The sequence below is a fragment of the Paracoccus wurundjeri genome, assembly GCF_030678915.1.
Classification (GTDB): domain Bacteria; phylum Pseudomonadota; class Alphaproteobacteria; order Rhodobacterales; family Rhodobacteraceae; genus Paracoccus; species Paracoccus onubensis_A.
In genome coordinates this window covers 57,438-115,108 of the sequence record NZ_JAUUTZ010000003.1, presented here as the reverse complement: position 1 = coordinate 115,108, position 57,671 = coordinate 57,438, and the positions used below count along the sequence as shown (strand labels likewise).

Here is a 57,671-nt window from a genome sequence, read left to right as displayed (position 1 = left end):
ACAGGATCTCGGGTGCATAATGCGGATTGCGGGTGAGCCGGTCGATCAGTTCCGTCAGGTTCGTCACCGAGAAATCCCGGTTGCGCGCATCAAGGCCAAGCGCCAGCGGACCGGGCCGCGACGGCCCGTCCAGGAGACGGGGAACCAGTGAAAGCGGCAGGTTGTCGATCGCTTCGAAGCCCAGATCCTCCAGCACGTTGATCGCCGTCGAGCGCCCCGCCCCGGATGGGCCGGTGACAAGCACGACACGCTGCGCCGCGGACGGATCGGCACTGTCCGAAGCGGTCTCAACTGCCATCCGGTCTTCGCCCATGCGGATCATCTCCTTTCCGTCAAAGCTCATCCGCGCGCCCGGCAATCAGATACTGCCGCAGCGCAGCGTAAAGATGCGGGCGATAGGGTCCAAGCGCAAGGGGCAGCCGGAGGCCCAGCAACTCGTGATATCTATCGGGTGGAAGGCGCATTTCCTCGCTTTTCCCCAGATCGGCAACCAGCACCAGTCTGACCGGCCCGGCGGGATCGGCATTCAGGATCCCGATCCCCCTTGCCTCGATTCGCCCGTTCAGGCTGGCGGGGGCCGAGGCGATGATACTGTCCTGATCGCGCCGCAAATCCGTCCTGTCATCGCTGACCAACCGGCCACCAACGGCCAGAAGCTGCAACGCAAGGCTGGATTTTCCGGAACCGGACGGGCCCAGAAGCAAAAGGCCCCGCCCCTCCAGTGCCACTGTCGTTCCGTGAATCTGCCCGACCCGAATCATCTGTCCTCCTGACCGTCTGAATCATGCCCGATTCAGCCGCATTGACCATGCCGGCACCCGACTGTTGGCGTTATCATTGGAAGTTTGCGCTAACTGTCATCCTCAGCTTCTTTTTTCGTGGGAACCCTATGCTATAGGCCAGACTTACTGCGTAACAGTTTAGTTGCAGGCAAACCCAAGTCAGGAGCAAGATCACATGACGACGCGCGTAAACCCGAATTGCCGGTTGGAGGATCAGGGAATCAACGGAGTCGGCCGGGCTTATTACAACCTGCTGGAACCTGCATTGATGACCGAAGCCGTTGCCCGCGGTGAAGGCCGGATCGGGCTTGGCGGCACCTTCCTTGCCACCACCGGCGTCCATACCGGACGCTCACCCAAAGACAAATTCGTCGTCCGCACCCCATCTGTCGAGGACACGATCTGGTGGGAAAACAACGCACCGATGACGCCTGAGGCGTTCGACCTGCTGCATGCCGATATGCTGGAGCATATGAAAGGCCGCGATTATTTCGTGCAGGATCTGTTCGGAGGCGCCGATCCGGCAGAACGTCTGGATGTTCGCCTTGTGACCGAACTGGCATGGCACAACCTGTTCATCCGCCATATGCTGCGCCGCCCGAAGGCAGAGGAACTGACGACATTCACGCCGGAATTCACGATTATCAACTGCCCCAGCTTCAAGGCCGATCCCGAACGTCACGGCTGCCGCAGCGAAACGGTGATCGCACTGAATTTCGACAAGAAATTGATTCTGATCGGAAATACCGAATATGCGGGTGAGAACAAGAAATCGGTTTTCTCGCTGCTGAACTACATCCTGCCCAGCAAAGGCATCATGCCGATGCATTGCAGCGCCAACCACGCACCCGGCGACCCGGACGACAGCGCCGTGTTCTTCGGGCTGTCCGGCACCGGGAAAACGACGCTCTCCGCTGACCCGTCACGCGTATTGATCGGCGATGACGAGCATGGTTGGTCGGATAACGGCATCTTCAATTTCGAAGGCGGCTGCTATGCGAAGACCATCAGCCTCTCGCCCAAGGCCGAACCTGAAATCTATGCCACCACGTCCCGCTTCGGTACCGTGATCGAGAATATGGTTTTTGACGAGGACAGCCTCGAGCTGGATTTCGAGGATAATTCGATCACCGATAATATGCGCTGCGCCTACCCGCTGGATGCGATCTCGAATGCGTCGGAAACCAGCCTTGGCGGGCATCCGAAGAATATCATCATGCTGACATGCGACGCTTTTGGCGTCCTGCCTCCGATTTCGCGGCTGACGCCGGCGCAGGCGATGTATCACTTCCTGTCGGGCTTCACCTCCAAGACCCCCGGCACCGAGGTCGGCGTCGTGGAGCCGATTCCGACCTTTTCGACCTGCTTCGGCGCGCCCTTCATGCCGCGCCGCCCCGAAGTCTACGGTAAGTTGCTGCAGGAAAAAATCGCACGGCACGGCGCGAATTGCTGGCTGGTCAATACCGGCTGGACCGGCGGCGCATTCGGCACCGGCTCGCGGATGCCGATTCAGGCCACCCGTGCGCTGCTGGCCGCAGCTTTGGATGGCAGCCTGAACGCCGCAGAATTCCGCCGCGATCCGAATTTCGGCTTCGAGGTTCCGGTCAGTGTTCCGAATGTCTCGGATGTTCTGCTTGATCCGCGCCAGACCTGGGAAGATCCGGCAGCCTATGACAAGCAGGCGCAGAAGCTGGTGCAGATGTTCAGCGACAATTTCGCACAATATCTGTCCGCCATCTTGGTGTCGGTGCGCGCGGGTGCTATCGGCTTTTCGATATTTTGCATGGGCGGGGGGGGCGGCCCCGGGACCCCCAAGATATTTGGACAAAGAAGAAGAGGGCGTGATTTTCGGATCATTGTCCTGTTACGCTGCGACCGGCCATGTCTTCGCGACCATCGTCAGCACATCATATTCCGCGACGAGTTCGCCCCTCTGATTCGTAACCCTGCTATCCCAGCGCACTTCCCCGTAAACGGCATTCTCGCGCGGATTGATCTGTTTGCAGGTTAACCGGACCCGCAGGCTGTCGCCGAAATAGACCGGGGTCAGGAAGCGCAGATTGTCCACGCCGTAATTGGCCAGAACCGGGCCAGGATTGGGTTCGACGAACAGACCCGCCGCGAAAGAGGCAATCAGATAGCCATGCGCGACGCGATCCTCGAAGAACGGATTGGCCTTCGCCGCTTCGCTGTCCATATGTGCGTAGAACGTATCGCCGGTGAATTCGGCGAAATGCTCGACATCCTCTTTGGTAACGGTGCGGGCCTCGGTCAGGATTTGATCTCCAAGACGCAGTTCGGCCAGCGATTTGCGGAACGGATGCCGGTCGGCACGGGTCGGTGCGCCGTCGATCCACTGCCCCGTCACCGCCGACAGCAGGCGCGGGCCGCCCTGAACCGCGGTGCGTTGCATGAAATGCTTGACGCCACGCATCCCCCCCATCTCTTCGCCTCCGCCTGCGCGGCCCGGACCGCCATGCACAAGCGCCGCAAGGGGTGCGCCATGCCCAGTGGAACTTTTGGCGGAATCGCGATTGCCGATCATCACTCTTCCATGGAAGGAAGCAACGCCGATAACGGCCTCGACCGCGATATCCGGGTCATTGGTGAAGACCGAGGACACCAGCGAACCCTTGCCCTTTTTTGCCAGTTCAATCGCCTGATCCATACCGTCATAGGCCATGATCGTGGCGACCGGTCCGAAAGCCTCGACCTCATGCGGGATGGTCGCGCGCATCGGATCATTGCAGCGCAGAAGCACGGGCGAGATGAAGGCGCCGTTGGCGGCATCGCCGGAAACCAGCGTGACCCGGTCGGGATCGCCGAACACAATTTCGCCCTCGCCAAGGATTTCGGCAATCTTGCCGCGCAGGCTGTCACGATCCTCCAATGAGACAAGCGCGCCCATCCTGGCAGCCCCGTCATCCGGCAAGCCGATGACAATTTTCGACAGCCGCGCGGACAGGGCCTCGATCACCGCCTGTTCATGCTGCGCGGGCACCAGAACCCGGCGGATCGCGGTGCATTTCTGCCCCGCTTTCAAGATCATCTCTTGCTGGACCTCGCGTATGAACAGGTCGAATTCCGGTGTGCCCGGCTCTGCATCGGGGCAAAGGATGGCCGCATTCAGACTATCGGCCTCCATGGTGAAGCGGACCGAGTTGGCGACAATGGCCGGATGCGTCCGCAGCTTCTGCCCGGTATGGGCCGACCCCGTGAATGTCACTGCATCCTGGCCGGTCACATGATCCAGAAGATCGCCCGCACCTCCGCAGATCAGTTGCAGCGCGCCTTTGGGCAGGATCTCCATTTCCAGCATCCGGCGCATGACCAGCTCGGTCAGATAAGCTGTCTGCGAGGCGGGTTTCACCAGACAGGGCATACCGGCGATCAGGGCTGGAGCGATCTTTTCCAACATGCCCCAGACCGGGAAGTTGAAGGCGTTGATATGCACCGCTACCCCGCGAAGAGGAGTCAGGATATGCTGGCCCGCAAAGCTGCCGTCGCGGGACAGGGACTCGACCGCGCCTTCGGTCAGCACCCGCGCATTCGGCAATTCCCGTCGCGCTTTCGACGCGAATGTGAGCATGGTGCCGATGCCGCCCTCGATATCCGGCCACGCATCGCGCGGGGTCGCGCCGGTGGCAAGGCTTTCAGCATGGAATTCATCCTTCATCTCCATCAGCTTCTGGCCGATGGCCTTCAGCATCAGGGCGCGTTCGTGGATCGTATGACGGCGAAGCGCGGCGCCGCCGACGGTCCGCCCCCAGTCAAGCGCGGCCCCGAAATCGATTCCCTCGGAAGAGATAAAGGCATGCATCGCGCCCGTGGCGGCGTTGGCAAGCGGCCTGCCTTCGCCCCTGCCAGCACGCCAGCCGCCCTGCACATAGCTTTCCAGCCGTCTTGCGCTGCGTCCTGAATCCAGCATGATCTGTCCTTCCTTAATTCAGCTTCAGCCGGGTCAGCAGCGCCCCGGTCTCTGCCTGCCAGTTCTGGCGCAATGTCTCGTTATCGCTGTGCCGGAGGCCCAGGGCTTTCAGCCTCTCGAAGCGGTCAGACCGGGTGGGGCCGAAGGTTTCGGCCACGCGGGGCAGCCAATAGGCAACCGAGGCGCGGGCCTCGTCACTGGCCCCGATCCACTCTAGCCCCTCGACACCCAGTTCCATATGGCGGCGTTCACGCGGAAGAATGTCGCGCAGCACCTCGGCCAGCGGCTGATAAGAGCAGCGCGCCAATTCGTCCAAGGCATGCAGCGTGGCCATGCCCATCAGAACATTCATCACCACCGCATCGGCCCAGCCGGTCAGGGGATAGTGAAACACCGACAGACGCATATCGCCACCCTGACGGCGCAGCCCGATCTGCTGATCGCGCGGACCGCGCGCCGCCCAGTCATGCGCCTGCTCATATCGTGCCTTGTCCGTGCCGAACCCTTCCATCAGGTCCAGAACACGCCCGGCATGATCCGCCTTTTCCAGGGTGATCCGGCTTGCGGCGATCCTCTCCTTTATACCGGGAGCCCAGTTGATCGCATCTGCGAAACCCGCCGATCCGGCAAGCTCGCTATCCACGAAAGATGACATCAGCCGCAGCAATTCGCCCCGATAGCGCGGCGGCACGTTTTCCGGCGAGGTCAGCTTACCGCCCTGCGCAAGATAATGCGCGAGCGGCATGGTATCCCCGTCATTCGTCATAGCTCAGCACCAGTTTGTCGGACAAAGGGATACATTGGCAGGACAGGACGTAACCGGCCCTGATCTCGTAATCCTCCAGCGCATGGTTCACCTCCATCTCGAACTCGCCCTCCAGCACCTTGGCGCGGCAGGTCGAGCAGACCCCGGCCTTACAGGAATAGGGCGCGTCCATGTTGTTCCCGATGGCGGCGTCCAGAACGGCAGTGCCGTCCTTGGGCATGCGGAAGGTCCGGGTTGCCCCGTCCAGCGTGACCGAGACTTCGCAGCTATTGGCCGAATTTGCGGCGTCGCGGGATGTTACCCGCTTCTTCGCCCGGCCCGGCTGAGAAGAGACAAAGAGTTCGAACTTGATCTGATCGTCGGTCAGCCCGTGCCTGCGCAGACTTTCGGCAATGGTCAGCATCATCGGTTCGGGGCCGCAGATGAAGGCTGTATCCACGTTTTCCGCATCGATCCACATGCGGAACAGCATATCCATCTTCCCGGCGTCGATGCGGCCGGTGAACAGGTCGATCTCCAGCCCTTCGCTTTCAAGGATATGCACGACCGAGAAGCGCCCGAGATAGAGATTCTTCAGATCTTCGATCTCTTCGCGAAACATGATCGAACTGGTCTGGCGGTTGGCATAGACCAGCGTAAAGGTCGATTTCGGCTCTCGCGCCAGAATGGTCTTGACGATGGACAGGACCGGCGTGATCCCCGATCCGCCCGCAAAACCCAGGTAGAAGCGGGCCGATTGCGGATCAAGCGGCGTGAAAAAGCGCCCCTGCGGCGGCATGGCGTCCAGCAGATCGCCGGCTTTCAGCCCCTCATTCGCCCATGTCGAGAAGGCTCCGCCATCCACGCGCTTGATACCGACGCGCAGGCAGCCCTCATCCAGACCCGAGCAGATAGAGTAAGAGCGCCGTAATTCCTCGCCCTCGAAGTCCCGGCGGAAGGTCAGGTATTGGCCCTGCGTGAAGGCGAAGGCCCCGGCATCCTCGGCGCGCGGCTTCAGGGTGACGACCACGGCGTCACGGGTCTCGCGGCGGATATCGGTCACTTCAAGCGGATGAAAGCGGGGCATTCAGACCTCCTGCCGGCTGGGCGCGGAATCGACTGTTGTCAAAAATCGGGCGTAGCCGGGCAGCGCTTGACCGCGGGAAGGCGCTCTGACGAGAGTGGTCTTCACCTGATAGCGCAACCCCGAACGACACCCGGCCAGTAAGACAACGCCACCTAAGCGCCCGCCCATGGGCGCGATCGGGCGCCGCCGGGCGAGCCGATGGCCCTTGATGCCGGACGGGGAGAGCATGGCGAGGAAGGAGAAAAAATCTAGTGACATTTGAAATAATCGAATGGTTCCAGACAATCCTTGCACCGATAGGCCGCCTTGCACGGGGTCGAGCCGAACTGGCTGACCCGTTCCGTATGGCCCGACCCGCAGCGAGGACATGCCACGGTCAGATTCGAGCGCCCTGCCATGCGGGCGGCCCGTGCGGCCGTTCGCCCATCCGGGGCGGTGCCGTCGATCGGTGGGGCGATGCCGTATGCGCGCAGCTTCTCGCGCGCGTCCGGCGTGACCCAATCGGTCGTCCAGGGTGGCGACAGGCGGCGCTCCAGCCGTAGCTTTTCGACCCCCTGCCCGTGCAAATGAGCCTCGATCGACAGATCTATCACCGAAGTTGCGGGACAGCCGGAATAGGTGGGCGTCACCGCGACGACCAGCGTATCCCCCTCCCACCGGATCTCGCGGATGATCCCCAGTTCCGTGACGGAAACAACCGGAATCTCGGGATCGGGCACCTGATCCAGCCATTTCCAGACCTGATCCGTGGATGGCAGTACGACAGACACAGCATTCACCATTCCGCGCCGGGATAGGCGCGTTGAAGAAACTGCATCTCGGCAAGGATATAACCCAGATGTTCGGTGTGACGGCCCTGCTTACCGCCCTGATGCACATCGAAACGGATTTCGGGCAGGGTCAGAGTCGCCTCGTCCAGCACCTCACCCACCGTCTTGTCCCAGGCAGCACGCAGCGCGGCAAGCTCGGGCGCGATCCCGGCCGCAGCGGCTGCCTCGTCCACCTTGTCCGCCGTGAACAGCTCACCCGCATAGGGCCACAGGCGATTCAGGGCATCCTGCATCCGCCGATGGCTTTCGTCAGAGCCGTCCCCCAGCCGGACCACCAGATCCGAACTGCGTTCAAGATGATAGCTGACCTCTTTCAAAGCCTTGGCCGCAATTTCGGCGATGCGGGGGCTGGCGGATTCGGTCAGCCCCGTCAGCATCTCGAAATGCCAGGCATCGAACAGGAATTCGCGCATCAAGGTCACGGCCATGTCGCCATTGGGCAATTCGACCAGTTTCGCGTTCCGGAACTTCATTGCATCGCGCAGAAAGGCCAGATCGTCAGCCGAGCGTCCCTTGCCCTCGATCTCGGCAGCCAGTGCCAGCCACATCTGGGTGTGCCCGATCAGGTCAAGCGCCGTATTGGCAAGCGCGATATCCTCTTCCAGCGCAGGGCCATGGCCACACCATTCCGAAAGACGGTGGCCAAGGATCAGGCAATTGTCACCCATGCGGCACAGCCACTCGAACAAAGCGCGCCTCAACCCGTCATCGGCAAGAACCGGGTCCGGCGCGGCAGTGATTTCTGCAATCGCCGACATCACATATGCCCCACATCATCGGGAATATCGAAGAAGGTCGGATGCCGGTAGACCTTGCTTTCCGCCGGATCGAACAGCGGACCCTTCGCAGAAGGAGCCGACGCGGTGATATCGGTGGATTTCACCACCCAGATCGAGACGCCCTCCTTGCGGCGGGTATAGACGTCACGAGCGTTATTGACGGCCATCTCGGCATCCGGCGCATGCAGACTGCCTACATGCCGGTGATTCAGCCCGTGCTGACCCCGGATGAAAATTTCCCATAGCGGCCATTCCTTTTTGGACATCGGTGGCTATCCCTTTTATTCGGCTGCGACAGACGCGCCTGCCCGGCGCGCCGCGGCCTTTCCGGCATAGGCGGTCAGACCGTCACGGAACCATGCGCCTTCGTCCCAGGCGCGACGGCGGGCATCCAGCCGTTCCTGATTGCAGGGGCCGTTGCCCTTGATGACCTCGAAGAATTCCTGCCAATCGGGTTCGGCGAAATCGTAATGGCCGCGCTTATCGTTCCATTTCAGCGTCTCATCGGGGACGGTCAGTCCCAGATATTCGGCCTGCGGCACGGTTTCATCGACGAATTTCTGCCGCAGCTCATCATTGGTGTTCATCTTGATCTTCCACGCCATGGACTGCGCGGAATGAACCGAGTCCTTGTCGGAAGGCCCGAACATCATCAGCGCCGGGAACCAGAAGCGGTTCAGCGCGTCCTGCGCCATTTCCTTCTGCTCGGGCGTGCCCCGCGCCATCTTCATCATAATCGCGTAGCCCTGACGCTGATGAAAACTTTCCTCCTTGCAGATGCGGATCATCGCCCGGCTGTAGGGGCCGTAAGAGGTGCGTTGCAGCGGCACCTGATTCATGATCGCCGCACCATCGACCAGCCAGCCGACCGCGCCCATATCCGCCCATGTCAGCGTCGGGTAGTTGAAGATGGAACTGTATTTCATCGCCCCGGAATGCAGTTTTTCCAGCAACTCGTCGCGGCTGACGCCAAGGGTTTCGGCAGCGCTGTAAAGATACAGCCCATGCCCCGCCTCGTCCTGAACCTTTGCCAGCAGGATCGCCTTGCGTTCCAGCGTTGGCGCGCGGGTGATCCAGTTGCCTTCGGGCAATTGGCCAACAATCTCGCTATGGGCGTGCTGGCCGATCTGGCGGATCAGCGTCTTGCGATAACCCTCTGGCATCCATTCCTTGGGCTCGACCTTTTCGCCCCGGTCGATGCGGTCCTGAAAGGCACGTTCCTCGGGGGACATTTCCTCCGATGATTTCATGCCTTCCGATTTCACCATCTGGGCATACATGGCCGTGCCTCCGCTTTCAGATCCGCCCGGGCGCCTTGGTCGCCTGCGCGGTAACGAGATGGTCCAATTCTAGCACATCCAGCCGATTCACGCTTCCAGAGAACAAACCCGTTTCGCAACGGGCCGCAAACGCGCAGATCATTACGTCTTTCATCCATTCTCCTCCGCCGGTCTGATGGGGCATGCCATTCATCGACCGACCGGTCACCAATATAACTCTAAAAACATCACATATAAAGAAAATTATTTCTGTTTTCTGTGATGTTTGATGGCGAAATAAATTTATCCTGCTTTATCATCAGATTAATCCTTAATCGCGCAGCAGATCGGCAAAGCGCTTCATCGTTTCCTCTGTCATTTCCGGCAGAAGGCCATCAGAAGCGGCAAAGCTGCGCCCGACGAATCGGTCTGCGGCGGGCGAAAGGGACAGGTAGATCTGCCGGAAGATGTCTCGGGCTTCTTGCGCCGGCCAATCTCCGGGCAGGGCCTCGGCAGGCAAACGGGGATCCGCCAGGACGGCATGGCGATATTCGTCGACCAGACGCAACCGTAATGTCAAAGAATCCTGCCCGGACAAAGCATCAAGCCGCGCAACGTCGCGGACCGGCGCAAAATGGGCGATGAACCCGCGATAATTCTTTGCCCCCGCGTCCAGTGGCCAATATTGCGCCGCGAATTCCGGCAAATCCCGCACGGCCAGGCTTTGCGCCCGCATGACAGTTCCGCCCGGCATGCCCTGCCCTTCACGGTGCGGCGCAAGGATCGCCTGTGGTCCGACCCTGACCCAACCGGGGGGTGGTTCCTCTTTATTGGCGAACCCGACAAGCCATTCCTCGGGCGGCACGGGCGGCGGGAACAGGATGCGCGATGCCTGCCGGAACTCTGCCTGCCCTGCCAGCGACAGGCGGTAGAAGCTTTTCCGCCCGACCCGTTCCCCAACAAACCGGCCCGCACCGACCAGCCGGGAGACCGCCGTTCGAACAAGACTTTCGCTGATCCCGTGCATCGCGCAGCATTCGATCAGCGTACCCATCCATAACGTCCCGCCACGCGGCTCGACCACATCGCCATATATCGTGACGATCAGCGAGGCCGCCTTGGGGGACGGGGCAGTGATGATGCGCTGGACTGCTTTGGGCAAGGCATTCGCGGCGGTTTCGGTTGGCATTCGATGACATCACCAAAAGGGTATGTATTCCGCTGACAGCGTAATGTCTGCCGCCGCCACTGTCACGCGGCATCGATATTGCTTCTTGCTGTTTCATTCCTCCTGCCGCTAAGGTCGTACAGATGCGCGACCATTTCCCGGATGGCAGGGCATCCGTTTGGCTTACCGGTTTCGCTTTGCCTACATAAATTCGGAACTAAGCTCTGCGTCTCAGAACGTATTGAAAAGAAGGAAGGGGAGATGACAGCCAATCTTCAAGATTTGGCACGTCACGTCAAACCCGGGCAATGCGTTGCGCTACCGGTGGATTACGCGGGCGTTTCGATGGCGATGACCCGCCCGCTGATCGAACATGGTGCAGGCGATCTGCATCTGGTCTGTGTGCCGACCGGGGGATTGCAGGTCGATCAGCTTATCGGGTCGGGGCTTGTCCGCCGGGTCGAAACCAGCGCGGTATCGCTGGGAGAGGCGGGCGGCGCACCGCGTTTCAATCAGGCAGTCAGGGAAGGCCGGATAGAGCTGCGGGATGCGACCTGTCCGGCGATCCATGCCGGCCTTCTGGCCGCGCAGAAGGGCGTCCCCTTCATCCCGATACGTGGCCTGATCGGCTCTGACCTGCTGGCCCGGCGGGATGACTGGAGGCTGACAGAGAATCCCTTTTCGGACCTGCCAGACCCCATCGTGTTGATCCCGGCGATCACGCCCGATATCGCGATCTTCCACGCCCCCATGGCCGATATGCAGGGCAATGTCTGGATTGGCAGACGCCGCGAACTGGCTGCGATGGCCTATGCCGCCAGAGAAACGCTGGTGACGGTAGAACGAATTGTCGAACATAGTCTGCTGGCCGATGAAACCACCGCGGCAGGCACCCTGCCCGCGCTTTACGTGACCGATATCGCGGTCGCGCCGCGAGGGGCGTGGCCTTACGGTCTTTGGGGCGAATACGACACCGATACAGCGGAACTGATACGTTACGCCAGGGCGGCCCGCAGCGAGGACGGCTTTGCCGAATACATGAGCCGCGCCGAGGTTCCGGTATGAGTACCGCCCTGCCCCGCGAAATCCTGATCTGCATCATTGCGCGGCTGCTGGACGGCGTGCGCAGCGTCGCTGTGGGGGCCTCATCCCCCCCATGCCGGCGGCGGGGGCGATGCTGCGCCGCGCCATGGACGACGGGCAAAGGCAGGTGCGGCTGTCCATTCTTGGCTCCGTCGAACATAATTTCTTCACCAATGGTTCGGTCGAGCTGTTCGACAGCGCCGGTCAGGGACGACTGGATGCATTCTTTCTTGGCGGCGGGCAAATCGATGGGCAGGCCAATGTCAATCTGGTCGGCACCGGAGAATATCCGCAAAGCGATGTTCGCTGGCCCGGATCCTTCGGTTCGGCATATCTTTATTTCACCGTGCCGCGGGTAATCCTGTTCCGCGAGGAACACAGCCCGCGTGTCTTTGTCGATAAGGTCGATTTCATCAGCGCCCCAGGGGTCAGCCCTCCCGGGGTCTATCGCCCAGGCGGCCCGATCGCATTGCTGACCGGCAAAGGGCTGTTCAGTTTCGACCGGGCACGACCGGGCTTCAGGCTGGAAAGCATTCATCCCGGCCACGATCTTGATGAGATCGTGGCCGCCACAGGCTTCGGTTTCGATCATACGGACGCACCCCCGACCACAATCCCACCCGATGCTGCCGCGCTTTCCCTGCTTCGCGGACGGGTGCTGGATGAACTTGAAGAAACATATCCCGCCTTTGCCGCCGATTGGCGCCGCGATCTTGCGGGCGCAACCGCAAAGGATGTCTCGGCATGACAGGGACCGGATCATTGAAAAATCTCAGGGTTCTCGATGCCAGCCGCGTGCTGGGCGGCCCCTATGCCGGGTAGATTTTGGCCGATCACGGGGCCGATGTGATCAAGCTGGAACCCCCGGCGGGCGACGAAACACGTGGCTGGGGGCCACCTTTTCTGGGCGATGCGGCCAGCTATTTCCTTGGCGTCAACCGCAACAAGCGCGGCATGGCGGTGGATTTGTCGCAAGAGATGGGGCAAGAGCTTTTTCTGGCGATGCTGGAAAATACCGATGTGCTGATCGAGAATTTCAAGACCGGCACCCTGGAACGCTGGGGTCTGGGGCGGGACGACCTTTCACGCCGCTTTCCCCGGCTGATCCATTGCCGCGTCTCGGGCTTCGGCGAAGACGGACCGATGGGCGGTCTTCCGGGCTATGACGCGGCCGTTCAGGCGCTTTGCGGCATCATGAGCGTGAATGGCGAGCAAGGCGGCCAGCCGCTGCGGGTCGGTGTACCGGTCGTGGATATCGCGACCGGACTCAACGCGGTGATCGGAATCCTGATGGCCCTGAATGAACGGGCGGAAAGCGGCAAAGGCCAGTTCGTCGATGTCAGCCTGTATGATTGCGGCATGTCGCTACTGCATCCGCATCTTCCGAATTATTTCCTGTCGGGCAAGGTGGCAGAACCTTCCGGCAATGCGCATCCGAATATCAGCCCCTATGATACATTCGCCACCGGCACCGACCCGATCTTTCTGGCTGTGGGCAACAACAGGCAATTTGCCACGCTTTGCCGGATGATCGACCGCCCCGACCTGCCTATGGATGAGCGTTTTATCAGCAATAGCCAGCGCAATATCAACCGCGACGCCCTGAAGACCCAGCTTGAAGCCGCGCTGGCGCATTTCGACTGCGCCGACCTGTCGGAACGTCTCATAAAGGCAGGCGTGCCCTGCGGCGCGGTGCGCGGCATCGATCAGGTGATCGCCGATCCGCATACGATTCACCGCGAAATGGTGGTAAATATCTGAATACCGGGGCACCGGCAGCCCGATCAAGATGTCACGCACCCCGGCAAGCTATCGCCGCGCTCCTCCGGGATTCGCCCAGCACAGCGCCGAGGTGATGAAGGAATATGCATTGGACAGCGACCGCTACCGCAATGTACTGCCGGGTCTCGATCCTGTGGAAAAGCCGGAATCCGCCTGATCCGCGGGCTCTTGCACAAGACGGAAGAACGGATCGTTATACGCGCATGGCAGGAAACCCGCCGACGTGAAGGATTGAATGATAACCGATCCCGACAAAGCAGACGCACCCGTCAGCCGCTTTCCCGTACCCCGGCTGCAGGACATGCCCGAAGATATCCTGAACCGCATCCTTGCGGTTCAGGAAAAATCCGGCTTCATCCCGAATGTCCTCCTGACCCTTGCGCATCGCCCCGACGAGTTCCGGGCATTTTTCGCCTATCACGACGCATTGATGGACAAGCCCGGCAACCTGACCAAGGCCGAACGCGAGATGATCGTGGTTGCCACCTCGAATGCGAATGAGTGTCAGTATTGCGTGGTCGCGCATGGCGCGATCCTGCGCATCCGCGCCAGGGATCCGTTGATCGCGGATCAAGTGGCAATCAATTGGCGCAAGGCCGATATCACGCCCCGGCAAAAGGCGATGCTGGATTTCGGCCTGAAGGTCTCTGCCCGCGCGCAAGAGGTGGCTGACAGTGATTTCGACACCCTGAAAGCGCATGGCTTCACCGAAGACGACATATGGGATATTGCAGGGATTGCGGCCTTTTTCGGCCTGTCGAACCGGATGGCCAATGTGACGAACATGCGGCCGAATGCAGAATTCTATCAGATGGGACGCTAAACATGACCAAAGGTTACAAGGAAATGCTGGCCGAGGCCGACGCCGTCGTTCAATCCGTTTCGGTCGCGCAGGCCGCAAGAGCGCCTGACGATCCGCAGGCCGTTCTTGTCGATATCCGCGACCCGCGCGAACTGGAGCGCGAAGGGATGATTCCCGGTGCGTTCCATGCCCCGCGTGGGATGCTTGAATTCTGGATCGACCCCGAAAGCCCCTATCACAAGCCCCGTTTCGCCGAGGACAAGACCTATATCTTTTACTGCGCGTCCGGCTGGCGCTCGCTTCTGGCCGCAAAGCTGGCGCAAGAGATGGGGCTTAAAGCGCAATCGCTGCGCGGCGGATTTGGCGAGTGGAAAAAAGCCGGAAATGCTGTCGCCGAGAAAGGCTCTGCCAAGGGCTGACGGCGACCGGCTGTGTGATATCGGGGGGAGCGATGAACAAATATGAAGACGGGCTGGAACGTTGCGAGGCCAACCATCAGCCGATGACACCAATTGCGTTTCTTGAACGCGCGGCACGGATCTATCCCGATCATACGGCGGTCATCCATGGCAGCCAGCAAAGTTCTTATGCCGAGTTGTGGAACAACTGCCGTCGCCTTGCATCCGCTTTGGCCGCGAAGGGCGTGGGGCGCGGCGATACGGTCTCGGTCATGCTGTCGAACACACCGCCGATGATCCATGCCCATTACGGGGTGCCAATGGCGAATGGCGCGGTGCTGCACTCGCTGAACACCCGGCTGGATGCCGCGGCCATCGCGTTTCAGCTTGACCATGCCGAGACCCGGGTGCTGATTGTCGACCGCGAATTTTCGCAGGTCATGTCCGAGGCGCTTGCCAAGGCAACGGTCAAGCCGCTGGTGATCGATTTCGACGATAGCGAATATCCCGACGACGCGCCCCATCCGAAAGGCGCACCGATCGGAAGCCTGGACTACGCCGATTTCCTTGCCTCGGGCGATCCGGATTTTTCCGGTACGCTTCCGCAGGATGAATGGGATGCGATCTCGCTGAACTATACCTCGGGCACCACCGGCAATCCCAAGGGCGTAGTCTATCACCATCGGGGCGCGGCACTGATGGCACTGAACAACGTCATCCATGCCGAGATGCAGAAACATCCGGTCTATCTGTGGACCCTGCCGATGTTCCACTGCAACGGCTGGTGCTTTCCCTGGACCGTGCCGGTACAGGCGGGCACGCATGTCTGCCTGCGCTGGGTGCGTGCCGCTGCGATTTACGACGCAATGGCGGATCATGGCGTCACGCATCTTTGCGGCGCGCCGATCGTCATGTCCACGCTGCTGAACGCCCCCGCTAAGCAGAAGCGCGACTTCCCGCAACCGGTCATCTTCAACACCGCAGCAGCCCCGCCGCCTGAAACCGTGCTGCAGGCAATGGCCGATGCAGGCTTTCGGGTCACCCATCTTTACGGTCTGACCGAGACCTACGGTCCGACGGTCGTGAATGAATGGAACAGGGACTGGGACGCGCTTTCCGGCGCGGAACAGGCCGCCCGCAAGGCGCGTCAGGGCGTGCGCTACCTGTCGCTGGCCGGGGTTTCGGTACTGGATCCCGAAACCATGCAGCCGGTTCCCGCAGATGGCAAGACCATCGGCGAGGTGATGTTCCGCGGCAATATGGTGATGAAAGGCTATCTCAAGAACCCGGCCGCCACGGCCGAGGCGTTTACCGGGGGCTGGTTCCATTCGGGCGATCTGGGGGTCATGCATCCCGATGGCTATGTGCAGCTCAAGGATCGGTCAAAGGATATCATCATTTCGGGCGGCGAGAATATCTCTTCGATCGAGGTGGAAGAAGAGCTTTACCGCCACCCGGCTGTCTCCCTTTGCGCGGTCGTCGCCATTCCCAGCGAGAAATGGGGAGAAACCCCCTGCGCATTCATCGAGACACGGGACGGCCAGCAGGTTTCCGAAGAAGAGATCATCGCCCATTGCCGCGCCGGGCTGGCGAATTTCAAATGCCCCTCTCGGGTTGTCTTTGAGGACCTGCCCAAGACCTCGACCGGGAAGGTTCAGAAATTCGCCCTGCGCGCCCGCGCGGCGGAACTGGTCCGGAAAGCCGATTGATAGAAACTCCCGCTCCACGGCGCAAGGCGGGCGTGGCGAAGCGGCGAATCCGTTTTCATGCCGCAGCCATGGCCGCGAAGTTTAGCATGACATCGAGGTTGTACAGATCTCCCGCATTATCAGGGTTGCTGAAAAGCTGTCCGCACGCAAAAGATAACCCATGACACCAGAGTCACTTCCCGCAGTCATCCTTGCCGGTGGCAACGCAAGTCGCATGGGCGGCGCGAAGGATGCACGGTTGCTTGCCGGCAAGTCCCTGCTTCGCCATGTTCTGACCTGTATCACGCCGCAATGCGGACCAATTGCGTTGAATGCGAACGAAGATTCCGGTCGTTTCGCGCCCCATGGTCTGCCCGTCCTGCCCGACAGCATCCCCGGACGCCCCGGCCCCCTTGCCGGAATACTCGCGGCTATGGATTGGGCCGCAGAACTGGGCTGCCCCTGCGTTCTGACAGTTCCCACCGACACTCCTTTCCTGCCCCCGGATCTGGTATCCCGGCTGCGCGAGAATGCCGGTCCGGGCCAGTTCTGCCTTGCCGCCAGCGCCCCGACCGATGGCGAAACGCGCATTCACCCCACCTGCGGAATCTGGCCCATCCGGTTGCGCAAGTACCTGCGCAGCACACTGAAATCCGGCCGGCGGAAGGTCATGGGTTTTGCTCTGGCGCATTCTCCTGCCAGCGCTGTCTGGACATATTCCGCGACGGATCCGTTCTTCAATATCAACTCGCCCACAGATCTCGCACAGGCAGAGGCTCTGCTTTCGGCCAACGGGAAAGCCGGCGCGAAAGATTGCCACCACCGCAACCCATGATATAGCAGAATTCTCCACCGCAATCCGGAAACCATATCGTGACCGAGCAACCGCATCAGACTGGCTTCGTATCTCTGGTATCGGCCGGACCCGGAGATCCAGAGTTGCTGACACTGAAAGCCGCCCGGCGCCTGGCAGAGGCGGATGTGGTGCTGTACGACGCTCTCGCATCCGGGCCGGTTCTGGATCATGCCGGGCCAGATGCCGAGCTGATTCCGGTCGGGAAACGCGCTGGCCGGCCCTCGGCCCGGCAAGAGCATGTCAACGCCCTATTGGTAGAACATGCACGGCAGGGGCGCCGGGTCGTCAGGCTGAAATCCGGCGATGCGGGAATCTTCGGCAGGCTGGAAGAGGAACTGATCGCCCTTGCGGATGCGGGCATCCCGTTCGAGATCATTCCCGGCGTCACCTCGGCCAGTGCCGCCGCCGCTGCGGCGGATCTGCCCCTGACCCGCAGGCTGACGGCAAGGCGCCTGCAATTCCTGACCGGCGCGGATGTGACCGGCAGCCTGCCCGGGGATATCAACTGGGCGGCCATTGCCGATCCGCATGCCATCACCGTGGTTTTCATGGGTCAGCGGAATTTTCCGGCACTGGCTGCGGAACTGCGGGCGCACGGGCTGAACGAGACGACCCCTGCCCTGTTCGCCGAATCCGTGGGCCATCCGCAGCAACGCCTGATCCGCACCACCATCGGCGAACTGGCGAAGCTTCTGGACGGGGCCAGCGTGACCCAGCCCGGCATCATCATTTTCGGACCATTGGGGTTCGAACGGTAACCAAACCGCCTGCGTACCGTCAGGACCTGACATATAACGGATTTGCCTAAAATGCCCGGTTCTATTCTGGTGCATTCCGATGGCGATCCATGTCTTGATCAGCGGGCCGGAAATTCCGGTGTCCGAACGATCAGGGGGCCGTAATGCTCGATTACCGGCATGTCACCACATTTCAGCGCGGCTGGGGTTACTGGCAGACTGCGCTTGCCGATCTGGAACTTGTGACCGTGAACGGACGGCATCTGCTGGCCGCCGCGTCGGAATTGATTGGCGGTGGTCTGTCGATCTATTCCGTTCCCGGGCCGAATCGCCCGTTGGAACAGATGTCCGGATGGGGGTTTCAATCGGATTTCACCTATCAGCGTTCGCCCGAACTCGCCGTTCTCCGCCTTGGCGCACAGACCTATCTGCATCAATCCCACCTCGGCGGGGCCGAACATCTTGGAATGGGCGTTCGGGAAAACGGCAGCATGACCGGCTTTCGCACGATCTTTCCGCAGGAAGTGATCGGTGACAGGCTGGCTTCACTGGGGCAAATTCCCACATCGGGCGACAATCTCATCTACGCATCGCATCAGGACAGTCTTTCGCTGACCATTTTTCACACCGACAAGGGAAAGGGTCTCGTACGCCTGCACGAATATTCGTTCTCTTCTCCACATTTTCCGGCACAAAGCATTCTGGATCGGGTCATCGACACAACGGTGGGCGAAAGTCGCTTTCTGGTCGCGGTTTCCGGGCTGGGGGAATTCGTATCGACCCATCAGATCACGGAATCCGGTGAAATTCTGGATACGAACCTGCATTACAGCCGCCTGGGAACGGGCTACGCGGTGCCGGCCGATCTTCGTGCAGTCGAACTGGCCGGAAGAACCTATATCATTATTGCCTCGCCAGGCAGTTCCAGCCTCACGGTATTCCGGCTGCCCGAGACCGGCGTGCTTGTTCCCACGGATCATGTCATCGATGAGGGATTTACCAATTTTCAATCGATCTCGGCATTCGATGCCGTATCATTTCAGGGCCGATCTTTCATTTTCGCGGGTGGGACCGATGGCGGAATTACCGTTTTCACACTGCAGCCCGACGGCAAGCTTTTACATTTGCGCAGCATCGCCGACAGTTTCGAGATGGTCTTGTCGGACCTGGCCGATATCGAAACCGCGGTCATTGGCGGCAGAATCGCATTATTTGCCAGTTCTTCATCCGAAACCGGGATCACGCAGCTTTCCTTTGATCCCGGAACCATCGGAATAACCGGAGCACGGCAGGGAACACTGGTTACGGGCAGTTCCCATAACGATATGCTGCTGAGCGTGTCCGCGAACCGGGTGATCCGGGGTGGGGAAGGTGACGATATCCTCATCGCCAGACATGCAGGCATCCGCCTGTCGGGAGGCCCCGGCGAAGATATATTCATCCCCCGCAACATCAACGGCCGCATCGTGATCAGCGATTTCGAATTTGGCCGGGATCAGCTTGATCTCAGCCAATTGGGCATGGTGCGCAGTCTTTATCAGATCCGGTTCCATGAGTTTGATGGCGGTATCAGCTTACGATTTCACGACGCGCGCATCGATATACTTACCCATAATGGCCGCAGGCTGACTGAATCCAATTTCACGAATGATCTGTTTCCGATCACCCATTACACTCCGCCGGTATTGGAACTGGACGAACCCATACCCAGCCTTCCCCCCTCGGACACGGGCGAGCATATCTTCGGCACCTCGGATTCGGATGTTCTGTCTGGCGGAACGGGTCCTGATATCTTCGGCTCGGGCCGGGGCGACGATACCGTGTCCGCCGGTGGCGGCAACGATACCATCCTCGGGCATAGCGGCGCGGATAAACTAAGCGGCGAGGCCGGAAACGATCTGATTTTCGGCAACATTGGCAACGATGTTCTGGGAGGTGGCGAAGGACAGGATCGTATCTATGGCGGATATGGACGGGACAAACTGTTTGGCGGCAGTGGTGCCGATCTGCTGCGCGGCGAACACATGGACGATATTCTTTACGGGCTCTATGGCCAGGATACCCTCAATGGCGGAAGCGGTGACGACCGCGCATTTGGCGGTCCCGGCCCCGATTTGGCCTTTGGCGGCACCGGCCGGGATCATCTTGAGGGGGGCGAAGGCGACGATACGCTTAACGGCGGAGAAATGAGAGATACAATCATGGGTGGACCGGGGCATGATGTCGTTTCCGGCGGCACGGGTCCGGACCGCCTGCTTGGCGGCAGCGGCCGGGACTCGTTGGCCGGCGGAGAGGGGAACGATCGTCTTATTGGGCTTCTGGGCGTGGACCTTCTCCGGGGTGGCGATGGCAACGATTCACTCTTTGGTGGCACCCAGGGGGACAGACTTGAGGGAGGTGACGGCCAAGATGTGCTGTTCGGCGGTCAGGGTCCGGACCACCTGAGCGGGGGCATAGGCCACGATATGCTGTCTGGCGGCAGCCATGACGACCTGCTGTTCGGTGGTGGTGGGAATAACGTTCTTGAAGGCGGCGAGGGTAACGATTCGCTTTTCGGTGGCGTGATGAATGATACGCTTTCCGGAGGGCTCGGCAGAGATATTCTTGATGGCGACAAAGGCCGCGATCATCTTTATGGACACGGGGGAAACGATCGGCTCAACGGTCGTTTAGGACAGGATATCCTAGCTGGCGGCTATGGCGAGGACATCCTGATCGGGGGGTGGGGAACAGACAGCCTGACCGGTGGCGCCGGCAGCGATGTCTTTCAGTTCTCATCCGCAACCAGCAGCCCTTTCCGGACGCCTGATACCATTGAGGATTTTCTGCCGGGGCAGGACTTATTGGATATGTCCGCCCTGAATCTGACCTTTATCGGGCGCCGTACCTTTCGCAGCGACGATCAGGTGAGATGGGCATATCATGCGCGCGAAACCCATGTCACCGCAGATGTGGATGGTGACGGAAGGGCCGATCTGCGGATCATCCTGAACGGACGTATTGCGCTGACGGCAGATGACTTCCTGCTATGAGTTTGAAGCCACCCCTATTGCCTCGCCTTGCGGGACAGGATCCCTCTTCGGCGAAGTTCCGCATCCGGCCCGAACCCTACCGCAACGGAAAGCCCGCCGCATTCCGCGCCGTTCTTGGCCCAGCCCTTACATTGCAGTAATGTGCGTCAGCTTAACGTCTCGATTGTCAATTGTCTCGCAACCGGAAAATCTGACCATGAAAATCTCGCTAGGAGCAGTGTTGGCGATCGGCCTGGCAGGTCTTCAGCTTGTTGCCGTGCTTGCCGTCGTGTTCACGTCCTATGTCACGTCCGAACGGGCAATGCTGAATCATGCGAGGCTGATCCTTGGCGATGTCGGCACCAACGCCACCGAACATTCCAGGGGTTTCCTGCACCCGGCCCGCAGCGCCGCTGAATTTGCGGCCGGCCTGTCCGAAATGCGGATCCTCGGCAGCGACAACCTCCAATTGCTCGAACGCTTCCTGTTTCAGCAGCTCAAGGTCACACCACAATTCTCGGCCCTTTATTTCGGGCTCGAGGATGGCTGCTTCGTCTTTGTCATGCGCGATTCCGGCCCGGCTCCCTATCGAACCAAGATCATCAAGGTTAAGGACGGAAAACGCCATAGCGAACATTTCTGGCGAAACGCCGATTTCTCACTGGTCACAAGCAAGGTCGACCCGACCGACACCTTCGATCCCAGAGACCGCAACTGGTATCAGCGGGCGGAAATGGCTTTGACCACGGTCTGGACCGATCCATATATCTTCTTCACCGCGCGACAGCCCGGTATCACCCTGGCCGCGCCGGTCAGGAGCCCTGACAAGGGCATTCGCGGCGTCGTCGGTGTCGATATTGAAATCAGCAGCATATCCGAATTTCTGGCGCAATTGAGGATCGGAGAGTCCGGTAAAGCCCTGATCATCAATCACAATGGCGACGTCATCGCCCACCCCAACAGCGAGCTTCTGAAAACCCAGGACCGGGATGGCACGATACGGTTTCCCAATATCCGCGAATTCGACGACGAAATCGCGCGGGAAGCGTTCTCGTGGCTGGGAAGCGGCATCAAAGCGGCTCAGGGCCGCGAGCGTTTTTCCAAATTCGAGTATGGCGGCGAAACCTATATTTCGACATTCACGCAGATCATCGATGAGGATCTGCCCTGGACCGTTGCCGTCTATGCGCCTGAACTGGATTTTATCGGCGGACTGACGGATAACCGGACAACCAGCATCTGGATCGCCGTCATGGTCGCGATCCTGACCGGTGTGGCGGGACTGGCGCTTGCGAATTATATCCATCGGCCCGTGCGCGCATTCGCGATCCGCTCGGCACTGATCGCACAGGGAGAGATCGACCCGACCGAGCCGGCTCCGAAAACCTATAAGGAGCTGGCAAATGCCAATGAAACGCTGATGCAGCAGATCGTGGCACGCAAGAAAACCGAAGCCGAATATGGCCAGACATTTGATCTGTCATCACGAGCAATGGCCCAGACCGCACCGAAAACCGGCGATCTGCTCAAGGTGAATGCGAAATTCTGTGAACTTACCGGCTATCATCTGCGGGAGGTGAAAGCGATGCGCTATGCAGACCTGATCCATCCGGATGACCGCTCGCATATCAGCCCGGATTTCTTCTCGACCAGTGACGGTTCGGCGACGCGGCACGATGCCCGCTTCATTCGCAAGGATGGACAAACTATCGATGTCGCGGTCAATGCCATTCTGATCCGCGATCATAACGGCGATCCGCTGCATGCGGTGATCACATTGGAGGATATCACGGAAAGCAAGGCGCGTGAAAAGCAGATCGCGCGCCTGAATCGCGATCTTATTCATCTGTCGCGAGGGCATACTTTGGGACAAATGGCTGCGGGTCTGGCCCATGAACTGAACCAGCCATTGGCAGCCATCGCTCAGAACATGGACTCGGCGCTGCTGATCCTGGAATCGATGAAGGAAACACCTGTCGAGTTGCGGGAAATCCTGACGGAAGTCGAACAGCAATCCATTCGCGCAGGCGACATCATTCGGGCCTTGCGCGGTTTCATCATGAAGGATGCCTCAAACTTTACGAAATTCGATATCGCCGAACTGATCGAACAATCCAGACGTCTCGTCCAGCCCGAGGCGACCGAGGCAGGCGTAAGCATTCGGGTCCAAACCAACGGACTTCCTCCGGTCAGCGCCAATCGCATTCAGATTGCGCAGGTCATCGTGAATCTGCTGAGAAACGCGGTCGAGGCCATTGGCGAAAACAACCTTGCCAATCGAAGTGTAACGGTCACGACACGCCAGCAGGACGGGACACTGACGGTCACCGTCGAGGATGACGGACCGGGGATCGATCCGGGCATCGAACTCTTCTCGGAATTCGAGACCACCAAACCGAACGGGATGGGTCTTGGCCTGTCAATTTGCCGTACGATGATCGAGGCGAATGGCGGCAAATTGTGGCAGGACGCAACTTATATGGACGGCGCGCGTTTCTGTTTTACATTGCCTGTCCCGCAGGAGGGGGCCGGCGATTTAACGAATGAATCCGATAGGCTGGCACCAGACACCTGAACCATGTAATCGACAATATTGTAAATAGTGCCTCGCAGACCGGGTCATTGCTGCAGGATAGGGAAGAGATGACAGTTGATGCATCCCAGTTGATATATATCGTCGACGATGACGCCGACATCAGATCTTCACTGTTAAGAGCGATGCGGATCCGTGGCTATGAGGCCGAAGGTTTTGCCACCGCTGCCGAATTTCTTGAAAGCTACGACCGGGATCGGATCGCCTGCCTGATATTGGATCAGGGAATGCCCGACATGACCGGGCTGGAACTTCAGAAGCACCTGACCGCGAACGGTTATTCGACGCCGATCATTTTCATCACCGGACATGGCGGCATCCCTGAATCCGTACAGGCGATGAAAGGCGGCGCCGTCGATTTTCTTGAAAAACCATTCCGCCAGTCGGAATTGATGGATTGTATACACAGCGCTCTTTCGCTTGCCCAAAGCATGCATGCCGACAATCGAAAAAACCGCGTCCTGCAAGAGCGTTTTTCACGATTAACCCCGCGCGAACGCGAAATCGTCGAGCATATGATCTCACACCCCTCCGAGGTTTCAAGCAAAGAGATCGGGCGGCACCTGAATATCAGTCCGCGAACCGTGGACAATCACCGCGCGCGGATACTTGAGAAGCTGGATGTCTGCTCGGTCGTTGAACTGATGGCGCTAACCAGATAGCATTTGCCGAAAGACCGCCGAGGTCAGGAGTTTTTTTACACCAAACCCCGGCGATGTTTTAAAATTACTCTCTTTAATGCGCCTGATATCGTGTGATCACCCACTGCTCACACGATCAGGGTTATCAATGGACTCGTTACAAAGTTACTCTTTAAACCATCGCCCGACAGATAACATTAGGCACTCGATACTTACGCTTGGGCAACTGTACGGGTTATACAAAGGTATGAATCGGACGTATATTCGCAAAACTACTTAGGTAATTTTACCTATGCATCGCCAGGCAAATGGACGACCACGCGGTTTCCGTTACAGCAATCATGCTGCCACATAGATCAGGGGCCCCCGTAAGGCTTGTAAATCGCCATTCCAGACGCCATGCATTCCGGAAAACCTGAATACGGAGACCACCCATGTCCGAAGCCACGATCCTGTCCATTGGCGAAGCTATGGTCGAATTGTCGAAAATAGATTCCCAGGGGCATTGGAAAGTCGGCATTGCGGGCGATACGCTGAACACGGCATGGTATCTGCGCCGCCTTCTGCCATCCGATTGGCATGTCAGCTATTTCACCCGGGTCGGCACAGGCGAGTTCTCGCAGATGATGGTTGATTTCCTGAACAGCGAGAGTATCGGTACCGAGCATGTCGGCCGCGACGATCACCGCGAAATCGGGCTTTATGCGATCTCGCTGCAGGACGGTGAACGCAGTTTCAGCTATTGGCGCGAAAATTCCGCAGCAAGATTGCTGGCCAAGGATAGTGCGGCGCTTACGAATGCAGTCTCGCGCGCAGAAATCGCCTATCTGTCGGGAATCACGGTCGCAATTCTGCCCGATGAGGGGCGGGCCGCACTCATTCAGGCCGTGCGCGAGGCACGGGCCAAAGGCACCCGGATCATTTTCGATCCGAATCTGCGCCCTCGTCTCTGGCCCGATACCCGCGTCATGTGTGACCGGATTGAGGCCGTCGCCGCCGAAGCGAACCTGATCCTGCCCAGTTTCGACGATGAAAGCGAATATTTCGGGGATACCGATCCCGATGCGACCATCGCGCGTTATCTGAAGCTGGGAGCCGGGCAAGTCATCGTGAAAGCAGGAGGAGGCGCGATCCATTTCGGCGGCAATCAGGGCGCAGGGGTGATCGATGATCTGAAGCGCATGAATCCGGTGGATACCACCTCGGCGGGCGACAGTTTCAATGCCGGCTTTTTGGCCGCCCAGATACAACAGGCGGATATCGAAACTGCGATTCGCGCCGGGCACCAGCTTAGCAGCAGGGTCATCATGCATCACGGCGCATTGGTTCCCGAAGCCGTCGAGGCACCGCAATGATAATCGACAGCAACTCTGCGGATGCGGTTTCACTGGCTGTCGCGACGCTGAAACGGCACGAACTGGTGGCTCTGCCGACCGAAACGGTCTATGGGCTTGCGGGCCTGTCAACCTCGTCCGAAGCTATCGCGCGAATCTATGCGGCGAAGGGCAGGCCATCCAGCAATCCGTTGATCTCCCATGTCGCGGATCTGGCCATGGCCCAAGAATATGCGGATTTCGACCCCGTGTCGCGGAAACTGGCCGAAATCTTCTGGCCCGGCCCCCTGACGCTGATCCTGCCCTTGCGGCAAGGCGGCATCGACCGCAGTTCTACCGCGGGACAGGAACTGGCTGCGTTGCGCGCGCCTGCGGGCTTTGCACATAAGGTGATTGCTGAATTGGGGCTGCCGGTTGCCGCACCAAGCGCGAATACATCGGGACGTATCAGCCCCACGACCGCCCGGCATGTCGTCGAGGATCTGGGGGATCGGGTTTCGCTGATCGTGGATGGAGGCCCTACCAGATTGGGCGTCGAATCGACCGTGCTACGGGCGGGCGAAGCCGGGTTGGCGATCTTGCGTCAAGGGGCGCTGACCGCAGAAGACATTGCGGCGGCAACGGATATGCTCGTGATCGAGGCCGACAGCGATGATGTCAGGCTGTCGCCGGGCACATTGAGTTCTCATTACGCGCCAAGGGCCGCGCTTCGATTGAATGCCAGAAAGGTTGAACCGGACGAGGTACTGCTTGCCTTCGGTCCGGAGCCGATCACAGGCATGGGGGCTGCGGCGGCGGTCTTCAACCTCAGCCATACCGGCGATCTGGCGGAGGCCGCGAGGAACCTGTTTGACCTGATGCACCGCGCGGACGAGACCGGCGCGGACCGCATCGCCGTCGCACCGATTCCGCAGCAAGGTGTAGGGCTGGCCATAAGTGACCGTTTGCGCCGTGCCGCTGCTCCGCGCGGGTAAACGCATCCCGACACAAACGTCACCGGCTTGTTGCGCAGCCGCATATTTCTTCTTGCAGCCGATGGCGGTGCCGCAAGGTTACAGCATGGCCATCGGCGAAGCCCGTCAATCCTGCGGGATCAGTCGTCGCCCAGAACCTCGTCGCAGCGCGCGCAGACACCCGGATTCCGATGACTGCCGACATCGGGCAGGATTTTCCAGCAACGCTGACATTTACTGCCCTCGGCCAGTTCAAAGACCGCGCCAATGCCCGAAATTTCAGTCATGCGGAATGCCTCGTTCGGGATCGGGTCAGCGGTCAGAGAAAGGTCCGATACGATGCAGATATCGGCGAAATTCACTGATTTCAGCGCTGTCAGCATCTCGGCATCCTCGACATGGACGATCGGAGCGGCTTCAAGGCTGGCTCCGATCGTCTTGTCGCTTCGCCGGATCTCAAGCGCAGCCGTCACGACCCGGCGCGCGCGGCGCACCTGTTCCCATTTCAGTGCAAGTGGCTCGTTCAGCCAATCCGCCGGAGTGTCGGGGAAGTCGTGCAAATGAACGGAATCATCCTCGGACGGGAAGCGCGACAACCAGACATCCTCGGTCGTGAACGGCAGGATCGGGGCAAGCCATGTCACCAAGCGATGAAACAGGATATCCAGAACCGTTCTTGCAGCGCGGCGGCGATTGCTGCCGGGCGCGTCGCAATACAGCGCATCCTTGCGAATGTCGAAATAGAAGGATGACAGATCGACCGTGCAAAATTGGAACAGCTTCTGAAATACGCCCTGGAAATCATAGGCATCATAGCCGCCGCGCACCGCATGATCAAGCTGCGCAAGCCGGTGCAGAACCCATTGCTCCAGCTCGGGCATGTCCGCCAGGGGCAATTTTTCATCCTCATCGAACCCGGCCAGATTGCCCAGCATGAAGCGCAGGGTATTGCGCAAGCGGCGATAACTGTCCGCCGTTCCCTTCAGGATCTCGGGGCCGATGCGACTGTCGGCGGTGTAATCCACCTGCGCCACCCATAGCCGCAGAATATCCGCGCCATATTGTTTCACGACCTCGGCCGGGACGATGGTATTTCCCAGCGATTTGGACATTTTCATGCCCTTGGCGTCCAGCGTGAAACCATGCGTCAGCACGCCGCGATAGGGCGCGCGGCCCCTCGTCGCACAGGCTTGCAGAAGCGAGGACTGGAACCAGCCGCGATGCTGGTCGGTGCCTTCCAGATACAGATCGGCGATGCCGTCGGGGCTGCCATCCTCGCGGTCGCGGATCACGAAAGCATGGGTAGAACCCGAATCGAACCACACATCCAGCACATCCATGACCTGATCGTAATCAGCCGGGTCGGCGATATCGTCCAGCATACGCGCCTTGAAACCGTTCTGATACCAGACATCCGCGCCTTCGGCCTCGAAAGCTTCGACGATACGATCATTGACCGCTTGATTCCTAAGCAGGAAATCATCGTCAGTCGGCATGGCGCCCTTCCTGATAAAACAGGTCAATGCCACGCCCCATGCCCGCTGACGCGACAGCACCCAATCAGGCCGGTTTTCGACCATCGCATGGATCCGGTTGCGCCCGGATTGCGGGGTCCATTTCACAAGCTGGTCGATCGACGCCAATGCCCGCGCGCGGATGGTATCGCCATATTCGCCCATGCCGTCATCCAGCGCCTTGTCGATGGAGGCGAACCATTGCGCCGTATTGCGATAGATCAGCGGCGCTTTCGAGCGCCAGCTATGCGGATAGCTGTGCTTGATCTTGCCGCGTGCCAACAATTTTCCGGAAGCGATCAAAGCCTCTATCACCGCGCGGTTGGCATTGCCCTCCTTGCCGTTCGGCCTAAGGATCTGCTTGCCGCCGAACAGCGGCAGATCCTCGCGGTAACTGCCATCCTCCAGCACGTTATAGGTGATGACCTCGGCCAGCATCCCGGCATCGCGATACATCTCGAATTCTTCCATGCCGTGGCTGGGGGCACAGTGAACGAAACCCGTCCCCTCCTCATCGGTCACGAAGGGCGCGGCACGGAAATCGCGCGGGGCATCCCATTCGCCCTCTCCACCCTCGACCCCTGCAAGCGGGTGGGCAAGCCGCAACCCTGCAAGGGTTTCGGCATTCACGTCACCAATACGCCGATACATGTCGGGTTCCAGGCGCGCCTTGGCCAGCACCCCTTCGGCCAGCTTGTCGGCCAGCAGGTAACGGTCACCGATCCTGGCCCAGCATTCCTCGGGACGGCCGGTCACCTCGTAAAGGCCATAGGAATAATCGGCCCCGTAAACCACGCCCTTGTTGGACGGAATCGTCCAGGGCGTCGTCGTCCAGATCACAACATCGCAGGCGCCCAGCCCGGCTTCTTCCCCGTTCAGAACCGGAAAGCGAACCCAGATCGTATCGCTTTCCTTGTCATGATATTCGACCTCGGCCTCGGCCAGCGCGGTCTTTTCGACCGGCGACCACATGACCGGCTTGCTGCCCTGATAAAGCGAGCCGTTCATCAGCAGCTTCATGAATTCCGCCGCGATCACCGCCTCGGCATGAAAATTCATGGTCAGATAGGGCTCCTCCCACTTTCCGGTCACGCCCAGCCGCTTGAATTCCTGCCGCTGGATGTCGATCCACTCGTCCGCGAAACGGCGGCACTGGCGGCGGAACTCGACGACATCCACGGCATCCTTGTCCTGCCCCTTGGCGCGGTATTGCTCTTCGATCTTCCACTCGATCGGCAAGCCGTGACAGTCCCAGCCCGGCACATAGCGCGAATCGCGCCCCATCATCTGCTGACTGCGGGTGATGAAATCCTTCAGAACCTTGTTCAGCGCGTGCCCGATATGCAGGTTGCCATTCGCATAGGGAGGGCCGTCATGCAGAATGAACGGCTTGCGATCCCCTGCCCGCTCGCGCAGCCGGTCATAGATTCCGATGCGTTCCCAGCGGGCCAGCCAGTCGGGCTCTCGCGCGGGCAGACCGGCGCGCATCGGAAAGTCGGTCTGGGGCAGGAAAACGGTATCGCGGTAATCGGGTGTCTCGGCGCTCATCTGGCGTTCCTTACTTCGGGCATTCGGGGGGCTTGTCAGGCATCATCGGACCCGGCGGCGCGAAAAATCACACCACCGGGCAAGTAATTCGAGGGCCGAACACCAGAAAATCCATGCCGCCTTCTATAGAAAGGCGGCGAACGGGCTGCAAGTATCCAACCTGCCCAATGATCAAACTTCCGGCATTCGATAACGGATCGGGCAAACACGGCAGCCGGTTCCGCGGATCACAGCGCAATGTGAACAATCCGATTCAATGCGATCTTTAACTGACCCGCCGGCTGCGTTAGTTTCCGGGCAGTGATTTCTAATCAAACGGTCTTATCGTTATAAAGGATTTTCAAATGGCCAAGTCAGACAGTCCGAAAGCTGTTCAGAAAAAAACCAGAGCAACAGGAAAATCCAGTTCGCCAAGGAAATCCACGGCCTCCCGCAAGACAACGCCCGCAGCGCCGAAGCCCAGGATCAGCAAGACCCCGGCAAAGCCCGCGAATCTGCTGATCGTCGCCCAGAACGGGCGGCTGCAATACGAAGCGCTGATCTTCGCGGCCAGCCTGCGGAACAGTTCTCCGGGCTACAAGGGAACCTTTATCGTGGCCGAGCCTTTGCCGGAAGGCGCGTGGAAGGATCACGATACTGCGATTCAGCCCGAGATTCGCGAGGCCCTTATCTGGCTGGGCGCGGAAATCCAGCCCTTCACCGCGCAGCATTTCGGGGCGTCCTATCCCTATGGCAACAAGATCGAGGCGTTGCAGGTCCTGCCCGCCGGGGAACCATTCATTTTCTTCGACACCGACACGCTTGTGACCGGCCCGCTTGACGGTATGACATTCGATTTCGACCGCCCTTCCGCCTCGATGCGGCGCGAGGGGACATGGCCGATCCCGCCCCTTTACGGCCCCGGCTACAATGAGATCTGGAAATCGCTCTATGATCGCTTTGGCCTTGATTTCGCCAGCACGCTGGATCTGCGCCAACCGGACGAACATTGGGAGCGTTACCTTTATTTCAATGCCGGCTGGTTCTTTGGCCCGGATCCCGATGAATTCGGGCGGCGTTTCCTGAACTGGGCAATGGCCATCCGCGACGACCCACAGGATGAGCTTGCCTGTCAAAGCCTGGATCCCTGGCTGGATCAGATCGTATTGCCTTTGGTCATTCATTCCTTCGGAGGCGGACGGCCGGATGCCGGGATCGCCGGGCTGGATGGAGATGTCACCTGCCATTACCGCAATCTGCCACTACTTTACGCCCGCGAATCCGACAAGGTGGTCGAAACGCTGGAAAAGGTTGTCGCGCCGAACAAGATCAAGAAACACGTCAAGAACTGGGACGCCGCCCGCAAACTGATCTTTCAGGGCAAGGGACGCGACAAGATCCGCGGCAAATTCAACCGGGCCGATCTTCCGCCGAAGGAAAAGGCGATTCGCGACAAGCTCAAACGGTTGGGATGGTGGGACATCTGAACCGGGCCACGGCCGGAAGCATGCCCGGTTCAGCCGGAAACCTTCTGGCCGCCGGCAAGTTCAACTTTCGCCACCCGAACCTCGATCCCCTGTTTCTTCATCCGCTCGATCAGTGACGGCGGGGTTCCATCGTCTACGATGATGATGTCGAAGCGCTCAAGCGGCTCCATCGCATAAAGGGCGCGGCGCTCGAATTTCGTGTGATCGGCCAGAAGAACACGCCGTGCGGCACTATTGAACATCGCGCGTTTGGTCTCCAGCATATCGGGGCTTTGATGGAAAACCATTCCGTCAATGATCGCGGACATGGACAGAAACACCAGATCGGCGCGAAGCCGGCGAATCTCGGCGATTGTCGCGGGCCCCATGAATGCGTTGCACCAATTGTGATACTGGCCGCCCAGCCCCAGCAATGTCAGGTCGCGAATCTCGACAAGCTCATTCACCAGTCCGACAGAATTGGTAATCGCGGTCAGCGGAACCTTATCCGCCAGATGCGGCACCATCCGGGCTACCGTAGTCGAATCGTCGAAGAATACCGCCTGCCCCGGCTCGATGATGCGGGCGGCCAAAGCTGCGATCGACGCCTTTTCCGCGGCCTGCCTTGTATCGCGATAAACGCCGCTTGCCTCTACCACCCGCGTCGGCGCCGCCGAGACGACCCCCCGGGACTTGCGCAACAATCCGCGGCTTGCCAGCTCGTCCAGATCCCTGTGCGCTGTCATCAGGCTGATACCGAAACGCTCTGTCAAGTCCTCGATCCGCATCGTTCCCTCGGCCATCACCGCTTCTGCGATCATCTGACGGCGGGCGATCTGGCGGGCCTGACGGCTGTCGCTGGGTAGATCGCCCGAAACAAGGCTTTCGATAGGCTCCTGACTGTCGGTCATGCGGTTCTCCTGCCCCGAAGGTCGGGCGGGCCGATAGGCGATATGCCACCCGGCGGGAATGAAAGGGGCGCGAAAATCGCGCCCCGTCCGATCTTACTGTTCCAGCACGAAAGGCGAAGTCATCTGATCCACGTTATCCTTGGTGATCAGGATACAGTCGAAAAGCTGCTTTTCCGCATCCGCGCCGGTTTCACCCGTCTTGATGAAATTATCGGCCTGCCGTACCGCCTCATCGGCAAATACCGCGACCGGCTGAAGGACCGTATACTGCAACTCACCGGCCTTCACCGCCTCGACAGCATCGGGTGAACCGTCGAAACCGCCGACCTTCACCTGTTCCAGCTTACCCGCTTCCTTCAGGGCGGCAATCGCGCCCAGTGCCATCTCGTCATTGCCCGAGATCACGCCGATGATATCGGGATTGGCCTGCAGCATGGATTGCATTTTCTGATAACCCTGCGTGCGATCCCAGTTGGCGACTTCTTCATCGACCTCTTCAAGATCGGGATACTGGCTCAGCACCGTCTCGAACCCGTTCGAGCGGGTGGCGGCATTATTGTCGGGCGGAGCGCCGAACAATTCGACATATTTGCCGCTGTCGCCCACGGCCTCGACCCATGCCTGAGCGCCAAGCGCCGCGCCTTGCGCGTTGTTCGAGACAAGCTGCGCCTTGGCCAGATCACTTTCATTGATCTCGGCATTCACGGTCAGAACCGGGATACCGGCATCCACGGCCTTCCTGACCGCCCCGATCGAGCCGTCCGCATTGGCCGGATCCAGAATGATCGCCACCGACTTGTTGGTGATCGCGGTGTCGATCAGGGTGCTTTCGGTATTGGTATCGCCCTTGTGGGCCGCGACATTCGCCGTGTAGCCCAGTTCCTCGGCGGTCGCCTTGGCAACCTCGCCTTCGGTGAACCAATAGGGGTTCGCCGGATCGTTGACGATGATCGTTATCAGCCCTTCGGCCCATGCCGAACCGGCCATCAACGGCAGGCTTGCGGCGGCGGCCAGTAACAGGCGGCGCGTCATCTTGGTCATGTCTCTCTCCCTTCGGGTTAGTTGTCTGCCGCGTCTGGCAGGGATGACACCCGGCCCCCGTTCGGGCCGGGCGGTTTTTCGTCCGGCGGGTCAGACCTTGCGGCCGCCACGCCCGTATTGCAGCGAGTTCATCAACACGGCCAGCACGATCACGGCGCCGGTGAAAACCGTCTGCCAGTAGGACGAGACGCCGATGATCACCAGACCGTCCGACAGAAAGCCGATCACGAAAGCCCCCAGCATGGTGCCCCGCACCGTGCCGCGTCCGCCCGTCAGGGCCGCACCACCGATCACGACAGCGGCAATCGCCGTCAGTTCATAGGTCTGCCCGGCGGTCGGTCCGGCCGAGGTCAATTGCGATGCCAGAACCAGCCCCGCGATAGCCGACAGGATACCCGACAGCGTATAGACGGCGATCTTCACCCTGCGGGTGGGCACGCCCGACAATTCCGCCGCGCGTTCATTGCCGCCCGAGGCGTAAAGCCAGCGTCCGAAGGCCGAGCGCGACAACATCAACCCGGCAATGATCGCTGCCGCTGCCAGCACCAGAACAGAGATCGGAATCCCGGCGATGCGACTGAAACCCAGCCAGTTGAACCCGGTATTCCCGAATTCGGCCTTGCCCGCCAGATTGTTATAGGTCAGCCCGTTGGTCATCAGCAGCGCCACGCCTCGGGCGACATACATCACGCCAAGCGTCGCGACGAATGCGGGCACCTTGAAGATCGAGATCAGCACACCGTTCACCGCCCCGACAAACGCACCCAGCACGCATGTCAGCACAACCACCGCCCAGACCGGCGGGTACAGGATCACGCCAAGCGCCTGCAATTCGATCCCCTGCATCATCGCGCCCGCACTGACCCCGGCAAGCGCAAGGATCGACCCCACCGACAGATCGATCCCGCCATTCAGGATCACCAGCAGCATGCCGATGGCCAGCAACCCGTAAATCGCCACATGGCTGGACATGATCAGGAAATTGCTGGTCGTGAAATAGTTCGGCGACATATAGGAAAACACCGCGATGATCACGATCAGGGCAAAGAACGCCCGTCCCTCCAGCAACAGGCGGGCGATATCGAAACCGCCAGTCGAACGCTTTGCCGTTTGGGTGTTGGTCGTGTCAGACATGGGGTCTTCCCTCTTGCTCTCGACGCTCATGCGGCCTCGGCTTCGCCCGAAGCGGCCATGATCTGTTCTTTGGATGCGTTGGAATCGAAGACAGCCGAGATCCGGCCCTTGTGCATGACGATGATCCGATGGGCAATGGACAGGCATTCACCCACCTCCGAGGTAGAATACAGCACCGCCAGCCCCTGTTTCGCGCCTTCGGCCAGCAGCCTGAACACCTCGGCCTTGGCACCGATATCGATGCCGCGCGACGGCTCGTCCAGCATGATGACGCGGGGTTTGGTCGCCAAAATCTTGCCGATCACCACCTTCTGCTGGTTGCCGCCGGAAAGCGAACCGATAGACGCATCGCCGCCATCGGTCTTGACGGTAACTTCGCGGATCGAATCCTGGATCAGCTTCTTCTCGGCGCGGTGCTGCGTGAACAGGCCCCTGGTGAAGTTGCGGATCGAGGCCAGGGACAGGTTCTGCCCCACGCTCATGGTCTGGACAAGCCCGTCGCGCTGGCGGTCTTCGGGCACAAGCGCAAGACCGCGGGCGATACGTTCCCCGATGGAAAGATGCGAAACCTCGCGGCCTTCCAGAACGATCTCGCCGCCGGTTTTCGCCAACCTCCCGGCGGCAGCCTCCAGCAATTCGGTCCGGCCGGCGCCCATCAGGCCATAGACACAGACAATTTCCCCCGCGCGGACATCCAGCGACAGATCGCGTACAAGATCGACGCCCGACGCGTCGGGAACCGACAGATTGCGGATCGACAGAGCGACCCCGCCCATCTCGTACCCGTTCGGAGGGGAACCCAGATCGTAATTCTCGCCAACCATATTGCGCACGATCCATTCCAGATCGATCTCGGCGCGGGGTGCATAGGCGGTCATGTTTCCGTCGCGCAGGACAACCGCATGATCGGTAATGGTCAGCGCTTCTTCCAGATGATGCGAGATATAAACGATAGAGACCCCCCGCGCCGTCAGATCGCGGATGACCTTGAACAGCACCTCGACCTCGCTAGCCGAAAGCGCAGAGGTCGGCTCGTCCATGATCAGGATACGGCTGTTGACCGAAAGGGCGCGGGCAATCTCGACGATCTGCTGCTGGCCAAGGCGCAGGTCCTCGACCGGGGTCAGCGGGTCGATATTCTCTTCGAGTTCCTCCATCAGCTTGCGGGTCTGGCGCTCCTCTTCGGCGAAATCGACTCCTGTGGTGCCGTGCAACTCACGGCCCATGAAGATATTGTCGCGCACCGACAGATTGGGCGCGAGAGACAATTCCTGATGGATGATCGAGATTCCGTGGTCCCGCGCCTCGGCGGCATTGCCGAACACCACCGGCCGACCGTCAAGGATAATCTCGCCGGAGGTCGGCTGAATCACGCCCGAAAGAACCTTCATTAGCGTGGATTTACCCGCCCCGTTTTCGCCGAACAAAGTCGTGACCTGACCTTGATGGATATCGAAATTGACACCCTTCAGCGCGTGGACATTGCCATAGGACTTGGCGACATTTCTGGCCGCAAGCACGACATGGCCCGGCTCCGGCGTCGCATCGGGAACAGAGGTCCGGGGACTCATTGCACCTCCAGCGAAACAGGGGTGATCATCCAGTTCTTGGGATTGATCAGCCGGAAGACCCCGGTCACCTGAATGGTCTTGCCATCCAGTGCCGCGCTGTCGATACCGTCCAGAACGGCGGCCTTCATCGCGCGATTGATGGCCGCGCCGGCATCCTGATACTGGATCTGGTTCTTGAACTGACCGAATTCGATATCGCCGGGCGCGTCGCGCAGATCGGTGCCATTGATCGCAGGGCCGGTCTGGACACGGACGGTGATGTCTTCGGACAGACCGTCAACGGCCAACGTATAGACGCCGGATTTCCCCTCGCCCACCACACCGCTGACGGTTACCGGCAGGATCGCACCGGTCGAGGCGGGGGTGCCGTATTGTTCGACCGCGGCATCCTTGTCCCGCTCCAGTTCCTCGGCCAGAGTTGCCGCGTCGACGGCCTTGCCGGTCACGAACTCCTGTATGCGGGGAAATTCTTCCTCGCCATAGGTATCGGGCGAGAATGCCTGCTGCCGCGCGTCAGCCTCGGACCCGATCTGCACGATTGTCGTGTCAGCAGCGATCCCCGCCGCCACGACAATCGCGGCGGCGACGCCAAGAAACAGGCCCCGCCGGGATGACGCCGGAGCCTTGGGCGCGGGCGCAGGGGAAGCGGAACCCTGAGTCATGACGCAGCCCCTATGCAGCACGGGCGTACGAAAAAGGTCGGAACGCAGCGGATACCGCGCCGTCCGGTTCGGATGATTTCTGACATGTCGCCCCCTGCCTGACTGATGTCGCGCCCTCCCGGCGCCATATGTCACTCACATAAGTTATATCATTGTTATATTATCGGTCAATGATGATATTTCTTAATCAAGAACATCGCCCAACATACCGATCCCGCCTTACAGCTTGCAAAAGATATCTCCGCCAATGATGCGCACGAAAATTATGCATATCGTTCAAATTATCGTTAAATATCTAGCAATATTCTATCGCGAACCATCCGTCGAAACGAAAACGAATCTCCGGTTGCGCCGCCATCCCCCGTTATGATAGATGAAATATATTCCTTTTTCAGCAAAATAATGCGTTTTATATGTGATTATTATGGTATATAACGCCAGACACGCGCCGCGACGCCCATCGGAGGAGGGGTAACGGATTACAGCGCACCGATTCGACGAGGGAGGCGATCCATGCCCGAACATGACATTCTGATTGGTATCGATGCGGGCACCTCGGTCATCAAGGCTGTAGCCTTCGACCTGCAAGGGCGGCAGCTTGCATCGGCCTCGGTTCCCAATAACTACACCTCGACTGCCGAAGGATCGGCCACGCAAAGCCTTGAGCAGACATGGCGGGATTGCGCTGCGGCGTTACGCGATCTGGGTAACCGGATCGAAAACCTTGCCGCGCGCACCGCCGCGCTTTCGGTGACGGCTCAGGGCGACGGCACCTGGCTGGTCGGGAACGACGGTCCGGTTTGCGATGCCTGGCTTTGGCTTGACGCGCGGGCCGCCCCAACGGTCCAGCGCCTTGCCGCGCGGGCTTCGGACCGCGCCCGGTTCGAGGCGACTGGCACCGGGTTGAATACCTGCCAGCAGGGCAGCCAGATGGCACATATGGATGCGCATATGCCCGAATTGCTGGACCGGACCGAAGTAGCGCTGCATTGCAAGGACTGGATTTATCTTAACCTGACCGGAATCCGCGCGACGGATCCGTCGGAAGCCAGCTTCACCTTCGGCAATTTCCGTAACCGCCAATATGACGACACCGTGATCGAGGCATTGGGGCTGACACATCGCCGCCACCTGCTGCCGCAGATCGTGGATGGCAGCCAGATCACTCACCCCCTCACGGCACAGGCAGCCAGCCGGACAGGATTGCGCGCCGGAACGCCGGTCAGCCTTGGCTATGTGGACATGGTGATGACCGCGCTTGGCGCAGGCGTCTATGGCGGAGCGGGCGACGTGGCCTGCTCGACCGTGGGCTCCACCGGCGTGCATCTGCGGGCGGTGCCCGCGAATGGGGTGCATCTGAACGATCAGGGAACAGGTTATGTGATTTGCCTGCCGATCCCCGGCATCGTCACGCAGGTGCAGACCAATATGGCGGCGACGCTCAATCTGGACTGGGTGCTTGGGATCGCGGCGGACATCATGTCGGACATGGGCAAGCCCGTCGGACACCGCGATCTGGTCGATCATATCGAAGACTGGCTGAAGGCAAGCCAACCCGGTCAGATCATCTATCACCCCTATATTTCCGAGGCGGGCGAGCGCGGCCCCTTCGTCAATGCCGATGCAAGGGCGGGCTTTGTCGGACTGGCGCTGCATCACCGCTTTCCCGACCTGCTGCGCGCCGTCACCGAGGGGCTGGGAATGGCGATGCGCGATTGCTATGCCGCAATGGGCCCCCTGCCCTCGGAACTGCGCCTGACCGGCGGCGCGGCTCGTTCGCCGGGATTGCGCGGCATCCTTTCCGCCTCGCTGGATGCGCCGGTGCGGGTATCCGACCGGGACGAGGCCGGGGCGGCAGGGGCCGCGATGATGGCGGCGGTCGCGATTGGCGTTTATCCGGATATGGAAGCCTGCATCAAGGAATGGGTCACGCCACTTCTCGGACAGGCCGAAGCGCCGGATCCCGGCCTTACCGCCGCCTATCAGCGGCTTTTCCCGGCATTTTCCGCGTCCCGCCAGGCCCTGCCCCCGGCCTGGGACGCCCTTGCCGCCGCCCGCGCCAAGCAGATTAGGGCCGGAAACTGAAGGAGATTGACATGACAAGCGACCCCGAAATGATCGACCTTTTCGTGATCGGCGGCGGCATCAATGGTGCAGGAATTGCCCGAGACGCGGCAGGGCGGGGCCTCAGGGTCGTGTTATGCGAAAAGGACGATCTGGCACAGGGAACCTCGTCCCGGTCGGGTAAGCTGGTGCATGGGGGCCTGCGCTATCTGGAATATTACGAATTCCGGCTGGTCCGCGAAGCCCTGATCGAGCGCGAAGTGCTGATGCGCTCTGCGCCGCATATCATCTGGCCGATGCGTTTCGTGCTGCCTCACAGCCCACAGGACCGCCCGGCATGGCTGGTCCGCCTTGGACTGTTTCTGTACGACAATCTCGGCGGTCGTCAGAAACTGCCCGGCACCAGAACGCTGGATCTGCGCCGCGACCCCGAGGGCGCCCCGCTGCTGGACCAATATGCCAAAGGCTTCGAATATTCGGATTGCTGGGTGGATGACGCGCGGCTTGTCGTCCTGAACGCCCTTGACGCGGCCGAGCGCGGGGCAGAGGTTCTGACGCGCAGCCCCTGCATCTCGGCGCGCCGGGAAGATGGCGCATGGACGGTGCAGACCCGCAGCGACCTGACCGGCGAAACCCGCAGCTTCCGCGCCCGCTGCGTGGTCAATTGCGCCGGCCCATGGGTCAGCGATGTGATCGGACGCGTGGCCGGGGCGAACTCGTCCCGCAATGTCCGGCTGGTCAAGGGCAGCCATATCATCGTGCCGAAATTCTGGCATGGGAATAACGCCTATCTGGTGCAGAACCATGACAGGCGGGTCATCTTCATCAATCCCTATGAAAGCGACAAAGCCCTGATCGGCACCACCGATATCGCCTATGAGGGCCGGGCCGAGGATGTGAAGGCCGACGAATCCGAGATCGAATATCTGATCGCCGCCGTAAATCGCTATTTCAAGGAAAAACTGCGCCGCTCGGACGTTCTGGAAACATTTTCAGGCGTGCGCCCCCTGTTCGATGACGGGCAAGGCAACCCTTCGGCGGTGACGCGCGATTACGTCTTCGATCTGGACATGAACGGGGGCGCGCCGCTGCTGAACGTGTTCGGCGGCAAGATCACTACCTTCCGCGAACTGGCCGAGCGCGGGATGCACCGGCTGCATGAGATTTTTCCGGATATGGGACCGGACTGGACCGAAACCGCCACCCTGCCCGGCGGTGAAATCGCGAATGCGGATTATGAAAGCTATGCCAACCTTCTGCGCGAGTTGCACCCCTGGATGCCGCGCAAACTGGTGCATCATTATGGACGGCTTTACGGCGCACGTACCAAGGATGTCGTGGCCGGAGCCATGAAACTCGACGATCTGGGCCGGTATTTCGGCGGGCAACTCTACGAAGCGGAGGCCCGCTATCTCGCCCGCAAGGAATGGGCGATGACAGCCGAGGATATTCTGTGGAGGCGCACCAAACACTACCTTCACCTCACCCCGGCCGAGCGGGACGCTTTCGCTAAGTGGTTTGAGACAGCGGCTCTGGCAGATGCCGCGTAGCTTGCCCCTCGCAGGAGCAGCGCATCGTTGCGGCTCAACTCAATATCCTCACGGGACATCGCCATGCCCTTAACGCTCTCCCTGAACACAAATCCGCTGGTCAACCGCTTCGCTGACCCGGATGACCTGATCGATACCGTCGCCCGCGATCTGCGTATCCGCGATCTGCAACTGACGCATGAATTCATCAACCCGTCATGGCCCGCCCCCGTCAACCGCCGCCTGACCCGGCAGATGGGCAAAGCTCTTGACCGGACCGGTGTCCGCGTCACCAGCGGAATGACCGGGCCTTACGGGCGCCTGAATCACTTCGGGCATCCCGATCCGGATGTTCGCCGCTATTATCTGGACTGGTTCAAGAGTTTCGCCGATATCATTGCCGATCTGGGCGGCAACTCGATCGGGACGCAATTCGCGATCTTCACCTATCGCGATTACGACGATCCCGCCCGGCGCGAGGAACTGACGCGGATCGCCATAGATTGCTGGGCCGAACTGGCCGAGCATGCGAAGATGGCAGGGCTGGAATATGTCTTCTGGGAACCCATGAGCATCGGGCGCGAATTCGGCGAGACCATCGCTGCCTGCATGGCGCTGCAAGATCGGCTGACCACCGCCAACCTGGCGGTGCCGATGTGGATGATGGCCGATATCGATCATGGCGACGTAACCAGCGATAATCCCGACGATTACGACCCCTATGCATGGGCGCGCGCGGTGCCGAAAGTCTCGCCGATCATCCATATCAAGCAATCGCTCATGGATAAGGGCGGGCATCGCCCCTTTACGGCCGAGTTCAACGCGAATGGCCGGATTCAACCCGAGCCGTTGTTGCAGGCATTCGCGGAAGGCGGGGCAAGGGATAACGAGATCTGTCTTGAACTCAGCTTCAAGGAGCGCGAACCGAACGACCGTCAGGTGATCGATCAGATCGCGGAAAGCGTGGCCTTCTGGGCGCCGCATATCGACAGCGGCGCGGATAAGCTGAAAATCTGACAGGGCAATCGTACAGGAGGACATCATGCCGGATTATCGCTCACATCATTCCGCCACCCTCGGCTTGCGCTGATGGCGCGGCAAGCCAGCACCGATCAGGATGACAGCCTCGCTACCCGCGCGGCCTGGCTGCATTATGTAGGCGGGCTGACGCAGGCTGCGGTCGCCCGGAGGCTTGGGCTGACAGCGGTCAAGACCCACCGTCTGATCGCCCGCGCCGTGGCCGAGGGTGTGGTCAAGGTCTCGATCGACGGCGAAATCGTCGAATGCGTCAGGCTGGAGGAACGGCTTGTTGCCCGCTACGGCCTTGAGACCTGCGAAGTCGCGCCCGATCTGGGCGAAAAGGGACTGCCGCTGCACGCTTTGGGCCTTGCCGGAGCGGGATTCCTGCGGCGTGAGGTCGAGCGCCGCGAATGCGAGGTGATCGGTCTGGGGCATGGCCGCACGCTTGCCGCAGCTATTCATCAATTGCCGCGTTTCGAGGCGAACGGGACGCGCTTCGTCTCGCTTCTGGGCGGGCTGACGCGGCATTACACCGCCAATCCGCATGACGTCATGCATAGCCTGACCCACAAGACCGGCGCGCAGGCACATGTTCTGCCGGTCCCTTTCTTCGCCAATTCCGAACAGGACCGGAAAATCCTTCTGGCACAGCCCGGAGTCCGCGAGATTTTCGATCTGGCAAATAATGCCGGATTGAAATTCGCGGGGATCGGAACCGCCGATGCGGATGCGCAGCTTGTCGCATCCGGAATGATCGAGCCGCATGAAATCAATGAAATCAAAGCTATCGGCGCGGTCGGGGAGATGCTGGGGCATTTCTTCGACGCAAAAGGCCGGGTGTTGGAAACCACGCTCAGCAGGCGCACATTGTCAGCGGGGCTGGACACAAGCAAGACCAGCCGCATCGTCGCCATCGCGGGCGGGCGGATGAAGACGGCTGCAATCCGCGCGGTACTGGACAGCGGTCGGTTATCGGGGCTGATAACGGATGAAGACACGGCCCGTTTGCTGACGGAATGATTGCGGCACGAGCGAGTAACAAGCTTCGAAGTGTTTCGCGCCCTGCCGCCGGATTGCCGCATATGAGCAGGATCGGGGGCGCTGCCCCCGAATCCCCGAAATATTTATGGCGAAAGAGCGTGATAGGGTGGGGTTAACGTCTTTCGCGGGGAGATCTAATCCGCGGGGCGCGCGTAATAGCTGTATCCGGCGACCTCCTGGAAACCCAATTGGCGATAGAGGGCGACGGCCCCGGTATTCGCACGGCTGACGGCAAGGCCGATCCGGTCGGCCTCTTGCTCGGCCGCCCAAATTGCCGCGCAGCGCATCATCCATCCGGCAAGCCCCCTGCGCCGGAAATCAGGAAGAATTTCAACGCAATGTACCATCGCCACGCCCCGATGAACGGCAACGAAAGCAGTGCCCGCAGCGCGATCCGCGATCCTGCCCAGAATCGAGCTTCGGGGAGTAGCAACCGCCATCATCACCTTTTGCCGCGCGGGATTGATATTTCCCGATGCCCAAATCTCCCGCTGAATGGCAAGCGGCGGCCAGATCGCAAAAGCCGTCACCGGCGGAATTTCACGATCGATCAGTGCGGATGTCTCGAGCGCCATGATGGCGGTGGGGTTCTCGCGGCAGAAACCATGTTCCGCGAGCGCCCCGGTCAGGGCCCGGTCATCATCATATGCACGAAACAGGGGAGGTTGCCTCCATTGCGTATGCTGATGGATTGCCGCCTTGATATCGTCATGCGTCCAGTCCCCCACCCGGCGCGCCGAACTGACCCTGCCGCCCGCGCCCATGCCCCGGCCCACCCGGAAGCCGCCTGCATCCGCATATTCCGCGGCCGGCCATGTAAGCTCGAACGCCTCGGCAAGCGCGGTGTCCATCACAGCCCCAACTCGCGCCGCAATTCGGACATCGCGAAGGAGACACGGGCGGCATCCAGCCCACGCACCACGAGATTGGTTCCCCAGCCCTGCTCGTCGCGGAACGGATAAGAACCCATCGACAAGTCGGGAAATTTCGAGGCCATCTCCTCAAGCTGTTCCGCCACGTCGCTTTCGCCGCGCCTGACCTCGACCGTTTCCGATTGAACCGGCTGCCCCCCCGGCAAGCGGGGAATCAGCCAATCGACCATACCGCGGAATACCTCGGGGACGCCGGCCATCACATGCGTATTGCCGATAGAGAAGCCCGGCGCTGCAGAGACCGCATTGTCGATCAGCGTGCCGCCAACGGGAACCCGCGCCATCCGCAGCCGGTTCGGCGTCAGTTCCATGCCCATCCGGTCGCAACGCGCCTGAAGCAATATCCGCGCTTCGTCGTTTATCTCGACCGTGGTGCCATGCGCCGCCGCCACGGCATCGGCAGTGATATCGTCATGCGTCGGCCCGATCCCGCCTGATGTGAACAGCAGGTCATATGCCCCGCCCAGGGACCTGTCCAGGGCGCGGATGGCCGCAACGATCTGATCATGGTCATCCGCGACGATCCGCATCTCGCGCAGATCGAACCCGGTCGCGGACAAAACCTGCGCCAGATGATGCGCATTGCCTTCGCGGGTGCGTCCGGACAGGATCTCGTCGCCGATCACCAGAATGGCTGCCGTCGGATTCGCTGATTGCATGACATTGCCCCTTGCTGCTGCCCCATTCTTCTATGCCGCTGTATGGGGCTGGAACAAGTGGGGCGGCGCGACTATCTTTGCCAACAGAGGAAAGGACAGCCGATGAACGACGCAAGCCGCATCACCAAAGAGGGTATTCGTATCCATGCCGCCGAAGATTTCGCGGGCATGCGCAAGGCCGGCGCTATGGCCTCGCAAATCCTTGACGAGGTCGGGCCACTGGTAGAGCCGGGCGCGACCACAGCGGCACTGGACGATTTCATCCGCAACCGGGTCACAGAACTTGGCGCCACCTCGGCCACGATAGGATATCGCGGCTATCAGCATGCCAGTTGCATCAGTGTCAATCACGTCGTCTGTCACGGCATACCGGGTCAGAAAACCCTGAAGGACGGGGATATCCTGAATATCGATGTCACGGTCATCGTCGACGGATGGTATGGCGATACAAGCCGCATGTATGTGGCCGGGAAAGTTCCGATCAAGGCCCAAAGGCTGATCCGGGTCACCCATGATTCGCTGATGAAGGGCATCGAGGCCGTCCGGCCCGGCGCGACTTTCGGCGATATCGGCGCAGCGATCCAGACCTATGCCGAAGGGCACCGCATGTCCGTCGTCCGCGATTTCTGCGGCCATGGGCTGGGCCAAAGCTTCCACGCCCCGCCCAATGTTCTGCATTTCGGGCGGGCGGGCAAAGGACCGGTGCTGGAAGAAGGCATGTTCTTCACCATCGAGCCGATGATCAATCTGGGCCGCCCTGAAACCAAGACGCTTTCCGACGACTGGACCGCCGTGACCCGCGACAAGTCCCTGTCAGCGCAATTCGAGCATTCGATAGGCGTTACCGCAAATGGCTGCGAAATCTTCACGCCATCCGAACGGTTCTTCCCCGATCTGGACTGATCTCCGGCAGGACGAATGGCCTGTGCCGTCCTGTCACCTTGAAACGATGGTCATGAACCAAACCGGCATACCCTAACCCGTCAGGCCGCCACCGGTATCGCGGCGGTTCGATACGGCCAGTTTCGCCTCGCTGTCGCGAAGGCGGTGCAGGCTTTCGCGAACATAGCCCAGATGCTGATGGGCCGCGTCATGGGCCGCGTCCTGCTTTCCGGCGATAATCGCGGAGGCTATGGCGTGATGCTGCTCGCGCAGGCGGTCACGGGTATGCGGCAGGGTGAACATGCGTCCCCGGTTCTGGATCACGTCACGGCGCAGACCGCCCGACAGGGCCCGCATGATCTGCAGCAACACAAGATTGTGGCTCGCCTCATAGATCAGCTGGTGCAGTTCGGCATCGGCTTCTGCCTCTTCGTCGGGTTCGGCAGTGGCAAAAGCCCGGTCGATCCGGTCAAGGCAGGCGCGGATACGGCGCAGATCGACCTCATTGGCGCGTTCCGCGGCCAGCGCAGCCGCCTGACATTCGACGATATCGCGGAATTCAAGATAATCATCCGCCAGTTCCTCGCGTCCGGCCAGCAATTCAAGCAAGGGATCGGTGATCGCCCCGGCACCCAGGGCGGCGACCCTCAGCCCCCTGTTTCCTTCCTGCCGCAGCAATCCCCTGTCCTGCAGGGCCTTCAATCCGTCGCGCAGGGTCGGACGCGACACGTTCAGACGTTTCGCCAGTTCCCGCTCGGGCAGCAAGGCCTCTCCGGGGCGCAATGTGCCCTCGATAATCAGCGTTTCGATATGCCGGGCCACGCTTTCGGCGGCCTTGGTGGATTTTATCGTCGTGCCGGACATCGCATTCTCCTGATCCTTTGACAGAGAAACCTATTTGACAGCCGTGGTCAAATTATTTTACCAAAGGATATCGCCAGGAAGAGGTTGCCCATGTCCGGCATCATCATGCCCCAGCCCGACAGTACCATATTGGCCCGCGCAGCGCAGATCGTCGCGGCGCTGCGCGAGGTGTTGCCGGAAGACACAGTCATTTCGGACGGCAACGAAACCCGCGCCTATGAATGCGACGCCCTGACCGCCTATCGCTGCCCGCCGCTTGCGGTCGTTCTGCCACGCTCGACGGCCGAGGTCGCGGCCGCCATGCGGATCTGTTCGGAAATGGGCGTGCCCGTGGTTCCCCGAGGGGCGGGCACGTCACTGGCGGGTGGCGCGCTGCCCACGGCGGATTGCGTGGTGATCGGGACGGCCCGGCTGCGCGATGTTCTGGAAATCGACACCGACAACCGGTTCATGCGCGTTCAGACCGGCGTCACTAACCTGTCCGTCAGCGAGGTGCTGGCGCCTCATGGCTTCTTCTACGCGCCCGATCCCTCATCGCAGCTTGCCTGCACGATCGCGGGGAATATCGCCATGAATTCGGGCGGCGCGCATTGCCTGAAATACGGTGTCACCACCAACAACCTGATGGGCGCGACCGTGGTTCTGACCTCGGGCGAGATCGTCGAATTTGGCGGCTCGCAGGCCGGTGCGGCGGGTCTGGACCTGTTGGGTCTGCTTTGCGGATCAGAGGGCCAGCTTGGCATCGTCACCGAGGCGGTGCTGCGGATCCTTCCGCGTCCCGAAGGTGCCCGCCCGGTCCTGATCGGCTTCGACAGCGCCGAGGTGGCCGGGGAATGCGTGGCGCGGATCATACGCTCCGGGGTATTGCCGGTGGCCATCGAATATATGGACGAGCCCTGCCTGCGTGCGGTCGAAAACTTCGCCAAAGCCGGTTATCCCGATTGCCCCGCCGTGCTGATCGTCGAGGTCGAGGGCTCGCCGGATGAAATCGCCGTCCAGATCGCCCATATCCGCGAAATCGCGGATGCACTGAACCCGGTCGAATTCCGTGAAAGCCGCAACGCGGATGATGCGCTGGCCATCTGGAAAGGCCGGAAATCGGCATTCGGCGCGATGGGGCGGCTGGGTGATTACATCTGCCTCGACGGAACCGTTCCGGTCGGACAGCTTCCCCATACGCTGCGGCGGATCGGCGAGTTATCGAAGGAGCACGGGCTGGAAGTCGCGAATGTCTTTCATGCCGGTGACGGGAATATGCATCCGCTGATCCTGTTCAATGCGAATGAGCCCGGACAGCTTGAACGGGCCGAGGCGTTCGGCGCCGACATCCTGCGGCTTTGCGTCGAAGTCGGCGGCTGTCTGACCGGAGAGCATGGCGTGGGGATCGAAAAGCGCGATCTGATGACAGCGCAATACGATCCCGATGATCTTGCGATCCAGATGGAGGTCAAGGACGTGTTCGATCCTGCATGGCTTCTGAACCCGGCCAAGGTCTTTCCGCTGGATTCCTCGGCCCGTTATCGTCAGAGGGCGGCCGAATGATCACCATCATCGATCAGCTTGCGCCTACGGATGAGGCAGAGCTTTCCGAACTACTGACTGCCGCATCCGAAGACCGCCAGCCGCTGCGCATTCTTGGCGGCGGCACCCGCACCGAGACCAAGCATATCGCCGGGACCCCGCTGGATGTCTCGGCGATCTCGGGTATCGTGACCTATGAACCGGGCGAAATGACGCTGATCGCCCGCGCCGGCACCCCGCTGCCCGAGATCGAGGCGATGCTGGAGGCTGAGGGCCAGTCGCTGGCCTTTGAGCCGCCCGACCTGCGGGGGGTACTGGGCGGTCGGGGTATACCGACGATTGGCGGAGCGATTGCCGCCAATGCATCGGGGCCGCGTCGGATCAGAACCGGCGCGTGCAGGGATCACCTTCTTGGCCTGCGCTTTGTCGATGGGCAGGGGCGGATTCTGCGAAATGGCGGGCGGGTGATGAAGAATGTCACCGGTCTCGACCTGTCCCGGCTGTTATGCGGTTCTCATGGCACTCTTGGCATATTGACCGAAGTGGCGATCAAGACGCTACCCCATGCGCAGGCCCGGGCGACGCTGGGCTTTCATGGCACCGATGAACTGCGGGCGCTTGGCATTTTCTCGAAAGCGCTTGCCACTCCCTACGAGGTTTCGGGTGCGGCATTCCTTGACGGCACCGCATGGTTGCGGATCGAAGGGCTGCCGCCGCAGGTCGAGTATCGCCAGCAGCGCCTGCTTGAGATGTTCGGCGCTCATGACATCCAGACTCTGGATGGGGCTGGCACCCGGGAACTTTGGCGCGGGCTGCGTGATGTCACCCATTTTGCCGGCGATCTGCCTTTGTGGCGGATCCTCGTCAAGCCGACGGATGCCCCCGCCGCCACCGCGCGGCTGCGCGATCTTGGTGGACGGGTATCGCTGGACTGGGGCGGCGGACTGATCTGGTATTGCGGACCGGGCGAGGCAAGCTCTCTCCGCCAGATCGCGCCTCACGCCACGCTTGTCAGGCGCGGTGGTGTCCCCGGCCCAGCCTTCCCTCCCGAAGCCGCCGCGATCACCCGCCTTTCACAGGAATTGCGTCGCCGCTTCGATCCGGCGGGCATCCTCAACCCCGGCCTGATGGACAGTTGACATGCAGACGAGCTTCACCCCGGAACAGCTTGCCGATCCCGCCACGGCCCGCTCGAACGAGATCTTGCGGTCCTGCGTCCATTGCGGCTTCTGCACGGCGACCTGCCCGACCTACAAGATCCTTGGGGACGAGTTGGATAGCCCGCGCGGGCGCATCTACCTGATCAAGGACATGCTGGAAAACAACCGGGTGCCGGACGACAAGACCGTCAGGCATATCGACCGCTGCCTGTCCTGCCTGTCCTGCATGACCACCTGCCCCTCGGGCGTGGATTACATGCATCTGGTGGATCATGCCCGCGAATATATCGAACAGCATTACCGCCGCCCCCCGTTCGAGCGCGCCTTGCGCTGGCTGCTGTCGCGGATACTTCCGTATCCGGCCCGGTTCAGGCTTGCCCTGACCGGTGCGGGACTTGCGCGGCCCTTCCGGCGCCTGCTGCCCGACGCGCGGCTGCGGGCGATGCTGGACATGGTGCCGCGCAACATCCCGCGGACCGATCGCCGAGACGAGCCGCAGATTTACCCGGCCGATGGCAAGCCGATCCGGCGTGTGGCGCTTTTGACCGGCTGCGCCCAGCGGGTTCTCGACCCGGATATCAACCGCGCCACTATCAGCCTGTTGCGCCGTCATGGCTGCGAGGTGGTGATCCCTAAGGGGATCGGCTGCTGCGGAGCATTGACCCATCATATGGGCCGGACCGATGAAAGCCATGCAATGGCCGCCGCGAATATCCAAGCCCTGACGGCAGAGCTTGACGGCAAGGGGCTGGATGCCGTGATCATCAACACCTCGGGCTGCGGCACCACGGTCAAGGATTATGGCCATATGTTCCAGAGCGACCCTCTGGCCGCGGACGCTGCAAGAATCGCGGGGCTCGCAAAGGATATCACCGAAGTGATGGCCGATATCGGCCTGCGCGACGCCACCCATGCAAAACCGCTGCGCGTCGCCTATCATGCCGCCTGCTCGCTGCAGCATGGCCAGCAGATCAGGGCGACCCCGAAAGAGCTTCTGGCGCAGGCGGGTTTCGAGATCGTCGAGCCGCAGAACAGCCATATCTGCTGCGGATCGGCGGGGACCTATAACCTGATGCAGCCGGAAATCTCTGGTGAATTGAAATCCCGCAAGGTCGAGACACTCGAAGCGCTTCAACCGCAGGTGATCAGTGCGGGGAATATCGGCTGCATGATGCAGATCGGATCGGGAACCGCCGTGCCGGTCGTCCACACCGTCGAATTACTGGACTGGGCAACCGGAGGACCTATCCCGCAGGGATTGGAAGCCGCAGGTTTGGCGTCGTGATCCCTCCCTTCCGCCGGAAGATCAGGCGGGCCGAGGACCGCAAGATCAAACGTAAATGATGCGGGATTGTTTCAGGCACGGAGGAAGGTCCTAGAACATCGTCTCCGAAACATGCCACGCCCGCCCGGATTCGCTTCTTCCTCTCCTTCTTCTTTGCCCAAATACCTCGGTGGTCGCCGGCGGGTCGCGCCACTGGTTCGAGAACCAGCCGGCGACGGGCAGTGGCCCCGGCCGTCGCGGGACGCAAATAACGGCGTTTCCGATTCGACGCGACACGCTCCGGTTCCCCGATCTCACAGTTCAACCGGGTAGCTGCGTTTGGAGATGGTCTGATGATAGGCCCAGGCCAATGCAACCAGCGCGATCGTTCCGGCCAGAACCGGCACCGCCAGAAAGGACCAGCCTGCACCGGTCAGAATGACCACCAGCGGGTTGCCTCCGGCGGGCGGATGAACGGTGCCGGTGATTTGCATGACCGCAATCGCCAGACCGACACCGATCCCGCAGGCCAAAGCGCCGTCACCCACCAGCATCAGCACCAGCAGCCCCACCAGGGCCGACAGGAAATGCCCGCCGATCACATTGCGCGGCTGTGCCAGCGGGCTGGAGGGGAGCGCGAATAGCAGAACGCAGCTTGCTCCGAACGGAGCGATCAGCAGTGCCTGTTCCAGCGACTGCGTCAGCATCGCCAGGGCCCAGATGGCAAGCGCGCCGCCCAGCCCCGAAATCAGGGCGAGAGGGCCGGCCTTGCGGATATGGGCTGCAAGCGCGCCGGCAGGCGACGCGGCGGGAGTGGCTTCGGTATCGTATGACATTTTTTCTTCCGGACAAATGAACGGCCCGCGCAGACGCCCCGCGCGAGCCCGCCTGTTTTCTGCTTATTTGACCTTTTCGAATTTCGCGGCTTCCTCGGACCCGCCGGTCGCGTTCCCTTTCGAATAGGAATGCGCCCCGACTCCGGCCAGGTTACCGCCCTGCACGATCAGGTATTCGTCACGGATCGGGCGGCCCTCGAAATGGCATTCAAGGACCTCGCGCGTGCCCGCCGCATAGCGCGCCTGCGCCGACAACGATGTGCCCGAGATATGCGGCGTCATGCCATGATTCGGCATGGTCCGCCATGGATGGTCCTGCGGCGCGGGCTGGGGGAACCACACATCGCCCGCATAGCCCGCCAGCTGTCCGCTTTCCAGCGCCCGGGCAATGGAGTCGCGGTCGCACAGCTTGCCGCGGGCGGTATTGACCAGATAGGCGCCGCGTTTGAACAGTTTCAGCGTCTCGTCATTGATCATATGCTCGGTTTCGGGATGCAGCGGGCAGTTCAGCGTCACGACGTCGCAAGCCGCGTAAAGCTCTTCACGGGTGGCATGCCAGGTCAGGCCCAGTTCCTTTTCCACCGCTTCCGGCAACCGGTGGCGGTCATTGTAATGCAGATGCATGTCAAAGGGTTTCAGCCGTCTCAGCACCGCCAGACCGATGCGCCCGGCCGCGACCGTACCCACATGCATGCCCTCGACATCATAGGACCGCGCCACGCAATCGGCGATATTCCAGCCGCCCTTCATCACCCAGTTGTAAGAAGGGATATAATTGCGCACGAGGCCAAGGATCATCATGCAGACATGCTCGGCCACCGAGATCGAGTTGCAATAGGTGACCTCGGCCACGGTGACGTCGTTGTCCATCGCGGCTTGCAGATCGACATGATCCGAACCGATCCCGGCGGTCAGGGCCAGTTTCAGCCTGGGCGCCTTGGCGATACGCTCAGCGGTCAGATAGGCAGGCCAGAATGGTTGCGAGATGACAACCTCGGCATCGGCAAGATGCTTTTCCAGTTCGGAATCAGGGCCGTCTTTCGACGAGGTTACGACAAATTCATGCCCCAGGGATTCGACATATTTCCGCAAGCCCAGCTCACCCGAGACCGAGCCCAGCATCTCGCCAGGCTGAAAATCGATCGCTTTGGGCGAAGGCAGGGTCTGGCCATCGGGATATTGGTCGATCTTCGGCAGGTCGTCGCGGGCATATGAGGTCGGATGCCCATCAACCGGATCGTCGTAAAGAACGCATACTACCTTGGCCATTTGTCTTCCTTTCAGGTCGGGAGGTCGCCAGAGCATTTTCCGCAAACCGGAAATCAGCATGCGCGATCACCGGCCTGTCCCGATCTGGACAGGCGACCGGTACGTGACCGGATGATTTGCGGGTTGCCGTCTGGATGCCTCGGGATAAGCGAGATGTCTTGTTCGACAGAAACAGCTTGCACAAGGCAGCATGCATCATCCAATGAATAATACGCATGCATTCATAGGCGAACCCAATCGTCCCCCCATGCAGGCAGGGCGATATGCCAGAACCGCCGATGAAAATGGGGGGTTGAACAGGCGACGTCGACGCGACCGATACGCCGGCCAAGCCTCAACCCTTTTGGCTGTGCATTTCCGATCCGTTACTGCGAAGGCGGCGCTGCCGGGGCGCTTTCCCCGAATGCCTGATCCAGATTTCGCCTGATTTCGGCGCTTCCCACGCAATCCTGCAACGCCAATGCCATCGGTGAGGGCGGAGAGCGGTCGCTCAGCACCAATCCGATCGTCTGCCAATGCACAGGTTCGGCCATATCGCGCATGGCCAGATTGGGAACGCCCTCGAACAGGTGGCGAAAGCTGTGCGGGACGATTGCGCACCAAAGGCCGCTGCGCAGATGCGATGCGACCCCGAGAAAAGAATTGCTGACGACAGTCGGGCGCAATTCGACGCCTGCCATGGTGGCAATCCCGTCAAGGATCCTCCGGTTCTGCATATCGTCGGAAAGAAGGCAAAGCGGTTGCGCAATTGCCTGAACCCAGCTGACGGTCTCGGCCTCCATCAAAGGATGGCTGGCATGGCCGGCAAAGACATAACGTTCGTTATAAAGGGGAAAACACCGGACATTCTCGAGCGCCTCATTGTCGAGATAGGTGATGCCGCCGTCGATTTCGAACGTATCCAACCCTTTCTGGATGGCACGGGACGTCATTGACCGGATCTCGATATGCGCCAGGGGATTGCTGTCGGCGAACTGTTCCGTCAGAAACGAGACTGAAGGCATTGCCGCCGGGATAACGCCAAGGCGAAGCTTCCCGTTCAGACCCTTTTTCTTCTTGCCCGCAAGATCGTCATGCAGACTGTCGTAATCGGCCAGTATCTGCCGTCCCCATTTCAGGACCTTTTCTCCCTCGGCCGTCATGGACATGAAGCGATGCCCCCGAACGATCAACGCCAGACCAAGATCGTCTTCAAGCTTGCGGATCGCTTGCGATAGGGTTGGCTGGGTGACGTTACACAGCTCTGCCGCCCGCCCGAAATGCTGTTCTTCGGCAAGCTTCACGAAGAACCTGAGGTGTCGGATGAGCATCGGTTCCCTGAACTTGTCTGAAAATGTGCTGAACGTTATATTCTAAAGGACATATTGAATGTTTCAATCCCCCAGCTTCCAGGCCTCCTTTCCGGCAGAGACGGATGATGATTTGCCCGCAAATCAGATTGATGCATGAGAATCCCGCGGATGGATGCAGAACCGCAGCCATTCATCTATCCGGCCGCATGGCATGCTTTTCTGCAACACCCGGGAACCGCAGTCCAAAACAACAATAAGATTTGATCCGAATTTCATCAATCCGGATCGAAAGATATGCCAAATATCCTGACTCCGGGCACGACAGAGGCCAACCCGCTTGTTTCGGATCGATTGATGGTACATTCATGCATCATGGTTTTATATTCCCGCACGGATCTCGACATGCTGTCGACCCTGATTGCCATGACCGGCGTCGTCCCCAAACCCTCTCCACTCCCCGGGAAAGAGTCGAAATCGACGCGGCAGGCCCGACTACCCGATACGACAGAACACGCGGGAACCGATAAATGAATACAGAGCCTTCCGAAGCGGACCGAACAAAGCAGCTGACAGACAGACCCGGGTCTTCGATTCCGCAGCGTGGACATCTTCGCCCACTCGTGACGGATCAATCGATCGCGCGCTGGCTGCTGGTCGTGGTGATCGTCGCGTCGGTCTATTTCTTCCACGGTTTCCTGATTCCGATGCTCGCGGCGGGAATAATGGCGGTCGCAAGCTGGTCAATCAGGTCACATTTCACGAATGAACTCGGATTGCCGCGCAATCTGGCCGCAGCATTACTTATCCTGCTGGTGCTTGCCCTTCTGGTCGTGCCGATATCTCTTGCGTTGATCTACGCCGCGCGGGAATTGCGCATCTGGATCATTTGGGCGATCGAAATCAACGGGACAGGCGCAGGAACACCGGGCTGGATCGCCTCGATTCCGGGGATTGGCTCTTGGCTGGACGAGCAATGGCTGGAGTATATCGGACGTCCCGGCGCGATTGGCGAGCTTGTTCAGACCGTAAGCGGTTCAAACATCGCCAATCTGTATCGAGGTGTGCTGTCCGCCGGATCAATGGCCTTCCACCTGGCGCTCAATGTCGTTTTCACATTGATCGCCTTGTTCGTATTTTACCGCAACGGCGACATGATCGTCGAGCAGCTGGACAGGGTTGGCGCCCGTATCCTGCCGGGCCGGTGGGATCACCTGTCGCGCATGGTTCCAGCGACGATAAGCTCGACAGTCACCGGAATGTCCCTGATCGCCATCTGTGAAGGCGTGGTTCTGGGTATCGCCTATTGGCTTGCCGGAGTGCCATCGCCGATCGTTTTTGGCGTCATCACAGGGTTCATGGCGCTTATCCCCGGCGGTGCGCCTTTGTCTTTCACGTTGATCTCGATCTATCTGGTCTTCAGCGGTTCGGTCTATGAAGGTGCCGCTTTGTTCGTCTGGGGCACGGTCGAGCTTTTCATCGTCGACAAGACGATCCGTCCAGCACTGGTCGGTGGGCCGGTCAAGCTGCCTTTCCTTGCAACCTTTTTCGGCCTGATTGGCGGCGTCAAGACGATGGGGTTGGTCGGGCTGTTCGTGGGGCCGGTGCTGATGGCGTTACTGGTTGCGATCTGGCGGGAATGGCAACGAGAGATCATGGCGCGAAAGTAGCGGCGGGCCGATACCGGCTGCCGCAGGCCAATCCTGACAATTACGCATCATGCAACACGGGCAGACGCGGGGTTGGACCAGCCCATCGCCATGCGGCAGGCTGGTCCTTCCGGTCAAAACCCTAATTGTGCGAGCAGATCGCCCCCGACGATTGCCAGCGCCAGAAATACCGCGAGGGCAAGTTTGAGTTTCGTACTTTTCATCAGCCACCTCCGGTCAGAAAGATACCAGCTGCCAGAATGGCAGACATAATCACGATAAAAAGAAGCCACTGGATAAGCGTCTGCCTTGCGGCTGTTGGCCTGCGACAGCCGCAGGACGAGCAGGCTTTCTGCCCGAACTCCATAGGAGCCTCACAGTCAGGACAGCGAAAGAGAACCTCTTCGGAAACCACGGATTTTCCCGGTTCCGAAGTGGAAGGGTGTTTCTGAGACATGTCGTCTTTCCTGATAATTCGATTCTGGATCGGTTCACCGGACCAGAGGTCCGGCATCAGGTGTGACGCGGTGGCGCCCGTGGCGCATGCGGCAAAATCCCCGCTTGTGGAACCGGCCCGGCCCGGCCGGTCCATGTCACCGGCATCATCCGATTGTCATCGGGTGGCACGGGCAGCGTAACCGCAGATGGCGGGAAACCGTCATTGTCGCGCTGCGCGGTGAAAACGACGCTATTCGCTTTTGTCGTCACCAGAACGGCCAGCTGATCGCCAAGTCTGCTGATGTGGGCCGACCCAAGGCGGCCCGTATCGGTCCCGCGCAACGAGGTCGCACTCAGAAGTGCAAGCAGCAGCAAGCCGCCGGTACAGATTACCGCAATATGACGAAGCCGGTTCAAAGCAGTGTTCTTAACGAAGATGAATGTCAGCGACGGGGTTTATGATTTGCCGTCGAGATGGCCCGATTCGGTTGTCGCGTCGGTGCCGCGCGAAACGTCCGATTCCTGACTCGCCGGGTCTTCGGGCTCGCGCAAACCACGTTTGAACGCCGTCAGGCCGGTGCCCAACTCGCCCATGATGCCGCTGACCTTGCCACGCCCAAACAGAACAACCGTCACGATAACAATAAGAAGCAGGCCGGGAAGTCCGATATTGTTCAACATTTTGAGTTCCTCGATGTCCGATGAAAGAGGGATCGTGCATTTGAAACGCACGTATCGGTTTCCAGATTACAGGCGACGGTTACAGCGCGCGGATCCGATCTCCGCTGCACTTATTCGATACCGTGCCGGAATGATGCTGGATTACGCGACAGGAGGAGCGCGGGAGATCGGCCGAAAATAGGACCGGCTGCAATCCGGTCTGTTGCAAGGCGTCCACTCTACCGGACTGTATTGATCCGGAAACGTCGCTTCCGCGTCCCGGATCAGGTCGACGGGCGGACTGTCATGCGATTTTGGCTCATTCCGATGATCCGCAGCGCGAAACGCGGTTTCCGAAGGCGCATAGAAATGAACCGAGGAACGCTCGGTATCAATAACCGAAAGCCGGGAAGAATCGTTTTCGAATTGAAGAGCCGCAAGGAACAGCAGCCCCACGATCAGAAACAGCGAAACCACGGCGCGGCAAAGCCGTACCGCTGCCTGCCGTGGAAAGTAAGCCCTCTGCATACTCATCGCAGCAGATTAAGCATATTCCGCCCTTTGCAGCAAGGTTGGTGCCGGGTGCGATCCGTGACGCGGCTTGCATTCTCGGCTGCAACCCGAGCGGTAACATCCCCCCTTCGCCCGGCACCATGACCGGAATATGCTCTGACGGGCTTCAGAGTGCCTGCCCGGGAACCGCCGGATATCGACGCTTGGGGGAGAAGCCGTCTCACTCGGGCTTGCGCCATACCAGAAGCTTGTCGATTCTGCGGCCATCCACATCCACCACCTCGATCCGCCATCCGCCAAGATCGAAATGTTCACCCAATCGCGGCAGCGTTTCCATCTTCTCCAATACAAGCCCCGCGACCGTCGCATAGTCGCGATCCTTGTCGAGCGCCCAGCCGATCCGTTCCGCAAATTCGTCAACCGGTGTCCAGCCCGCCACCAGCAGGCTGCCATCCTCGCGGGAAATGATCTTCGCCTCTGCACCCTCGCCTTCGTGGAATTCGCCGACAATCGCCTCAAGCACGTCCATCGGGGTGATGATGCCCTCGAAATGGCCATATTCGTCGTAAACTAAAACCATATGGGCCGGAGATTTGCGCAGGGTTTCCAACACATCAAGCGCAGCCATCCCGTCACGCACCACCGGCGCCTCGACGATCAGATCGCGCAGTTCCGGCACCTTGCCGGAGACTTCTGCATCAAGGAAATCACGCGATTTGACGACGCCTATGATCTCGTCAGGTTCCCCATCACGAACGGGTAGGCGTGAATGGTCGGTTTCCCGAAATCGCTTACCCACCGTCGCCAGATCATCCGTCACCTCCACAAGCTTGACCTCGTGCCGCGGCACCATCAGCCCGCGTGCCGTGCGGTCGGCGATCCGCATCACGCCGGCGATCATATCGGTCTCGGCTTCCTCCATGATGCCCGCCGAGCGCGCCTCGGACAGGACCATCCTGACTTCCTCATCCGTCACGCCGCTATCCGGATCGCCGGACTGACCAAGAAGCGCAAGCACCAGCTTGCCGGATTTGTCGAGCAGCCAGACAATCGGCGCAGCGACAACCGCAATCCCATGAAGAAGCGGCGCGATCCGGGCGGCCGAACTCTCGGGGGCACGAAGCGCGATCTGTTTGGGTACCAGTTCACCGAAAATCAACGACATATATGTAATCGCAACCACCACGCTTCCGACGCCAAGGGTCCGCGCCAGGGCCGGACTCAGCCCGGCTGCTGCCAGGGCATCCGCCATCCTCACGCCAAGCGTCGCCCCGGAAAAGGCACCGGCGAGAATACCGACCAGGGTGATACCGATCTGCACGCTTGACAGGAACCGGCCCGGATCGGCCGCAAGACGCATCGCGGTTCTGGCCCCGCGGCTGCCATTGTCTGCCATGACCTGAAGACGTGCCTTGCGTGAGGAAACGATGGCAAGTTCGGACATGGCAAGTACGCCATTCACAAGCGTCAGGACAAAGACGATCAGAATTTCGAGTAGCATATTCCTATGATTCCGTGCGGGGTCAGGGATTTTTTTGAATTCAGGAGAAAGTCTTCACTCTTGAAAAAATCTTCGTCTCCGGAAACCCGTAAACGAAATCATGCGCGACAGCCAAGAAGATAACAACTGATCCTGACAGCATGGAAGCGCCAAGACCATATGTTCCGGTGATCGTCATGATCATATGCGCATCCAGCCCATACTGGGACCGAATCCGGGATCGGCTGTTGATATTCTTCAAGAGGTTTACATCTGTAAGACTTGATAAGTCACAAAAAATCAAATTATAGCCAGCCAT

The 57,671-nt window shown here is 60.2% G+C and carries 50 protein-coding genes and 1 pseudogene (1 of these 51 only partly in view); 25 read left to right on the top strand and 26 right to left on the bottom strand.

What is annotated here, in order from left to right; all coding sequences use genetic code 11:
• On the bottom strand, positions 1-298 hold the 5' portion of the coding sequence (rapZ, locus tag Q0601_RS04575) for an RNase adapter RapZ (protein ID WP_305287884.1). 677 nt of this gene lie to the left of the window's left edge; the window shows 298 of its 975 coding nt (coding positions 1-298); its start codon is at positions 296-298; the stop codon falls past the left edge of the window.
• A gap of 34 nt (positions 299-332) precedes the next feature.
• Complete coding sequence (locus tag Q0601_RS04570; RefSeq protein ID WP_305287610.1) at positions 333-761, bottom strand: HPr kinase/phosphorylase; 429 nt, start codon at positions 759-761, stop codon at positions 333-335.
• Between the two features lie 196 nt (positions 762-957).
• On the opposite strand from Q0601_RS04570, the gene Q0601_RS04565 reads away from it, so the two are divergent.
• The gene (locus Q0601_RS04565) at positions 958-2,793 is read left to right on the top strand and encodes a phosphoenolpyruvate carboxykinase (protein WP_370656092.1); all 1,836 of its coding nucleotides are present in this window, start codon (positions 958-960) and stop codon (positions 2,791-2,793) included.
• Here the strand turns inward: Q0601_RS04565 and paaZ are convergent.
• The 9 genes and pseudogenes from paaZ to Q0601_RS04520 all read right to left on the bottom strand — a co-directional run.
• Positions 2,728-4,710 (bottom strand): annotated as a pseudogene (paaZ, locus tag Q0601_RS04560) (phenylacetic acid degradation bifunctional protein PaaZ); the annotation flags it as partial. The gene Q0601_RS04565 and the pseudogene paaZ sit on opposite strands and share 66 nt — an antisense overlap.
• A 13-nt stretch (positions 4,711-4,723) precedes the next feature.
• Positions 4,724-5,455 carry a Phenylacetic acid catabolic protein gene (locus Q0601_RS04555; RefSeq protein WP_305287606.1) on the bottom strand — a complete coding sequence of 244 codons (732 nt, stop codon included), beginning with the start codon at positions 5,453-5,455 and terminating at the stop codon, positions 4,724-4,726.
• A gap of 10 nt (positions 5,456-5,465) precedes the next feature.
• On the bottom strand, positions 5,466-6,542 hold the full coding sequence (gene paaE / locus Q0601_RS04550) for a 1,2-phenylacetyl-CoA epoxidase subunit PaaE (RefSeq protein WP_305287604.1): 1,077 nt from the start codon (positions 6,540-6,542) through the stop codon (positions 5,466-5,468).
• Between the two features lie 248 nt (positions 6,543-6,790).
• Entirely contained in the window at positions 6,791-7,324 is a 534-nt protein-coding gene (paaD, locus tag Q0601_RS04545) for a 1,2-phenylacetyl-CoA epoxidase subunit PaaD (protein ID WP_305287601.1), read from the bottom strand.
• Positions 7,318-8,130, bottom strand: a complete 813-nt coding sequence (gene paaC / locus Q0601_RS04540; protein WP_305287598.1) for a 1,2-phenylacetyl-CoA epoxidase subunit PaaC — start codon at positions 8,128-8,130, stop codon at positions 7,318-7,320. The genes paaD and paaC overlap by 7 nt, the downstream gene beginning before the upstream one ends.
• Positions 8,130-8,417 (bottom strand): 1,2-phenylacetyl-CoA epoxidase subunit PaaB, encoded by a 288-nt coding sequence (gene paaB / locus Q0601_RS04535; RefSeq protein WP_119747046.1) that lies wholly within the window; start codon positions 8,415-8,417, stop codon positions 8,130-8,132. Before paaB ends, paaC begins: the two co-directional genes overlap by 1 nt.
• Positions 8,418-8,432: 15 nt before the next feature.
• Positions 8,433-9,431 carry a 1,2-phenylacetyl-CoA epoxidase subunit PaaA gene (gene paaA, locus Q0601_RS04530; protein ID WP_305287593.1) on the bottom strand — a complete coding sequence of 333 codons (999 nt, stop codon included), beginning with the start codon at positions 9,429-9,431 and terminating at the stop codon, positions 8,433-8,435.
• Between the two features lie 16 nt (positions 9,432-9,447).
• Positions 9,448-9,585, bottom strand: a complete 138-nt coding sequence (locus tag Q0601_RS04525) for a hypothetical protein (protein ID WP_305287590.1) — start codon at positions 9,583-9,585, stop codon at positions 9,448-9,450.
• Positions 9,586-9,741: 156 nt separating this feature from the next.
• Positions 9,742-10,599 (bottom strand): PaaX family transcriptional regulator, encoded by an 858-nt coding sequence (locus Q0601_RS04520; RefSeq protein ID WP_305287588.1) that lies wholly within the window; start codon positions 10,597-10,599, stop codon positions 9,742-9,744.
• A 240-nt stretch (positions 10,600-10,839) separates the two neighbouring features.
• Between Q0601_RS04520 and Q0601_RS04515 the strand changes: the two genes are divergently transcribed.
• The 14 genes from Q0601_RS04515 (at position 10,840) to Q0601_RS04450 (ending at position 26,477) form a co-directional block, all read left to right on the top strand.
• A complete protein-coding gene (locus Q0601_RS04515) occupies positions 10,840-11,643 on the top strand; it encodes a CoA transferase subunit A (protein ID WP_305287586.1) in 804 nt (267 codons plus the stop codon).
• A gap of 109 nt (positions 11,644-11,752) precedes the next feature.
• The gene (locus Q0601_RS04510; protein ID WP_305287584.1) at positions 11,753-12,409 is read left to right on the top strand and encodes a CoA transferase; all 657 of its coding nucleotides are present in this window, start codon (positions 11,753-11,755) and stop codon (positions 12,407-12,409) included.
• Between the two features lie 98 nt (positions 12,410-12,507).
• The gene (locus Q0601_RS04505; protein WP_305287582.1) at positions 12,508-13,422 is read left to right on the top strand and encodes a CaiB/BaiF CoA transferase family protein; all 915 of its coding nucleotides are present in this window, start codon (positions 12,508-12,510) and stop codon (positions 13,420-13,422) included.
• A gap of 28 nt (positions 13,423-13,450) precedes the next feature.
• The gene (locus tag Q0601_RS04500) at positions 13,451-13,600 is read left to right on the top strand and encodes a hypothetical protein (RefSeq protein ID WP_305287580.1); all 150 of its coding nucleotides are present in this window, start codon (positions 13,451-13,453) and stop codon (positions 13,598-13,600) included.
• A 78-nt stretch (positions 13,601-13,678) separates the two neighbouring features.
• Complete coding sequence (locus Q0601_RS04495; protein ID WP_305287578.1) at positions 13,679-14,266, top strand: peroxidase-related enzyme; 588 nt, start codon at positions 13,679-13,681, stop codon at positions 14,264-14,266.
• A 2-nt stretch (positions 14,267-14,268) separates the two neighbouring features.
• The gene (locus Q0601_RS04490) at positions 14,269-14,664 is read left to right on the top strand and encodes a rhodanese-like domain-containing protein (protein WP_305287576.1); all 396 of its coding nucleotides are present in this window, start codon (positions 14,269-14,271) and stop codon (positions 14,662-14,664) included.
• Between the two features lie 32 nt (positions 14,665-14,696).
• Positions 14,697-16,352: an acyl-CoA synthetase gene (locus Q0601_RS04485; protein ID WP_305287574.1), complete on the top strand. Its 1,656-nt coding sequence runs from the start codon at positions 14,697-14,699 to the stop codon at positions 16,350-16,352.
• Positions 16,353-16,512: 160 nt separating this feature from the next.
• A complete protein-coding gene (mobA, locus tag Q0601_RS04480; protein ID WP_305287572.1) occupies positions 16,513-17,166 on the top strand; it encodes a molybdenum cofactor guanylyltransferase MobA in 654 nt (217 codons plus the stop codon).
• A gap of 38 nt (positions 17,167-17,204) precedes the next feature.
• Entirely contained in the window at positions 17,205-17,945 is a 741-nt protein-coding gene (gene cobA, locus Q0601_RS04475; RefSeq protein WP_305287570.1) for a uroporphyrinogen-III C-methyltransferase, read from the top strand.
• A 143-nt stretch (positions 17,946-18,088) separates the two neighbouring features.
• Positions 18,089-20,956, top strand: a complete 2,868-nt coding sequence (locus Q0601_RS04470; RefSeq protein WP_305287568.1) for a calcium-binding protein — start codon at positions 18,089-18,091, stop codon at positions 20,954-20,956.
• A 196-nt stretch (positions 20,957-21,152) separates the two neighbouring features.
• A complete protein-coding gene (locus Q0601_RS04465) occupies positions 21,153-23,510 on the top strand; it encodes a cache domain-containing protein (protein WP_305287566.1) in 2,358 nt (785 codons plus the stop codon).
• Between the two features lie 68 nt (positions 23,511-23,578).
• On the top strand, positions 23,579-24,190 hold the full coding sequence (locus tag Q0601_RS04460) for a response regulator transcription factor (RefSeq protein WP_305287564.1): 612 nt from the start codon (positions 23,579-23,581) through the stop codon (positions 24,188-24,190).
• A 413-nt stretch (positions 24,191-24,603) separates the two neighbouring features.
• On the top strand, positions 24,604-25,524 hold the full coding sequence (locus tag Q0601_RS04455; RefSeq protein ID WP_305287562.1) for a sugar kinase: 921 nt from the start codon (positions 24,604-24,606) through the stop codon (positions 25,522-25,524).
• On the top strand, positions 25,521-26,477 hold the full coding sequence (locus Q0601_RS04450; protein WP_305287560.1) for an L-threonylcarbamoyladenylate synthase: 957 nt from the start codon (positions 25,521-25,523) through the stop codon (positions 26,475-26,477). Before Q0601_RS04455 ends, Q0601_RS04450 begins: the two co-directional genes overlap by 4 nt.
• A gap of 119 nt (positions 26,478-26,596) precedes the next feature.
• On the opposite strand, the gene ileS is transcribed toward Q0601_RS04450, so the two are convergent.
• Positions 26,597-29,518 (bottom strand): isoleucine--tRNA ligase, encoded by a 2,922-nt coding sequence (ileS, locus tag Q0601_RS04445; protein WP_305287557.1) that lies wholly within the window; start codon positions 29,516-29,518, stop codon positions 26,597-26,599.
• Positions 29,519-29,862: 344 nt separating this feature from the next.
• On the opposite strand from ileS, the gene Q0601_RS04440 reads away from it, so the two are divergent.
• A complete protein-coding gene (locus Q0601_RS04440) occupies positions 29,863-30,984 on the top strand; it encodes a hypothetical protein (RefSeq protein WP_305287555.1) in 1,122 nt (373 codons plus the stop codon).
• Positions 30,985-31,013: 29 nt separating this feature from the next.
• Here the strand turns inward: Q0601_RS04440 and Q0601_RS04435 are convergent, their stop codons facing one another.
• The 5 genes from Q0601_RS04435 to Q0601_RS04415 form a co-directional block, all read right to left on the bottom strand.
• Positions 31,014-31,874 (bottom strand): DeoR/GlpR family DNA-binding transcription regulator, encoded by an 861-nt coding sequence (locus tag Q0601_RS04435; protein ID WP_305287553.1) that lies wholly within the window; start codon positions 31,872-31,874, stop codon positions 31,014-31,016.
• A 93-nt stretch (positions 31,875-31,967) separates the two neighbouring features.
• Entirely contained in the window at positions 31,968-32,915 is a 948-nt protein-coding gene (locus tag Q0601_RS04430; RefSeq protein ID WP_305287552.1) for a D-ribose ABC transporter substrate-binding protein, read from the bottom strand.
• A 90-nt stretch (positions 32,916-33,005) separates the two neighbouring features.
• Positions 33,006-34,049, bottom strand: a complete 1,044-nt coding sequence (locus Q0601_RS04425; RefSeq protein WP_119747009.1) for an ABC transporter permease — start codon at positions 34,047-34,049, stop codon at positions 33,006-33,008.
• 26 nt (positions 34,050-34,075) lie between these two features.
• Positions 34,076-35,620 (bottom strand): sugar ABC transporter ATP-binding protein, encoded by a 1,545-nt coding sequence (locus Q0601_RS04420; protein WP_305287551.1) that lies wholly within the window; start codon positions 35,618-35,620, stop codon positions 34,076-34,078.
• Positions 35,617-36,282: a DUF2291 family protein gene (locus tag Q0601_RS04415; RefSeq protein ID WP_305287550.1), complete on the bottom strand. Its 666-nt coding sequence runs from the start codon at positions 36,280-36,282 to the stop codon at positions 35,617-35,619. The genes Q0601_RS04420 and Q0601_RS04415 overlap by 4 nt, the downstream gene beginning before the upstream one ends.
• 513 nt (positions 36,283-36,795) lie before the next feature.
• Between Q0601_RS04415 and Q0601_RS04410 the strand changes: the two genes are divergently transcribed.
• The 4 genes from Q0601_RS04410 (at position 36,796) to Q0601_RS04395 (ending at position 41,915) form a co-directional block, all read left to right on the top strand.
• Positions 36,796-38,367 (top strand): FGGY-family carbohydrate kinase, encoded by a 1,572-nt coding sequence (locus tag Q0601_RS04410; RefSeq protein WP_305287548.1) that lies wholly within the window; start codon positions 36,796-36,798, stop codon positions 38,365-38,367.
• Positions 38,368-38,378: 11 nt separating this feature from the next.
• Complete coding sequence (locus Q0601_RS04405; RefSeq protein ID WP_305287547.1) at positions 38,379-39,896, top strand: glycerol-3-phosphate dehydrogenase; 1,518 nt, start codon at positions 38,379-38,381, stop codon at positions 39,894-39,896.
• A gap of 63 nt (positions 39,897-39,959) precedes the next feature.
• Complete coding sequence (locus Q0601_RS04400; protein WP_305287546.1) at positions 39,960-40,892, top strand: sugar phosphate isomerase/epimerase family protein; 933 nt, start codon at positions 39,960-39,962, stop codon at positions 40,890-40,892.
• A gap of 72 nt (positions 40,893-40,964) precedes the next feature.
• Complete coding sequence (locus Q0601_RS04395) at positions 40,965-41,915, top strand: sugar-binding transcriptional regulator (protein WP_305287545.1); 951 nt, start codon at positions 40,965-40,967, stop codon at positions 41,913-41,915.
• A 155-nt stretch (positions 41,916-42,070) separates the two neighbouring features.
• On the opposite strand, the gene Q0601_RS04390 is transcribed toward Q0601_RS04395, so the two are convergent.
• Positions 42,071-42,787, bottom strand: coding sequence for a GNAT family N-acetyltransferase (locus Q0601_RS04390; protein WP_305287543.1), 717 nt, complete (start codon positions 42,785-42,787; stop codon positions 42,071-42,073).
• Complete coding sequence (locus Q0601_RS04385) at positions 42,787-43,527, bottom strand: competence/damage-inducible protein A (protein WP_305287542.1); 741 nt, start codon at positions 43,525-43,527, stop codon at positions 42,787-42,789. Before Q0601_RS04385 ends, Q0601_RS04390 begins: the two co-directional genes overlap by 1 nt.
• A 102-nt stretch (positions 43,528-43,629) precedes the next feature.
• Between Q0601_RS04385 and map the strand changes: the two genes are divergently transcribed.
• Complete coding sequence (gene map / locus Q0601_RS04380; RefSeq protein ID WP_305287540.1) at positions 43,630-44,430, top strand: type I methionyl aminopeptidase; 801 nt, start codon at positions 43,630-43,632, stop codon at positions 44,428-44,430.
• 72 nt (positions 44,431-44,502) lie between these two features.
• Here the strand turns inward: map and Q0601_RS04375 are convergent, their stop codons facing one another.
• The gene (locus tag Q0601_RS04375) at positions 44,503-45,273 is read right to left on the bottom strand and encodes a FadR/GntR family transcriptional regulator (RefSeq protein ID WP_305287538.1); all 771 of its coding nucleotides are present in this window, start codon (positions 45,271-45,273) and stop codon (positions 44,503-44,505) included.
• A 99-nt stretch (positions 45,274-45,372) separates the two neighbouring features.
• Here Q0601_RS04375 and Q0601_RS04370 point away from each other — a divergent pair, with 99 nt between their 5' ends.
• The 3 genes from Q0601_RS04370 to glcF are packed head-to-tail and all read left to right on the top strand — an operon-like array spanning position 45,373 to position 49,239.
• Positions 45,373-46,815 (top strand): FAD-linked oxidase C-terminal domain-containing protein, encoded by a 1,443-nt coding sequence (locus Q0601_RS04370; protein ID WP_305287883.1) that lies wholly within the window; start codon positions 45,373-45,375, stop codon positions 46,813-46,815.
• Positions 46,812-47,933 carry a glycolate oxidase subunit GlcE gene (gene glcE / locus Q0601_RS04365; RefSeq protein WP_305287536.1) on the top strand — a complete coding sequence of 374 codons (1,122 nt, stop codon included), beginning with the start codon at positions 46,812-46,814 and terminating at the stop codon, positions 47,931-47,933. Before Q0601_RS04370 ends, glcE begins: the two co-directional genes overlap by 4 nt.
• A gap of 1 nt (position 47,934) precedes the next feature.
• The gene (gene glcF / locus Q0601_RS04360) at positions 47,935-49,239 is read left to right on the top strand and encodes a glycolate oxidase subunit GlcF (RefSeq protein WP_305287534.1); all 1,305 of its coding nucleotides are present in this window, start codon (positions 47,935-47,937) and stop codon (positions 49,237-49,239) included.
• 293 nt (positions 49,240-49,532) lie between these two features.
• Here glcF and Q0601_RS04355 read toward each other — a convergent pair whose 3' ends face one another.
• From Q0601_RS04355 to Q0601_RS04345, 3 genes are all read right to left on the bottom strand, one after another.
• On the bottom strand, positions 49,533-50,054 hold the full coding sequence (locus Q0601_RS04355) for an HPP family protein (protein ID WP_305287531.1): 522 nt from the start codon (positions 50,052-50,054) through the stop codon (positions 49,533-49,535).
• A 63-nt stretch (positions 50,055-50,117) separates the two neighbouring features.
• Positions 50,118-51,323 carry an NAD-dependent formate dehydrogenase gene (locus tag Q0601_RS04350; protein WP_305287529.1) on the bottom strand — a complete coding sequence of 402 codons (1,206 nt, stop codon included), beginning with the start codon at positions 51,321-51,323 and terminating at the stop codon, positions 50,118-50,120.
• 365 nt (positions 51,324-51,688) lie between these two features.
• The gene (locus tag Q0601_RS04345; protein WP_305287527.1) at positions 51,689-52,633 is read right to left on the bottom strand and encodes a LysR family transcriptional regulator; all 945 of its coding nucleotides are present in this window, start codon (positions 52,631-52,633) and stop codon (positions 51,689-51,691) included.
• Between the two features lie 509 nt (positions 52,634-53,142).
• Between Q0601_RS04345 and Q0601_RS04340 the strand changes: the two genes are divergently transcribed.
• The gene (locus Q0601_RS04340) at positions 53,143-54,282 is read left to right on the top strand and encodes an AI-2E family transporter (RefSeq protein WP_370656091.1); all 1,140 of its coding nucleotides are present in this window, start codon (positions 53,143-53,145) and stop codon (positions 54,280-54,282) included.
• A gap of 492 nt (positions 54,283-54,774) precedes the next feature.
• On the opposite strand, the gene Q0601_RS04335 is transcribed toward Q0601_RS04340, so the two are convergent.
• The 3 genes from Q0601_RS04335 to Q0601_RS04325 all read right to left on the bottom strand — a co-directional run bounded on the left by Q0601_RS04335 (position 54,775) and on the right by Q0601_RS04325 (position 57,373).
• The gene (locus Q0601_RS04335) at positions 54,775-55,116 is read right to left on the bottom strand and encodes a hypothetical protein (protein ID WP_305287525.1); all 342 of its coding nucleotides are present in this window, start codon (positions 55,114-55,116) and stop codon (positions 54,775-54,777) included.
• A 39-nt stretch (positions 55,117-55,155) separates the two neighbouring features.
• Complete coding sequence (locus Q0601_RS04330) at positions 55,156-55,380, bottom strand: twin-arginine translocase TatA/TatE family subunit (RefSeq protein ID WP_305287524.1); 225 nt, start codon at positions 55,378-55,380, stop codon at positions 55,156-55,158.
• A 712-nt stretch (positions 55,381-56,092) separates the two neighbouring features.
• Entirely contained in the window at positions 56,093-57,373 is a 1,281-nt protein-coding gene (locus Q0601_RS04325) for a hemolysin family protein (RefSeq protein ID WP_305287522.1), read from the bottom strand.
• Positions 57,374-57,671 lie beyond the last annotated feature (298 nt).

What these genes read in the sequence shown, in the direction of transcription:
- Q0601_RS04570 (WP_305287610.1), bottom strand. Translation starts at nt 761, where the DNA reads ATGATTCGGGTCGGGCAGATTCACGGAACGACAGTGGCACTGGAGGGG.
- Q0601_RS04565 (WP_370656092.1), top strand. Translation starts at nt 958, where the DNA reads ATGACGACGCGCGTAAACCCGAATTGCCGGTTGGAGGATCAGGGAATC.
- Q0601_RS04555 (WP_305287606.1), bottom strand. Translation starts at nt 5,455, where the DNA reads ATGCCGCTCGCGCATTATCTTGCGCAGGGCGGTAAGCTGACCTCGCCG.
- paaE (WP_305287604.1), bottom strand. Translation starts at nt 6,542, where the DNA reads ATGCCCCGCTTTCATCCGCTTGAAGTGACCGATATCCGCCGCGAGACC.
- paaD (WP_305287601.1), bottom strand. Translation starts at nt 7,324, where the DNA reads ATGGTGAATGCTGTGTCTGTCGTACTGCCATCCACGGATCAGGTCTGG.
- paaC (WP_305287598.1), bottom strand. Translation starts at nt 8,130, where the DNA reads ATGTCGGCGATTGCAGAAATCACTGCCGCGCCGGACCCGGTTCTTGCC.
- paaB (WP_119747046.1), bottom strand. Translation starts at nt 8,417, where the DNA reads ATGTCCAAAAAGGAATGGCCGCTATGGGAAATTTTCATCCGGGGTCAG.
- paaA (WP_305287593.1), bottom strand. Translation starts at nt 9,431, where the DNA reads ATGTATGCCCAGATGGTGAAATCGGAAGGCATGAAATCATCGGAGGAA.
- Q0601_RS04525 (WP_305287590.1), bottom strand. Translation starts at nt 9,585, where the DNA reads ATGAAAGACGTAATGATCTGCGCGTTTGCGGCCCGTTGCGAAACGGGT.
- Q0601_RS04520 (WP_305287588.1), bottom strand. Translation starts at nt 10,599, where the DNA reads ATGCCAACCGAAACCGCCGCGAATGCCTTGCCCAAAGCAGTCCAGCGC.
- Q0601_RS04515 (WP_305287586.1), top strand. Translation starts at nt 10,840, where the DNA reads ATGACAGCCAATCTTCAAGATTTGGCACGTCACGTCAAACCCGGGCAA.
- Q0601_RS04510 (WP_305287584.1), top strand. Translation starts at nt 11,753, where the DNA reads ATGCTGCGCCGCGCCATGGACGACGGGCAAAGGCAGGTGCGGCTGTCC.
- Q0601_RS04500 (WP_305287580.1), top strand. Translation starts at nt 13,451, where the DNA reads ATGTCACGCACCCCGGCAAGCTATCGCCGCGCTCCTCCGGGATTCGCC.
- Q0601_RS04495 (WP_305287578.1), top strand. Translation starts at nt 13,679, where the DNA reads ATGATAACCGATCCCGACAAAGCAGACGCACCCGTCAGCCGCTTTCCC.
- Q0601_RS04490 (WP_305287576.1), top strand. Translation starts at nt 14,269, where the DNA reads ATGACCAAAGGTTACAAGGAAATGCTGGCCGAGGCCGACGCCGTCGTT.
- Q0601_RS04485 (WP_305287574.1), top strand. Translation starts at nt 14,697, where the DNA reads ATGAACAAATATGAAGACGGGCTGGAACGTTGCGAGGCCAACCATCAG.
- mobA (WP_305287572.1), top strand. Translation starts at nt 16,513, where the DNA reads ATGACACCAGAGTCACTTCCCGCAGTCATCCTTGCCGGTGGCAACGCA.
- Q0601_RS04470 (WP_305287568.1), top strand. Translation starts at nt 18,089, where the DNA reads ATGCTCGATTACCGGCATGTCACCACATTTCAGCGCGGCTGGGGTTAC.
- Q0601_RS04465 (WP_305287566.1), top strand. Translation starts at nt 21,153, where the DNA reads ATGAAAATCTCGCTAGGAGCAGTGTTGGCGATCGGCCTGGCAGGTCTT.
- Q0601_RS04460 (WP_305287564.1), top strand. Translation starts at nt 23,579, where the DNA reads ATGACAGTTGATGCATCCCAGTTGATATATATCGTCGACGATGACGCC.
- Q0601_RS04455 (WP_305287562.1), top strand. Translation starts at nt 24,604, where the DNA reads ATGTCCGAAGCCACGATCCTGTCCATTGGCGAAGCTATGGTCGAATTG.
- Q0601_RS04450 (WP_305287560.1), top strand. Translation starts at nt 25,521, where the DNA reads ATGATAATCGACAGCAACTCTGCGGATGCGGTTTCACTGGCTGTCGCG.
- ileS (WP_305287557.1), bottom strand. Translation starts at nt 29,518, where the DNA reads ATGAGCGCCGAGACACCCGATTACCGCGATACCGTTTTCCTGCCCCAG.
- Q0601_RS04440 (WP_305287555.1), top strand. Translation starts at nt 29,863, where the DNA reads ATGGCCAAGTCAGACAGTCCGAAAGCTGTTCAGAAAAAAACCAGAGCA.
- Q0601_RS04435 (WP_305287553.1), bottom strand. Translation starts at nt 31,874, where the DNA reads ATGACCGACAGTCAGGAGCCTATCGAAAGCCTTGTTTCGGGCGATCTA.
- Q0601_RS04430 (WP_305287552.1), bottom strand. Translation starts at nt 32,915, where the DNA reads ATGACCAAGATGACGCGCCGCCTGTTACTGGCCGCCGCCGCAAGCCTG.
- Q0601_RS04425 (WP_119747009.1), bottom strand. Translation starts at nt 34,049, where the DNA reads ATGTCTGACACGACCAACACCCAAACGGCAAAGCGTTCGACTGGCGGT.
- Q0601_RS04420 (WP_305287551.1), bottom strand. Translation starts at nt 35,620, where the DNA reads ATGAGTCCCCGGACCTCTGTTCCCGATGCGACGCCGGAGCCGGGCCAT.
- Q0601_RS04415 (WP_305287550.1), bottom strand. Translation starts at nt 36,282, where the DNA reads ATGACTCAGGGTTCCGCTTCCCCTGCGCCCGCGCCCAAGGCTCCGGCG.
- Q0601_RS04410 (WP_305287548.1), top strand. Translation starts at nt 36,796, where the DNA reads ATGCCCGAACATGACATTCTGATTGGTATCGATGCGGGCACCTCGGTC.
- Q0601_RS04405 (WP_305287547.1), top strand. Translation starts at nt 38,379, where the DNA reads ATGACAAGCGACCCCGAAATGATCGACCTTTTCGTGATCGGCGGCGGC.
- Q0601_RS04400 (WP_305287546.1), top strand. Translation starts at nt 39,960, where the DNA reads ATGCCCTTAACGCTCTCCCTGAACACAAATCCGCTGGTCAACCGCTTC.
- Q0601_RS04395 (WP_305287545.1), top strand. Translation starts at nt 40,965, where the DNA reads ATGGCGCGGCAAGCCAGCACCGATCAGGATGACAGCCTCGCTACCCGC.
- Q0601_RS04390 (WP_305287543.1), bottom strand. Translation starts at nt 42,787, where the DNA reads ATGGACACCGCGCTTGCCGAGGCGTTCGAGCTTACATGGCCGGCCGCG.
- Q0601_RS04385 (WP_305287542.1), bottom strand. Translation starts at nt 43,527, where the DNA reads ATGCAATCAGCGAATCCGACGGCAGCCATTCTGGTGATCGGCGACGAG.
- map (WP_305287540.1), top strand. Translation starts at nt 43,630, where the DNA reads ATGAACGACGCAAGCCGCATCACCAAAGAGGGTATTCGTATCCATGCC.
- Q0601_RS04375 (WP_305287538.1), bottom strand. Translation starts at nt 45,273, where the DNA reads ATGTCCGGCACGACGATAAAATCCACCAAGGCCGCCGAAAGCGTGGCC.
- glcE (WP_305287536.1), top strand. Translation starts at nt 46,812, where the DNA reads ATGATCACCATCATCGATCAGCTTGCGCCTACGGATGAGGCAGAGCTT.
- glcF (WP_305287534.1), top strand. Translation starts at nt 47,935, where the DNA reads ATGCAGACGAGCTTCACCCCGGAACAGCTTGCCGATCCCGCCACGGCC.
- Q0601_RS04355 (WP_305287531.1), bottom strand. Translation starts at nt 50,054, where the DNA reads ATGTCATACGATACCGAAGCCACTCCCGCCGCGTCGCCTGCCGGCGCG.
- Q0601_RS04350 (WP_305287529.1), bottom strand. Translation starts at nt 51,323, where the DNA reads ATGGCCAAGGTAGTATGCGTTCTTTACGACGATCCGGTTGATGGGCAT.
- Q0601_RS04345 (WP_305287527.1), bottom strand. Translation starts at nt 52,633, where the DNA reads ATGCTCATCCGACACCTCAGGTTCTTCGTGAAGCTTGCCGAAGAACAG.
- Q0601_RS04340 (WP_370656091.1), top strand. Translation starts at nt 53,143, where the DNA reads ATGAATACAGAGCCTTCCGAAGCGGACCGAACAAAGCAGCTGACAGAC.
- Q0601_RS04330 (WP_305287524.1), bottom strand. Translation starts at nt 55,380, where the DNA reads ATGTTGAACAATATCGGACTTCCCGGCCTGCTTCTTATTGTTATCGTG.
- Q0601_RS04325 (WP_305287522.1), bottom strand. Translation starts at nt 57,373, where the DNA reads ATGCTACTCGAAATTCTGATCGTCTTTGTCCTGACGCTTGTGAATGGC.